The sequence below is a fragment of the Lactobacillus sp. C449L genome (genome assembly GCF_059900815.1).
Genome location: NZ_JBWXGA010000003.1, coordinates 1 through 57,671, shown reverse-complemented (window position 1 = coordinate 57,671; position 57,671 = coordinate 1). Strand labels below are relative to the sequence as shown.

General features: G+C 37.6%; 55 protein-coding genes, 3 tRNA genes, 1 rRNA gene, 2 riboswitches and 1 other annotated feature (1 of these 62 running past the window's edge). Of the genes, 27 read left to right on the top strand and 32 right to left on the bottom strand.

The features are described from left to right. The 7 genes from AC2JF9_RS05955 to AC2JF9_RS05925 all read right to left on the bottom strand — a co-directional run. Positions 1-511: the start of a helveticin J family class III bacteriocin gene (locus tag AC2JF9_RS05955; protein WP_500725938.1), read on the bottom strand. The gene continues 527 nt to the left of window position 1, outside the view; the window shows 511 of its 1,038 coding nt (coding positions 1-511); it begins with the start codon at positions 509-511; the stop codon falls past the left edge of the window. An 84-nt stretch (positions 512-595) separates the two neighbouring features. Further along, entirely contained in the window at positions 596-1,069 is a 474-nt protein-coding gene (locus AC2JF9_RS05950) for a nucleoside 2-deoxyribosyltransferase (RefSeq protein ID WP_500725936.1), read from the bottom strand. Positions 1,070-1,175: 106 nt separating this feature from the next. Then, positions 1,176-2,006, bottom strand: coding sequence for a hypothetical protein (locus AC2JF9_RS05945; RefSeq protein WP_500725934.1), 831 nt, complete (start codon positions 2,004-2,006; stop codon positions 1,176-1,178). Positions 2,007-2,017: 11 nt separating this feature from the next. Continuing rightward, positions 2,018-2,701 (bottom strand): TetR/AcrR family transcriptional regulator, encoded by a 684-nt coding sequence (locus AC2JF9_RS05940; protein ID WP_500725932.1) that lies wholly within the window; start codon positions 2,699-2,701, stop codon positions 2,018-2,020. A 137-nt stretch (positions 2,702-2,838) separates the two neighbouring features. Next, entirely contained in the window at positions 2,839-3,819 is a 981-nt protein-coding gene (locus AC2JF9_RS05935; protein WP_500725930.1) for a ribose-phosphate diphosphokinase, read from the bottom strand. Between the two features lie 122 nt (positions 3,820-3,941). Then, complete coding sequence (locus AC2JF9_RS05930; protein WP_500725928.1) at positions 3,942-4,598, bottom strand: alpha/beta fold hydrolase; 657 nt, start codon at positions 4,596-4,598, stop codon at positions 3,942-3,944. Further along, a complete protein-coding gene (locus AC2JF9_RS05925) occupies positions 4,595-5,443 on the bottom strand; it encodes a glycosyltransferase family A protein (RefSeq protein WP_500725926.1) in 849 nt (282 codons plus the stop codon). Before AC2JF9_RS05925 ends, AC2JF9_RS05930 begins: the two co-directional genes overlap by 4 nt. Before the next feature lie 144 nt (positions 5,444-5,587). Between AC2JF9_RS05925 and AC2JF9_RS05920 the strand changes: the two genes are divergently transcribed. Continuing rightward, complete coding sequence (locus tag AC2JF9_RS05920; RefSeq protein WP_500725924.1) at positions 5,588-6,550, top strand: DUF1002 domain-containing protein; 963 nt, start codon at positions 5,588-5,590, stop codon at positions 6,548-6,550. Positions 6,551-6,610: 60 nt separating this feature from the next. Here AC2JF9_RS05920 and AC2JF9_RS05915 read toward each other — a convergent pair whose 3' ends face one another. Next, the gene (locus AC2JF9_RS05915) at positions 6,611-7,411 is read right to left on the bottom strand and encodes a ribonuclease H family protein (protein WP_500725922.1); all 801 of its coding nucleotides are present in this window, start codon (positions 7,409-7,411) and stop codon (positions 6,611-6,613) included. 70 nt (positions 7,412-7,481) lie between these two features. Between AC2JF9_RS05915 and AC2JF9_RS05910 the strand changes: the two genes are divergently transcribed. Continuing rightward, positions 7,482-8,414, top strand: a complete 933-nt coding sequence (locus AC2JF9_RS05910; RefSeq protein WP_500725920.1) for an alpha/beta hydrolase — start codon at positions 7,482-7,484, stop codon at positions 8,412-8,414. Between the two features lie 22 nt (positions 8,415-8,436). Beyond that, a complete protein-coding gene (gene cls / locus AC2JF9_RS05905; protein ID WP_500725919.1) occupies positions 8,437-9,894 on the top strand; it encodes a cardiolipin synthase in 1,458 nt (485 codons plus the stop codon). A 101-nt stretch (positions 9,895-9,995) separates the two neighbouring features. Here the strand turns inward: cls and AC2JF9_RS05900 are convergent, their stop codons facing one another. Continuing rightward, a complete protein-coding gene (locus tag AC2JF9_RS05900; RefSeq protein WP_500725918.1) occupies positions 9,996-10,637 on the bottom strand; it encodes a nitroreductase family protein in 642 nt (213 codons plus the stop codon). Between the two features lie 132 nt (positions 10,638-10,769). After that, complete coding sequence (locus tag AC2JF9_RS05895) at positions 10,770-11,246, bottom strand: hypothetical protein (RefSeq protein ID WP_500725916.1); 477 nt, start codon at positions 11,244-11,246, stop codon at positions 10,770-10,772. A gap of 123 nt (positions 11,247-11,369) precedes the next feature. Further along, positions 11,370-11,609, top strand: a binding site (T-box leader). 57 nt (positions 11,610-11,666) lie between these two features. Between AC2JF9_RS05895 and asnA the strand changes: the two genes are divergently transcribed. From asnA to AC2JF9_RS05865, 6 genes are all read left to right on the top strand, one after another. Further along, positions 11,667-12,680 carry an aspartate--ammonia ligase gene (gene asnA, locus AC2JF9_RS05890; protein ID WP_500725915.1) on the top strand — a complete coding sequence of 338 codons (1,014 nt, stop codon included), beginning with the start codon at positions 11,667-11,669 and terminating at the stop codon, positions 12,678-12,680. Positions 12,681-12,831: 151 nt separating this feature from the next. Next, on the top strand, positions 12,832-13,536 hold the full coding sequence (locus tag AC2JF9_RS05885) for an NAD-dependent protein deacylase (RefSeq protein ID WP_500725913.1): 705 nt from the start codon (positions 12,832-12,834) through the stop codon (positions 13,534-13,536). A 105-nt stretch (positions 13,537-13,641) separates the two neighbouring features. After that, positions 13,642-14,409 carry a TerC family protein gene (locus tag AC2JF9_RS05880; protein ID WP_500725911.1) on the top strand — a complete coding sequence of 256 codons (768 nt, stop codon included), beginning with the start codon at positions 13,642-13,644 and terminating at the stop codon, positions 14,407-14,409. A gap of 124 nt (positions 14,410-14,533) precedes the next feature. Next, on the top strand, positions 14,534-15,172 hold the full coding sequence (locus AC2JF9_RS05875; RefSeq protein WP_500725909.1) for a DNA-3-methyladenine glycosylase: 639 nt from the start codon (positions 14,534-14,536) through the stop codon (positions 15,170-15,172). Positions 15,173-15,269: 97 nt separating this feature from the next. Beyond that, positions 15,270-15,448: riboswitch (Lysine riboswitch) on the top strand. A gap of 109 nt (positions 15,449-15,557) precedes the next feature. Continuing rightward, on the top strand, positions 15,558-17,177 hold the full coding sequence (locus AC2JF9_RS05870) for an ABC transporter substrate-binding protein/permease (RefSeq protein WP_500725907.1): 1,620 nt from the start codon (positions 15,558-15,560) through the stop codon (positions 17,175-17,177). Then, the gene (locus AC2JF9_RS05865) at positions 17,177-17,926 is read left to right on the top strand and encodes an amino acid ABC transporter ATP-binding protein (RefSeq protein WP_500725905.1); all 750 of its coding nucleotides are present in this window, start codon (positions 17,177-17,179) and stop codon (positions 17,924-17,926) included. The genes AC2JF9_RS05870 and AC2JF9_RS05865 overlap by 1 nt, the downstream gene beginning before the upstream one ends. 82 nt (positions 17,927-18,008) lie before the next feature. Here the strand turns inward: AC2JF9_RS05865 and AC2JF9_RS05860 are convergent, their stop codons facing one another. From AC2JF9_RS05860 to AC2JF9_RS05850, 3 genes are all read right to left on the bottom strand, one after another. Further along, the gene (locus tag AC2JF9_RS05860; protein WP_500725903.1) at positions 18,009-19,328 is read right to left on the bottom strand and encodes a replication-associated recombination protein A; all 1,320 of its coding nucleotides are present in this window, start codon (positions 19,326-19,328) and stop codon (positions 18,009-18,011) included. A 153-nt stretch (positions 19,329-19,481) separates the two neighbouring features. Further along, positions 19,482-20,165 (bottom strand): dihydrofolate reductase family protein, encoded by a 684-nt coding sequence (locus tag AC2JF9_RS05855; RefSeq protein ID WP_500725902.1) that lies wholly within the window; start codon positions 20,163-20,165, stop codon positions 19,482-19,484. A 514-nt stretch (positions 20,166-20,679) separates the two neighbouring features. Continuing rightward, complete coding sequence (locus tag AC2JF9_RS05850) at positions 20,680-21,624, bottom strand: BspA family leucine-rich repeat surface protein (protein WP_500725900.1); 945 nt, start codon at positions 21,622-21,624, stop codon at positions 20,680-20,682. Positions 21,625-21,789: 165 nt separating this feature from the next. Between AC2JF9_RS05850 and AC2JF9_RS05845 the strand changes: the two genes are divergently transcribed. After that, positions 21,790-23,325, top strand: a complete 1,536-nt coding sequence (locus AC2JF9_RS05845) for an SLAP domain-containing protein (RefSeq protein ID WP_500725899.1) — start codon at positions 21,790-21,792, stop codon at positions 23,323-23,325. A gap of 72 nt (positions 23,326-23,397) precedes the next feature. Here the strand turns inward: AC2JF9_RS05845 and AC2JF9_RS05840 are convergent, their stop codons facing one another. From AC2JF9_RS05840 to AC2JF9_RS05825, 4 genes are all read right to left on the bottom strand, one after another. Continuing rightward, a complete protein-coding gene (locus AC2JF9_RS05840; RefSeq protein ID WP_500725897.1) occupies positions 23,398-25,242 on the bottom strand; it encodes a BspA family leucine-rich repeat surface protein in 1,845 nt (614 codons plus the stop codon). A gap of 276 nt (positions 25,243-25,518) precedes the next feature. Continuing rightward, positions 25,519-26,445, bottom strand: coding sequence for an HNH endonuclease (locus AC2JF9_RS05835; RefSeq protein WP_500725896.1), 927 nt, complete (start codon positions 26,443-26,445; stop codon positions 25,519-25,521). Positions 26,446-26,562: 117 nt separating this feature from the next. Then, the gene (locus AC2JF9_RS05830; RefSeq protein ID WP_090094091.1) at positions 26,563-26,703 is read right to left on the bottom strand and encodes a hypothetical protein; all 141 of its coding nucleotides are present in this window, start codon (positions 26,701-26,703) and stop codon (positions 26,563-26,565) included. A 178-nt stretch (positions 26,704-26,881) separates the two neighbouring features. Next, entirely contained in the window at positions 26,882-27,238 is a 357-nt protein-coding gene (locus tag AC2JF9_RS05825) for an iron-sulfur cluster biosynthesis family protein (protein WP_500725894.1), read from the bottom strand. A 188-nt stretch (positions 27,239-27,426) separates the two neighbouring features. Between AC2JF9_RS05825 and AC2JF9_RS05820 the strand changes: the two genes are divergently transcribed. The 3 genes from AC2JF9_RS05820 (at position 27,427) to htpX (ending at position 30,124) form a co-directional block, all read left to right on the top strand. Further along, a complete protein-coding gene (locus tag AC2JF9_RS05820) occupies positions 27,427-28,527 on the top strand; it encodes an SLC13 family permease (RefSeq protein WP_500725893.1) in 1,101 nt (366 codons plus the stop codon). A 116-nt stretch (positions 28,528-28,643) separates the two neighbouring features. Then, positions 28,644-29,213, top strand: coding sequence for a LemA family protein (locus AC2JF9_RS05815; RefSeq protein WP_500725891.1), 570 nt, complete (start codon positions 28,644-28,646; stop codon positions 29,211-29,213). 17 nt (positions 29,214-29,230) lie between these two features. Continuing rightward, entirely contained in the window at positions 29,231-30,124 is an 894-nt protein-coding gene (gene htpX / locus AC2JF9_RS05810) for a zinc metalloprotease HtpX (protein WP_500725889.1), read from the top strand. 59 nt (positions 30,125-30,183) lie between these two features. On the opposite strand, the gene AC2JF9_RS05805 is transcribed toward htpX, so the two are convergent. Next, positions 30,184-31,122 carry a helix-turn-helix domain-containing protein gene (locus tag AC2JF9_RS05805; protein ID WP_500725887.1) on the bottom strand — a complete coding sequence of 313 codons (939 nt, stop codon included), beginning with the start codon at positions 31,120-31,122 and terminating at the stop codon, positions 30,184-30,186. A 149-nt stretch (positions 31,123-31,271) separates the two neighbouring features. Then, positions 31,272-31,361: riboswitch (TPP riboswitch) on the top strand. Positions 31,362-31,396: 35 nt separating this feature from the next. Between AC2JF9_RS05805 and AC2JF9_RS05800 the strand changes: the two genes are divergently transcribed. Together AC2JF9_RS05800 and AC2JF9_RS05795 are read left to right on the top strand one after the other, a co-directional pair. Next, positions 31,397-32,764: an ATP-binding cassette domain-containing protein gene (locus tag AC2JF9_RS05800; RefSeq protein ID WP_500725885.1), complete on the top strand. Its 1,368-nt coding sequence runs from the start codon at positions 31,397-31,399 to the stop codon at positions 32,762-32,764. A gap of 10 nt (positions 32,765-32,774) precedes the next feature. Beyond that, entirely contained in the window at positions 32,775-33,428 is a 654-nt protein-coding gene (locus AC2JF9_RS05795) for an energy-coupling factor transporter transmembrane component T family protein (RefSeq protein WP_500725883.1), read from the top strand. A 112-nt stretch (positions 33,429-33,540) separates the two neighbouring features. Here the strand turns inward: AC2JF9_RS05795 and rlmH are convergent, their stop codons facing one another. The 7 genes from rlmH to yycF form a co-directional block, all read right to left on the bottom strand. Next, a complete protein-coding gene (gene rlmH / locus AC2JF9_RS05790; RefSeq protein WP_500725882.1) occupies positions 33,541-34,020 on the bottom strand; it encodes a 23S rRNA (pseudouridine(1915)-N(3))-methyltransferase RlmH in 480 nt (159 codons plus the stop codon). A 490-nt stretch (positions 34,021-34,510) separates the two neighbouring features. Continuing rightward, the gene (locus tag AC2JF9_RS05785) at positions 34,511-35,722 is read right to left on the bottom strand and encodes a S1C family serine protease (protein ID WP_500725880.1); all 1,212 of its coding nucleotides are present in this window, start codon (positions 35,720-35,722) and stop codon (positions 34,511-34,513) included. Positions 35,723-35,791: 69 nt separating this feature from the next. Then, entirely contained in the window at positions 35,792-36,589 is a 798-nt protein-coding gene (locus tag AC2JF9_RS05780; RefSeq protein WP_500725879.1) for an MBL fold metallo-hydrolase, read from the bottom strand. A 15-nt stretch (positions 36,590-36,604) separates the two neighbouring features. Continuing rightward, a complete protein-coding gene (locus AC2JF9_RS05775) occupies positions 36,605-37,426 on the bottom strand; it encodes a two-component system regulatory protein YycI (RefSeq protein WP_500725877.1) in 822 nt (273 codons plus the stop codon). A gap of 1 nt (position 37,427) precedes the next feature. After that, on the bottom strand, positions 37,428-38,771 hold the full coding sequence (gene yycH / locus AC2JF9_RS05770) for a two-component system activity regulator YycH (protein ID WP_500725876.1): 1,344 nt from the start codon (positions 38,769-38,771) through the stop codon (positions 37,428-37,430). Next, positions 38,752-40,608, bottom strand: coding sequence for a cell wall metabolism sensor histidine kinase WalK (gene walK, locus AC2JF9_RS05765; protein ID WP_500725874.1), 1,857 nt, complete (start codon positions 40,606-40,608; stop codon positions 38,752-38,754). Before walK ends, yycH begins: the two co-directional genes overlap by 20 nt. 64 nt (positions 40,609-40,672) lie before the next feature. Further along, positions 40,673-41,389, bottom strand: coding sequence for a response regulator YycF (yycF, locus tag AC2JF9_RS05760; RefSeq protein ID WP_500725872.1), 717 nt, complete (start codon positions 41,387-41,389; stop codon positions 40,673-40,675). Between the two features lie 141 nt (positions 41,390-41,530). On the opposite strand from yycF, the gene AC2JF9_RS05755 reads away from it, so the two are divergent. The 10 genes from AC2JF9_RS05755 to AC2JF9_RS05710 all read left to right on the top strand — a co-directional run bounded on the left by AC2JF9_RS05755 (position 41,531) and on the right by AC2JF9_RS05710 (position 48,372). Continuing rightward, positions 41,531-41,603 (top strand) — tRNA-Lys (locus AC2JF9_RS05755). Between the two features lie 173 nt (positions 41,604-41,776). Further along, positions 41,777-41,849 (top strand) — tRNA-Lys (locus AC2JF9_RS05750). Between the two features lie 333 nt (positions 41,850-42,182). After that, the gene (locus tag AC2JF9_RS05745; RefSeq protein ID WP_500725871.1) at positions 42,183-42,497 is read left to right on the top strand and encodes a PadR family transcriptional regulator; all 315 of its coding nucleotides are present in this window, start codon (positions 42,183-42,185) and stop codon (positions 42,495-42,497) included. A gap of 191 nt (positions 42,498-42,688) precedes the next feature. Next, the gene (locus AC2JF9_RS05740) at positions 42,689-43,555 is read left to right on the top strand and encodes a DUF4097 family beta strand repeat-containing protein (protein WP_500725870.1); all 867 of its coding nucleotides are present in this window, start codon (positions 42,689-42,691) and stop codon (positions 43,553-43,555) included. Between the two features lie 177 nt (positions 43,556-43,732). Further along, positions 43,733-44,458, top strand: a complete 726-nt coding sequence (locus AC2JF9_RS05735; RefSeq protein WP_500725868.1) for a DUF4097 family beta strand repeat-containing protein — start codon at positions 43,733-43,735, stop codon at positions 44,456-44,458. Positions 44,459-44,591: 133 nt separating this feature from the next. After that, on the top strand, positions 44,592-45,353 hold the full coding sequence (locus AC2JF9_RS05730) for a lysophospholipid acyltransferase family protein (protein WP_500725866.1): 762 nt from the start codon (positions 44,592-44,594) through the stop codon (positions 45,351-45,353). Between the two features lie 17 nt (positions 45,354-45,370). Then, positions 45,371-46,210 (top strand): glycosyltransferase family 8 protein, encoded by an 840-nt coding sequence (locus tag AC2JF9_RS05725; RefSeq protein ID WP_500725865.1) that lies wholly within the window; start codon positions 45,371-45,373, stop codon positions 46,208-46,210. Positions 46,211-46,233: 23 nt separating this feature from the next. Beyond that, positions 46,234-47,181 carry a glycosyltransferase family 8 protein gene (locus AC2JF9_RS05720; protein WP_500725864.1) on the top strand — a complete coding sequence of 316 codons (948 nt, stop codon included), beginning with the start codon at positions 46,234-46,236 and terminating at the stop codon, positions 47,179-47,181. Next, a complete protein-coding gene (locus AC2JF9_RS05715; protein ID WP_500725862.1) occupies positions 47,178-48,065 on the top strand; it encodes a lysophospholipid acyltransferase family protein in 888 nt (295 codons plus the stop codon). The genes AC2JF9_RS05720 and AC2JF9_RS05715 overlap by 4 nt, the downstream gene beginning before the upstream one ends. Before the next feature lie 76 nt (positions 48,066-48,141). Then, a complete protein-coding gene (locus AC2JF9_RS05710; protein WP_500725861.1) occupies positions 48,142-48,372 on the top strand; it encodes a cytochrome b5 domain-containing protein in 231 nt (76 codons plus the stop codon). A 56-nt stretch (positions 48,373-48,428) separates the two neighbouring features. Here the strand turns inward: AC2JF9_RS05710 and aroD are convergent, their stop codons facing one another. Genes aroD through AC2JF9_RS05690 form a run of 4 tightly spaced genes read right to left on the bottom strand, consistent with a single transcriptional unit; the run spans position 48,429 to position 53,137 of the window. Beyond that, positions 48,429-49,187, bottom strand: coding sequence for a type I 3-dehydroquinate dehydratase (aroD, locus tag AC2JF9_RS05705; protein WP_500725859.1), 759 nt, complete (start codon positions 49,185-49,187; stop codon positions 48,429-48,431). Positions 49,188-49,200: 13 nt separating this feature from the next. Next, on the bottom strand, positions 49,201-50,115 hold the full coding sequence (locus AC2JF9_RS05700) for a shikimate dehydrogenase (protein WP_500725857.1): 915 nt from the start codon (positions 50,113-50,115) through the stop codon (positions 49,201-49,203). A 35-nt stretch (positions 50,116-50,150) separates the two neighbouring features. Next, complete coding sequence (locus AC2JF9_RS05695; RefSeq protein WP_500725856.1) at positions 50,151-51,920, bottom strand: FAD-dependent oxidoreductase; 1,770 nt, start codon at positions 51,918-51,920, stop codon at positions 50,151-50,153. Between the two features lie 20 nt (positions 51,921-51,940). Next, positions 51,941-53,137 carry an MFS transporter gene (locus AC2JF9_RS05690; protein ID WP_500725854.1) on the bottom strand — a complete coding sequence of 399 codons (1,197 nt, stop codon included), beginning with the start codon at positions 53,135-53,137 and terminating at the stop codon, positions 51,941-51,943. A 302-nt stretch (positions 53,138-53,439) separates the two neighbouring features. Here AC2JF9_RS05690 and AC2JF9_RS05685 point away from each other — a divergent pair, with 302 nt between their 5' ends. Then, positions 53,440-54,351, top strand: coding sequence for a LysR family transcriptional regulator (locus AC2JF9_RS05685; protein WP_500725853.1), 912 nt, complete (start codon positions 53,440-53,442; stop codon positions 54,349-54,351). A 94-nt stretch (positions 54,352-54,445) separates the two neighbouring features. Here AC2JF9_RS05685 and AC2JF9_RS05680 read toward each other — a convergent pair whose 3' ends face one another. Next, on the bottom strand, positions 54,446-56,326 hold the full coding sequence (locus tag AC2JF9_RS05680) for a flavocytochrome c (RefSeq protein ID WP_500725851.1): 1,881 nt from the start codon (positions 56,324-56,326) through the stop codon (positions 54,446-54,448). Between the two features lie 117 nt (positions 56,327-56,443). Between AC2JF9_RS05680 and AC2JF9_RS05675 the strand changes: the two genes are divergently transcribed. Beyond that, positions 56,444-57,370 carry a LysR family transcriptional regulator gene (locus tag AC2JF9_RS05675; RefSeq protein WP_500725849.1) on the top strand — a complete coding sequence of 309 codons (927 nt, stop codon included), beginning with the start codon at positions 56,444-56,446 and terminating at the stop codon, positions 57,368-57,370. 93 nt (positions 57,371-57,463) lie between these two features. Here the strand turns inward: AC2JF9_RS05675 and AC2JF9_RS05670 are convergent. Next, positions 57,464-57,536 (bottom strand) — tRNA-Asn (locus AC2JF9_RS05670). Between the two features lie 11 nt (positions 57,537-57,547). After that, positions 57,548-57,664: ribosomal RNA gene (gene rrf / locus AC2JF9_RS05665) — 5S ribosomal RNA — on the bottom strand. Between the last annotated feature and the right edge of the window lie 7 nt (positions 57,665-57,671).

Below are 57,671 nucleotides of genomic sequence, written 5' to 3'. Positions count from 1 at the left end.
GCGAAACCGCTGCTTCAACTCGCGCAAGTTGGTCATCTGCACAGCTTACACCAAAAGATCCACCCGCATGGTTCAAATTAGATAAACACGGCGACATGGCTGCATGGTTCGTAATTTCAGTAAAACGCGGAATAGTCACGCGAGCTATCTGCTTTGACCAACTAGACCAGTTTGGATTTATATCGTTAGGCTTAGTACCAATGAACCATTGTTTGGGTCTACCTGCATATTCAAATGTCTGCGTATGCCCAGCTGCACTACCTGTTAAGCTTAAAATCGGCTGTGCTTTATCGAATAAAACATTTTTACCACTTGGTCCACAGTAAACAAAAGTATCGCCTGCAACATGTTGCAAGGCATAAGTACACTCTTGATCAACGTACGTTTTTTGAACAACAACTTGCCGCAGATCCCTATCTCTAGGACCAGTTACCCCATCCCAATCGTCTAAATTACTCTGTAAACTAATTCGTACCTTTTTTTGACGCGGAATATCATGATTGATTGGCATTGACTATACCCTCTTTGCAAAAAGATATTTCATAATAAAAGCTCCAAAATAACTGTAAGTCTTTTGGAGCTTAATTAATGTGTTTTAAAGATATTTGGCAACTGCTTCCAATAAATCATCTTCACTATTAACAATCGTGCCGTTGAGCTTAATCAAGCCTGTTGTATAAAGATTAACATAGTGGAATTGATTTTCAGCAATTTGGCTCAATGCTTGCAGTTTTTGTTGGTTGTCACTGCCTTGCTGGCGCGTGTCAGTATACAAGCCAATAATTGGAACTTCGCTTGCATAGGCTACACCAATTTCACTGGCCACACCATTGTCAATACTGATGCCATCAAGAATAGCTACCATTAAGTCACTTTCGAGCAACTTTTCAGTATCGGCTTGAGCAATCATTTTTGAATCAGCATAAGCCTGCTTATTATTAATTGCCCCATTTTCTTGAGGTAAATACAAATCTATCGAACTATCTAATTCCCGAACTTTAGCTGCAAGTTGAGCATTATAGTTAATTTCGGCTTGCGAAAACAGTGCATTAGCAAAATAAATTTTCATAATTGACTCCCAAAATAGATAATATTCGCCGGTTTACTTAAACAAGATACTAGGGCTTTTAAATCGACGAAATAAAAATACCTTTTAACAAAAATATTTGTATGACTTAATTATTTGACGAGGTAAACTCCCAAGGAATAGCTGAGAAAATGTATAGAATAACGCCTACAATTACAAAATCTAAGAATATACTGCTTCCAATCTCAAGTACGTAACCTAAAACGGCTATACCTTCAACATCGAAAATAATCGGTAAAAGAGCTAAAATTCCCGAAATAAGAATCAGCCAAAAGCCTGACCACATTCCAGATGCAGTAATATCATGTATCAGCAATCGCAGTTCCATTATTGCTTTCATTTCGCTAATTAAGGACCGCAAGCTAACAACGGCCATTACCACCAAAATAACATTGACCACTAATAGTACAAAAGCAACGTTGCCACCAACAGTTATGGTGTTTAAGCTGAAAGCATCTTCAACGTCATAAGGGGCATTATTTCCCTGCTGCTTTAGTTTTTCACGCACTAGTTGCGCATCACTAGAAGAATCCTGATTGATATTGGCATTGATGTCGTGCAAAATCTGATTAGCTAGATTCATATTACTGAATTTAATCCAAGGAGAGCCTAAAGTATAGTCAATAATATGTTCAGCAATCGGTTGAGTCTGCTTAGCTGTCAAAAGATTAGAATTGCCATTTCGATTTGCACCCAGCATCTGAGCTAGTGTATCAAAATGTCTATTGACTTGTCTTACAACAACCGCCTCATTATTATCAGTTCTAATCTGACCCTTCATGAAAAAGGGATTTAGAAAAGTAACTGTGACCATAACTAAGGACACAGTCAGAAAAATAATAAAGGACAACACCCTCTTGTATTGATGGTGCTGTTCTTGAGTTACCCTGCGCTGATTTGCTCGCGCGCCATTTGCCATATTTTTCCTTCCTAACAGACGATTTCCTTATCTTCATCAAACATAGTATCAATTGCATGATGTACCGTCTTAATGTCAGCCGAGGCAATTATCTTATGACCATCAGCAAGCGCATGATCAACTTGTTCCGGAGTACAGTGTAAAAAGCTATACATCAAAGAACTGGTAGCATAATCGGCAAGCTGTTCGGCAGATAAATTAAACCTTTTACTGTCATGGTATAAACGACCGACCCCAGTCACAACAAAAGCAATTCCGTATTCAACTTCATTAAGGTCAAAAGCGTCTTCATCAAAAATCTGGTTTTCCTTTACCCAGCTGTTAAGCATCTTACTCCAATTATCAAGAGTTTCATTACTGCTAAAGACCTCGGAAATAATCCGTTTAAGTCCTTTATCATAAATTCCCAGCATCGCAACTGTGTAGATGAATGCCTTAGTTCGAGCACAAATATTCTTTTCTTGAGCATGGTTTAGTTTCCTAACCTGCTCATCTAAAGTATTGAGTATATTGCGGACCACATCATCAATTAATTTTGCTTTATGCGGATAATATGATTGCAGCAATGATTTCGAAATTCCAGACTTTTCCGCAATCATCTGAAAGGACACGTTATCCATTCCGTTTTCCCTAATTAGGTGAAAAGTGTTACTTAATATGATACGTCTTCTTTTAAAATTCTTCCGTCGTGCCATAATGGTCTCTCCGTTCTATACATTTTGTTAATATTATACCAATGATATAGAATAAATAAACAAAAAGAAACCAAAATGATGCGAGTCTTAACATGACAGTGCTCTGCCACTTTAGTAACAAAGCATTAATTGTTAACTTATTTCAAGTCACTTTCACTCAACAAATGCATGGAACGATCATTATAAGCATAATTTATCCCTCTAGCCAAAAGCAAATCAACTGAGATACGAACCATTCGATCAGGATAATGACTGTGCTTGATTGTGTCAGTAACTACAATCTGTTCGATTGGTAGTTCGTTGAGTACTTCAGTTGCATTTTGCGATAAAAGTGCATGCGTTGAAGCAACGTAGACTTTCTTGGCCCCAGCTGCCAAAACAGACTTAGTTGAAGAAGAAATTCGCGAACCAGTATCAATTAAATCATCAACAATAATACACTTCTTGTCCTTAACATTGCCAATAATATCATGAACATCAGTGTCATAGCGCGTACGACGCTGATCAACAATTGCAATCGGCGCATCGAAAAATTGTCCAAAGTTACGAGCCAGTTTTGCACCGGAGTGATCCGGTGAAACCACTACAATATCATCCTCTTCTTTTGTGGCAATTCCATTGTCCAAGAAATATTGTGCCAATAGCGGCATTGCATGCAAATGATCCACCGGTACATTATAAAAGCCTTGAATTTGCGCAGCGTGTAAGTCCAAAACGATTAAGTGGTCCATCCCGGTAATTTGGAGCAAATTGGCTACTAGCTTACCCGTGATTGGTTCACGCGAACGCGTTTTTGTGTCCGAACGAGAATAAGCCAAGTAAGGAACAACCACGTTAATTCTATGCGCAGAAGCACGGCGCAACGCGTCTAACACAATTTCTAGCTCCATAAAGTTCTCATTTACAGGATCTTGAATTGATTGGATAACGAAAACGTCACATCCTCTAACACTTTCACCGATATTAACCTGAATTTCACCATCACTGAAATGCTGCACAGCAGTCTCAATCAACGGCTTTTTCAAAATAGTGGCAATCTTTTCGTTTAATGCGGGATTTCCACTTAATCCAATCAACTTCATTGGGTGTAATATCTGCAGAAGTTCTTCCTTATTCATAGCTACCTCTTTTTTTAAATACTATCTTTGCAACTTCTATTATAACTAAAAAACCAGCAAGTTCCTAGAAAAGCACCAAAATCAACCAAATGGTTAAAATTACAGCTTTCACACAGGCAACTTTATTTAAAGAATTCTTCCATTAAGTTAAGCAGTTTAAAACTCTTAACAGCGTAACTTTCATGTTTTTGCCGTGGCATAATTAAAAGCTGACCTTGCGGAATAATCTGACTGTACCACCGAACATGTTCAACCTTTACCCAGTCTTTTTCCCCAACAACACAATAAGTTGGTATACTAATTGCTTTCAAACTGTCAACAGACATGAAACTCTCGGTCAGTTCCACGCGGCTGTCGCGATTACGTTGGAGAAATCGCATTACACCTTCAGTTAGATAGTGATATGGCTTGATACCATTGCCATTAACAAAAACGCCCGCTACCATTAATTTTTTAAATGCGTCTTGATCTTGACTTGCAAGCATCATTGCCACTAAACCACCAGCATCAAAGCCAAAACAATAGCAGCCTCTAATATCAATCTGCTTAATAAACGCAGCAACATCATCAACTTCAGTTTGATAGTGTTGCGCAGCTTCACCTTGACTAAGTCCATGGCCTCGCATATCGAGAACATAAACAGTGTAATAAAGTCCAAGTGGGGCAATTATTTGATCAAACATTCCACCATCATAATGGTGACCATGTAGGAGTAGCAGCGGTTCGCCTTTACCTAGCTTACTATAGTAAAGTTCATTGCCATTAACCCGTTCTCTCATTGCTGATCCCTCTCACTAGCTTCAATTAGTTTTTGCTTGGAACCTGCTCTTTGCTTCTGGTGTTCCTGCCAAATACTGCGTGCCATTGACTTAATAATGATGTAGTTAGCCTTAAAATTGTCAGGAATCATCTTCAAGTTAAAATTATGCACCATACTGTCTTTTCTTTGCCAGTAATGGTATAACGGCGTACTTTCACAATAAAAGCCTTCAGTTAATGCCATATATTTAACATTAAAAATTTGATCTTCCATGAACGCTAAATTTTCCATGAAACGCAGATGATTGCGTTTAACAACTGAAAGCTTATAGCCCTTATTCCAAGTATAGCCTTTGACTGGTGTAGCCAAAAAATGGTTATCAAACAATGAACCAAGTGGATTACTTATAAGCTGGTAACTACGCAGTTTGCCTTTCATGCCTTGGATAACCTTCTTGGTCACCGGAACTGATCCCGCTTTATTTTCATAATCCAGCCAAAAGCCACATGAAACTAGCGCAGCATCAGGATGATCATGAAAAGCACGGACAAAAAAGGCCGTGTAACCAGGGTCTACCCAGTCATCACCATCATGAAAAGTAAAATACGGTGTGTCAACATTGTCAATTCCAACGTTACGAGCATCTGACAAACCACCATTTTGTTTATTAATAATCTGGAAAAACTTAAATTTACTACGGTAGCTTTCCGCAATTTTCTTAGTATTATCCGTTGAACCGTCATTGACGATTAACAATTTAAAATTCGGGTCATCTTGTTTTGCCAAGTGCTCTAGTGCTCGCGACAAGTACTTTTCAACATTGTAAACCGGCATAATAACAGTTAATTCAGGTTGCTGAGTCATAGCACCCCTCCCTCATTGTTTTTTATTATACCATCTTAAATCTTAAAAATATCGTAAACTGAATGTCCTAAAGCGCTATTTTAAACTTTTATAAAAAGCATTTAGTATAATTTAGGGACATCAAAAAGGAGTTGATTATTTTTTATGAAAAAAGCAACATCTATTATTACCATTATCATGACATTATTGTTTACGATTGGTGGACTAACAACCTTTTCGCAAACTGCAAAAGCTGATGATCTGCCAATTATTTGTCTAGGTTCTTCTTTAACGGACACCCAGCGCAACGGTACTTTAAAAACCCTTAGTAACCCACTTAATGGCAGTAGTTACCAAACTATTAATATTAACGGCGCTGATTTAGTCAGATATATTAATCCTTCTGGAGCGAACTTCACTACTAGCTCCGGTGTTTGGTCCAGTGCGATGATTCAAAAAACTGCGCAAGGTAGTGGAATTAACGTGCACCTTCTAGACTATCAAGGTCACAACAACATTACTACAATTACTGCTAATCAGTATAAAAATGCCGCTGTTACGGCAGGAATTGCGGATGCTAATATTTATGTTACCAGTGCTGTGCCAATTGATGGCTCGGGTGCCTTAGCTGGTGTTTATGCTGCTTATAGCAAAACTGGTGAAAACTTAAATCAAAAGCAAGTTAATGCTGCACAAGACGAGATGGGTACACTAAGTCAAATTACCAAAGAAAATAAAGGTAAAGATGGATATAGCGATGCTCAATTAAACAACGCAGTTGCCGGTGCCAAGCAAGAAATGGGCAAAATTGGTAATAATGTTACTGACAGCCAGATTCATGACATTGTTAACCAACAAATTAATATTAACCATTTGGGTGATGTCATCAACAACAACCAAAAGCAGCAAATTATTAATGTTCTAATCGAAGTTCGTAATTCCGGAGCCTTAAAAGACAACAAGTTTAAAGACCAAGCTGGTGCACTATCAGAAAATATCAAGCAAAATGCTAAAGGCATTTTTGACAAAATTAATACCCCTGAAAATCGTAATTGGTTTGAGCAGGTTCTTCATAATATTGGCGAATTTTTCAGTCACTTATTTGGGGTAATAGCCAGCAGTTTTTGAGGCATATTAAAACCAAAAAATAACTTAAAAAGGTTAGCATCATAGTGCTAGCCTTTTTAGTTACATCTGATCCATAAATTTATTTAATGCTTGATCAACAAACTCATTGCCACGGTTATTATTATGCCCCTTAGTCCACTCGAATTTACTATTGGTAAACTTCTCAAGCAATCGCTCCATTTCTTGCCAACTTTTTAAGTTAGCAATTTCTCCGGGAGTGCTTTTTTTCCAGCCACGCTTTTTCCAACCTTTAAGCCAGCCTTTAGTGATTGGATTTAAAACATATTGTGAATCTAGTACAAATAATAAGGGCTGATGGTTAAAGCCTAATTTCAACAATTTTTTCAGAGCTTCAATTAAAGCCGTCAATTCCATTTTATTATTAGTTGCCCCAAATTCACCATTTGAGTCGTAAGCAGATTGCTTTTGCCCTTGGTCCTGCCACTCAATTAAGTAAGCCCAAGCGGCTTTATCAGTTACTTTTACATGGCCTCCCTTATAATTACCAGTATTGCGCGTACCACCATCGGTATATATTGTTGCAAAGTATGAACCAAGATCATAATCTTCATTTTTTAACGTGAGTTGGTCGTCAGGTTGGTCTGCTTTGACTTTGGAGGCATCTTTTATTGAATGGCTTTCTTGTTGAATTTTTGCAATTGCTTTTTCTAGTGAATCTTCATCTTTTTGAAAAACTGCTTTGATTGCTGCTTGATCCCAGTCAAGGTATTCGGTTGCATCCGTGACTTGAGCAAATGATTTATATTCGGCATTAGGAAAGCCGTCAACTTGTTTTTTAGCCTCTTCCCAGGTACGATAAACGCCTGGCTTGCGTCCTTTTTTTACTGCATAAAATTTCATATGTACCTCAATCACTAAAATGTTGTCGTCAATGTTAAAATAAAAGTAGCTCTATTTTTAAGGTGGTATTATGTTCTTCAATACAAAAAGATATACGGAAGAAGCTGAGAAGAACCGTAAGCATAATTTATCAAAAGAACCTAGTCGATTCAACATGCTATCACTGGCTATTTTGGCAACGATTGCACCGTTGCGCATTTTTTTGCGGATGCATAAACGAAGAATCGAAGACAATGCCACAATTGAAACTAAAAAAGGGGACTTTGATCAAGTACCAGTTATCTATTTCCATGGTTTCCGTGGTGGTGACTATACTACCAATGCCATGGTTAAACAGGCAACGACCGACAAGAAAAATGACAAATTTCTCAAAGTAACTGCCGATTTGCTTGGCAACTTCAAGCTGGAAGGAACCTGGACTGGGGATCAAAATCCAATTGTTCAGGTCGTTTTTCGGCAACGAATAGTTGGTGTCTACGCAATTGACTACTATTTACGCTTTATTTTGCCCTTTCTGGCTAAAAGATATCACTTTACACATTATTCTGCAATCGCGCACTCATTGGCATGCCCATGTGTAGTGCGAACAGAAATGCGTAATTATCGTAAAAAAAGCTTCCCTCATTTAGATAAGTGTGCTTTCATTGCCGGACCTTTTGACGGTGTTACTTACATGGGCGATATCCCCAATGTAAATGGACTTAACCGCAATGGTCGTCCTGCTGTCGTTAATCTGCACTACCTTTATCTTTTATTTAGGCGCAAGCGTTTCAACCCTAAGATTGCTGTTTTGAATATTTATGGTAATGTTCTTGATAACACTAACAGTGATAAATTTATTTCGGTTATTTCTGCTAAAAGCATTCGCTATGTTTTAGCGCCAAATGCTAGGTCTTACCACGAAGTTGAAATTCGTGGTAAGAAAGATGCTGAACATAGCTGGATGCACGACAATCCTCTTGTTATCAGCATCATTGATCAATTTATTGGACTTAAAAAATAATTTTTAATTTTGGAGGAACTACGTGATTCTGCTCCGTGATATATTTCGTATTATCATTATTATTAATACTGTTTTAGCTTTTTACATCGTCTTTCATCGACGCCGTTCTGTTTCAACAACTTGGGCATGGCTAATTATTTTGCTTGTTTTCCCTGTAATTGGAATTACTCTTTACGGCTTTTTTGGCCGGGGAATTTCGCAAGAGAACATTTTCGCGATTAATAAGCAGCATCACATTGGTTTACGTAATGTTCAAAAGTCGATAACAAAGGCACCTAAGAAAACCAGCACTTCGGATACTTCTAATAAGGCTAGCATGGTGGTACGCTTTTTCGATCATAATAGTGAATCGCCTTTGAGCAAAAATAATCAAGTCAAACTATACACTGATGGTGAGCCCATGTTTCGCGATATGATGGAAGATATTGTCAATGCTAAGCAAACTATCAACGTAGAATTTTATACCTTTTATAATGATGAAATCGGCAACGAAATTCTAAACTTATTGATTAAAAAAGCAAAAGAAGGCGTCAGGGTGCGACTGCTCTATGATGCTTGGGGATCTCTGGGTGCAACTAAGGCCTGGTTCGATCAGCTGCGTAATGCCGGAGGCGAAGTCTTACCGTTTATTACTTCACGTAACATGATTACTAGATACCGTATCAACTATCACTTGCACCGAAAAATTGTGATTACAGACGGCAAAACCTCTTGGACTGGTGGCTTTAACATTGGTGACCAATACCTAAGCCGCAAAAAGAAGTTCGGCTATTGGCGCGACAGTCAAGTGCGAATTGTTGGCTCAGCTTCACTTTTACTGCAAGAGCGTTTTGTCATGGATTGGAATGCTTCTATTCAACAAAAAAATCAAATTATTACTTTCAACACGCTACTTTTCCCTAACTTAGATGAAAACGAAATTCGTCCAGGTGATGTTGCCACCCAAATCATTTCTGACGGTCCCGATCGCGACACTGCCAATATGCGAAATGGTATTATCCGGTTGATGTCTTTAGCTAAAAAAAGGGTTTGGATTCAAACACCTTATCTTATTCCTGATGATGCGATGTTTGCTACTTTGCAAACAATTGCAATGTCGGGAGTTGACTTACGGATTATGATTCCGTGTAAACCAGACCATCCATTTATTTATCGTGCCACGCAATGGTATGCCAATGAACTATCTCGCTTTGGCATTAAAATCTATATCTACGATAAAGGGTTCATCCACGCCAAGACGGTTGTTGTAGATGACGACTTTTCTACTGTTGGTTCGATGAACCAAGATTATCGTTCTTACGATTTGAATTTCGAAGATGTGGCAGTTTTTTATGATAAGAATTTCACTCGTGAAGTGGCAAAGTCATTTGAAAATGATATGCAAGTGTCAACATTATTGACTCCTGAGATGATTTCACAGCAAGGGCGCTGGCTCAAACTACTACAAAGTTTTTCTCGGATGCTGTCACCAATTTTGTAAAAATAATGTTAAGAAGAAAAAGGCAGCTAACTAGCTGCCTTTTAAATTACTCTCTAAATTGAGTAAAACTCAACTTAGAGAATTTTTATTTATTAATTCCATTAATCTGCTAAATGATAAACTTGTTCAACCGGATAGCGAACCGTTTCGACTAAAGTATCTTTTGTCTCCTTACCCTTACCAATTGCAATCGCCATTACTGGTACATAAGCCTTAGAATCTAAATTAAAGGTTTTGGCAATCTTAGATTCATCATAGCCTGCAATTGGATTAGTGTCATAGCCGTGACTGCGAGCAACCAACATAAATTGCATTGCCGCTAGTGAAGCTGACCTGACTGCATCAGAGGCACGTAATTCATAACTACCATTTTCATATAAAGGTAAAAACGTTTGTAAAACTTCTTCTAATTTTTCCTTAGTAATATGTCCTTCTTCATAGGTTTTAGTCCACATTTCGCGATATGACTTATAGGCATCAACATAAGCGAAAATTTGCACAATCGCGGCACAGCTATCAACCTGCGGATAGTTAAACTTCATCATGTAGTCTCTAACTCTCGCAATGCTTTCAGGTGTATCAGCCACTTCAAAATGCCAGCCCTGCAGATTGCAGCCTGAAGGGGCAGTGATTGTCTCTTCAAACATTTGCTTGAATTCCTCACGAGGAATTTTAACGTCTTTATCAAAATTACGGACTGAATGACGGTTTTGAACAACGTCGGTAAAATTATTATTGCGCATAATATCACACTTTCTTATTAAATTCACCTAGTTTTAGCTTAATTTTACCACCTTTTGTTACCTTTTTCACTTGTTTGTCGATATTTAAATAGCTAATTTAATCAAAAAAAGCGTGCGGATTCGCACACTTTTTTATAAAATATCTTGTATTTCTATTCTTATTTTGTGATTAGTATAACTTTTGATTGTTTCAACTATTTGAGCAGTTCCAGCAGATATTTGTAAGTAGTATTGGCGATTTTTATTGGTGGTGATAATACAAATTACAGTCTTTTTTTGAGGATTAGGCACTTTAATCAAAGTCACTAAGTCAATTTCGGAATAGCGCACAGTTCGATGGAAGTATCCTGATACAACTACTCTTTTAGGAGCAAACCCAGTGAATCCGTCAATAATACTGGTTACTAAAAGAATCGCCAGAAAAACCGACAATCCCGGATCGCCCTTTTCAATTACCTGCCAAGCAAATGCAATCCAGATAAAAATTATGCTCCAAATAATTGAAGAGCTACGGTAATGCCCCTTCAAGTTGATACTAGCCTGCCAATACCAACTATAACAAGTATAGGCAAATAAAATAGCGTCAAAGATAAGATAAAAATCCACCATACAGTTTCCTCTCAGTACTTATTCTTACACATTATAACAGAATGCACCTTTTTCGTTTAAAAATGAAGTTTTATTAATTTTAACTTGCGTTTTTATTAAATAGGGTGTTAAATACTTATTAAATTAAATGCGATGAAAAAGACGAGTAAATAATCTACCTCATTAAGTGAGCTAGTGATAGTGCGAAACTAGCTGACCCTGGATTATTGAAAAACACTTTTAGCAGCACGCTGAAATTATAATTAAAGTAGGTGGTGCCGTCTCCAGTACGTTATCAAGCTGGTGAAACATGATTGTGTTTCATGAGTTGGCCCATTTTGGGCAATTTAGGTGGTACCGCGGAAAAAGCCTTTCGTCCTTGTTTATATTAATACAGGGCAAAGGGCTTTTTCTTTGCATCAAATTTGGGAGGTAACCACTATGTCTTTAATTTTACCGGAAAAATATCAACCGACTTTAACAATTCGCGATACCGAAGCAGCTATTGTTTTCATTCGGGAACGATTCCAAGAAGTTCTTGGTCAAAAACTAAACTTGCAAAGAATGTCAGCACCACTTTTTGTTGAAAAAGCTACAGGATTAAACGACAACCTAAATGGTGTTGAGCGCCCCGTTGCCTTTGATGCAAAAGATTTGCCAAAAGAAGATACGATTGAAATTGTTCATTCACTTGCTAAATGGAAACGAATGGCTTTGAAAAAATACGGTTTTGGTATGCATGAAGGTTTATTTACTAACATGAACGCTATTCGTCGTGACGAAGATTTAGATAACTTTCACTCAATTTATGTTGACCAATGGGATTGGGAGAAAGTCATTGCTAAAGAAGAACGTACTGAGGAAACTTTAAAGGACACTGTGCGGAAAATTTTTTCTGCTATCAAGAAAATTGAAACGGAATGTGCCGAGCGTTATCCTGCTTCTACCTATCGTCTCCCCGATGAAGTTCATTTTGTCACCACGCAAGAGCTCGAAGATACTTGGCCTGAGTTAAGCCCTGAAGAGCGTGAAGATAAAATCGCCAAAAAAGAAAGAGCCGTCTTTATCATGAAAGTCGGCGACAAACTGAAACGCAGCGGCAAACCTCACGATGGTCGTGCTCCTGACTACGATGATTGGCAATTAAATGGTGACTTAATTTTCTGGTATGATCCGCTCGATCAAAAAATCGAAATTTCTTCAATGGGAATTCGGGTTAGTCCTGAAAGCCTACATGAACAGCTAAAAAAGGCTGACTGCCTTGACCGTGAAAAGCTTGAATTCCATAAAATGCTTTTAGCTGGGAAACTGCCTTACACCATTGGTGGCGGTATTGGTCAATCGCGCGTTTGCATGCTTTTACTAGGTAAAGCGCACATCGGTGAAGTGCAAGCAAGTGTATGGCCAAAAGAAATGATTAAAAAGTGCCAAGAACATCATATTCAAATTTTATAATTAAGCACTGAACTAAAAATTCACATTGTTAGAGGTTTAAGTTTTATCACTTTGACGTGTGGATTTTTTGTTGTTTTAAAACTTAAACTAAAGGGAAAAACATGTAGTAAACTAAGCTTATACTATAGAATCTTATGAAAGGAGCTAAATTATGATTGAATCGGCGCAAATTGCTGGACTTAAAGAAAGCATCAAACAAGCAAAACACATCACGTTTTTAACTGGTGCAGGTGTTTCAACTCATTCAGGCATTCCCGATTATCGCTCAAAAAATGGAATCTACGATGGGGTTTCTGAGAGCCCGGAAACAATTTTAAGTGAAGAAACACTCTACAATCGGCCAGAGTTTTTTTATAAATTTGTCATGGACAATATGTATTTCCCTGATGCTCAACCAAACGAAATTCATCAAAAAATTGCGAAAATTTGTAATGAAAAAGGCGACTTGATTACGCAAAATGTCGATAGTCTTGACCGTAAAGCCGGAAACAAACATTTGACTGAATTTCATGGCAGTTTGTATAACATATACTGCACCACATGTCATAAAGTAGTTACTTATGCAGACTACGCCCAGTCTTTTAAGCACAATGACTGCGGCGGCATTATTCGTCCAGGAATTGTCTTATATGGAGAACAAATTAATGGTGATAACCTATCACGTTCGGTTAGCGCAATGGAAAAAGCTGATTTAGTAATTATTTCCGGAACCAGTTTTGTGGTTTATCCATTTGCACAACTTCTTTCATATCGTCAGCCCGGTGCAAAAGTTTGGGCAATTAACAAAACAGAAATTCCAGCAGCTGGAATTTCGTCAATTATTGCTGATGCACTTGATGTTTTTAAGCAGCTGTAATTACAGGACTTTAAATAAGCACTTTAGTATTATTATGATAAAATGCGGGATAGCAGTCGATAACTAAATGTCTGTATTGATTGCTTAGAAAAGAGACTTTTTCAAATGTCAATTATTAAAATGTATGCTCCATTTTTTAGCCTTAATAACTGGATCCATGTCTTAACCAGTGGCAAAGATTGGTTAGTAATTCTAACCTTAATCGTAATGGAGTGTTTACTTTCGGTTGACAATGCGGTTGTTCTAGCCGCACAAACCAAAGTGCTTCCCGATAAAGTTCAACAAGAAAAATCCCTATTTTACGGTATGTGGGGCGCTTATGTTTTCCGTTTTATTGTGATTGGAATTGGTACTTATTTAATCAACTTTTGGGAAATTAAACTTGCCGGAAGTTTATACCTTTTTTATCTTGCTTTTAAGTTCTTCTATGGCAAACGTCACCCGCAAAAACAACAACCTAAAGTAAAGGCAGCTAAAGAACCAGCTGCTTTCCATACTAAAGCAAAAAGCAAACATTTACTGTCACTTTTTTGGCGCACGGTAATTTCCATTGAGGCAATGGACATTGTCTTTTCAATTGACTCAGTTTTAGCAGCACTTGCAATTTCTAGCAATCCGGTAGTTGTCCTAATTGGAGGCATGATTGGTATTTTATGCATGCGGGGTGTCGCAGAAGTAATCATTAAGCTGATGGATATCATCCCAGAATTGCAACCAATGGCTTATGTTTTGATTGTCATTATTGCTTTAAAACTGCTCATATCTTTGCCACCAATTAATTATGAATTATCAAACACAACATTTGCAGCAATTGTTTTCAGCGTTTTAGTCTTAACTATTGCTTACCATTTTTTACGCCGAAAAAAGAACTAACTCATGCGGTAATACATCACAGGGAATACCTCTTGGTTTATCAGAAATGCGTAATATTGCTTTATGATCGGATTCGGGTCAAGTGCATATATCTATCTCGAAAGACTGTACAACAGAAAAAACGATGAATTACTTAACTTATTTTACAAATAACTCAACGGAAAAAATTAGTGCTGACTTACTTGGACGCCCTTTAACTTATAGTGGCAGTGGTCATATTCTAGGTGGTTATATTGTCGAAACTGAAGCGTATTTAGGCAAAAGAGATCGCGCCGCTCATTCTTACGGAGGACGCCGCAGCCCAGCTAATGAAGGTTTATATCGTTGTGGCGGAACAGTTTATATTTACGCGCAACGTCAATACTTCTTTTTAAATGTGGCAACCCAAGAAAAAGATGAACCGCAAGGTATTCTAATCAGAGCAATCGAACCAATCTGGGGAATTGACCAAATGGTTGCTAATCGGGCTGGGAAAAGCGGCGTTTTGTTAACCAATGGGCCGGCTAAAGTGATGCAAGCCTTTGGAATTCAAGACAAGACATGGAACTTACACTTTTTAAGTGATTCGCCTTTTGCAATTGACCTGGATAACGCCCATAAAAAAGTTGCTAAGCAAGTTGCGACTAGCCAGCGAATTGGTGTTAATCAGTCTGAACTTGAGTGGGCCAATAAAAAACTACGCTATTTTGTTGCTGGCAATCCCTATGTTTCAAGAATGAAAAAGCGTGATTATTGTAGTGATAATGGGTGGCTGCATTCATAATAAAGTAAAAATGAAATATTAATAATAATTTGTTTAAACAAAGTTATTGACAAGATCCCATTTTTAGCCTATTATTTTTCCTAAGTTAAATAATTTCCAATGCAATAGAGGTCGCGATAATTACAAAGCTAGCCTGAGTGAACGAACACGAAGATGGTTGGCCAAAGAATTATTGCCGAAACAAGAATAATATTCGTTTGATTATTTTTGTTGGGCTGCAATAGAGAATATCTTGCAGACTGTCCTAGTTAATTACTAGGGAGCGCTATATGATTTGTCAAAAAATGATTAATTATAACCTCGTTGTTTTGAAACAGCGGGGTTTTTATTTACGCTTTTTATTGTATTGGCTTTATTTGAAACAAGATTTTCGGAGGTTTTCAAAATGAAGTCAAGAAATAAGTGGGTTACTGCCATCGTGGCAGTAGTACTTAGCTTCATTATCGGTAGCAGTTTTAACTTTTCACAAGTTGAAGCTAAACGCGATGATGGTGAGCTAAAAGTAGCTATGGAGGCGAACTATCAGCCTTATAATTGGACCCAAACCACTAATGCAAATGGTGCGGTTCGAATTGAAGGCTCGCGCGAATACGCTAACGGTTACGACGTTAAGATTGCCAAAATGATTGGTAAAAAATTGCACCGTAAAGTAGTCATTGTTAAGACTGAGTGGGATGGCCTTCTTCCTGCTCTAACTAGCGGCAAAGCCGATTTGATCATCGCCGGAATGAGCCCTACTGCCGAACGGGCAAAGGCAATCAATTTTTCAAACGCATATAGAAACAGCACATTCGTTGTAATTACTAAAATTAACAGTAAATATGCCAATGCCAAAACGCTGAATGATTTTAAAGGCGCAAAATTAACTGCCCAACAAGGTACCTCGCACTATGCTCTAATTAACCAATTAAAAGGAGCTAAAAAGCAACCCGCAATGCGTGATTTCGCGGCAATGCGGCAGAGTTTAATTTCTGGCACAATTGATGGCTATATTGCTGAAGATACTGAATCAACTTCATTTAAAATGGTTGATCCAGATATTAAGGCCATTTCTCTCAGTAAAATGGCTGGTTTCAAGATTTCCAAGGAAGACTCAACTACCGCTATTGGAATAGCCAAGCCTAATAAAAAGTTGCTTAAAGAAGTGAACCAGATTCTGGCTACTATTCCTAATTCTGAACGAACTAAATTAATGACAGCTGCCGTTAAAGAGCAGCCTAAAACAGATGAGAAAAAGGGCAAAAATGGCAAGGCAGAGCCATGGCTGGTTTCAATGTGGAAAGAATACGGCGGGATGATACTAAATGGTATTGGTATGACTTTACTTCTCGCTTTAGTCGGAACAATTGCTGGCTTTTTCATTGGACTTTTTGTTGGCATTATCAGAACTATTCCTACGCCAACTAGCCAAGGTAAAAAGTGGCTATTGAAGTTTATCAATTGGCTATTAGCGGTTTATATTGAAGTTTTCCGTGGTACGCCAATGATGGTTCAGGCTGCTGTAATTTATTATGGTATTGCCCAATTCTGGCACATTAACATTGACCGGACAATAGCCGCTTTAGTAATTGTATCTATCAATACCGGGGCTTACTTAGCAGAAATTATCCGCGGCGGGATTATTTCAACCCCAGAAGGACAGTTTGAAGCAGCCAGCGCTTTGGGGATGACCCATAATCAAAGAATGTGGCATATTATCTTGCCACAAGCAATTCGAAACTGCCTGCCTTCAATCACTAACGAGTTTATTGTTAACATCAAAGATACTTCCGTCTTAAGTATTATTTCCGTATCCGAACTGTTCTTTGTCGGAACAACAGTTGCAAGTCAAACCTTTAAGTTCTTCCCAACATACCTGACAATTTCAGCAATTTACCTAATTCTTACCTTTACAATTACGAGAATATTCAACTTAATTGAGAAACACCTTCAAGGGGACAAAAATTACAACTTAATGGCAAATCAAGTTCAAGTAGGAACGCCTAAGAACATGGAGGTTAAGTAATGACCGAAACTAATGAAACTATTTTAAGTTTAAAGCACATTCAAAAGTCCTTTGGTGAACACCAAGTGCTCAAAGATATTTCTCTTGATATTAATAAAGGCGAAATTGCTACCATTATTGGTCCTTCAGGTGGTGGTAAGTCTACAACTTTACGTTGTATCAACTTACTGGAAGAGCCAACTGCTGGTGAAGTTGTTTTTCACGGTGAAAATGTCCTAGCACCCGATTATAATCGCAATATCTATCGCGCAAAAGTAGGTATGGTGTTCCAACAATTTGATTTATTCGAAAATAAAAATGTCTTAGCTAATTGCATGGTCGGACAACAATTGGTACTTAAGCGTTCTAAAGATGAAGCTCGAAAGATAGCCCTTGAAAACTTAAAGAAAGTTGGTATGGAGCAATATATCAATGCGCGTCCTAATCAGCTTTCTGGTGGACAGCAGCAACGTGTCGCAATCGCCCGCGCAATCTGTATGGATCCTGAAATTTTGCTTTTTGATGAGCCAACCAGTGCACTTGATCCCGAAATGGTCGGTGAGGTTTTAAGTGTTATGAAGAACTTAGCTACAACTGGTTTAACCATGATTATTGTTACCCATGAAATGGCATTTGCGCGCGATGTTTCAGATCAAATTTTCTTCATTAGTGATGGAATTATTGCTGAGCAAGGCAATCCAGACCAGCTCTTTAACCATCCTGAAAATGAAAAAACAGCGAAGTTTTTAAGTAACTTCCAAAACAATTAATTTAGTAACTAGAAAAAACATGTTTTAAAAGTAAAACATGTTTTTTTGTCCGTTTATATTCTGATAGTTACCATAATTAAGGTTAATCATGATTTTTATGCCACTCTTTGATTTGCTCCAAACGCTTTTTGAAACGGGCTTCATGTCCTTGTTCCGTGGGTAGATAGTATTCGTGCCCCTCTAAATTCGGCGGCATAGTTTTCATTGAGGTTATCTTATCCTTAGATTCATGAGCATACTGATAGCCTTTGCCGTAGTCCAGCTCTTTCATTAACTTGGTTGGCGCATTGCGAATTTGTAAAGGAACTGGCTCATTAATAGTTTTCTTAACGTCATCTTCAGCGGCTGTTCGGGCTTTATAAACCGCATTTGATTTCGGCGCTAATGACAAGTAGATAACGGCTTCCGTTAAATGAACGTCGCACTCAGGCATCCCTAGAAATTGACAGGCTTGAAAAGCATTGATTGCCACGTTCAGCGCGTTGGTGTCAGCTAGCCCAATATCTTCACTGGCAAAGCGTACGAGTCGTCGCGCAATGTAAAGCGGGTCTTCTCCGCCTTCTATCATTCGCGACAACCAATAAATCGCGGCGTTAACATCACTATTACGCATTGATTTGTGCAAAGCAGAAATAATATTGTAGTGTTCTTCCCCATCTTTATCATACAAAACTGATTTTTGAGTGATTAACTGTTCCAAGTTGTTAGTGGTCACAGTAATCGTACTGCCTTTTTTGTCACCGTTCAAAACAGCCATTTCCAAAGTATTCAAAGCTGTTCGCGCATCTCCATTGGCGAACTTCGCAATTGCCTTAATTTCTTGCTCATTAATTTTAACTTTAGCCTTGCCAAAACCGTTGGGGTTATTGATGGCATTTTTGAGCAACTTAACAATGTCTTTAACTTCAAGCGGCTTCAACACAAATACTTTACAGCGTGACAACAAGGCTGAGTTGACTTCAAAGGAAGGATTTTCGGTCGTGGCACCAATTAAGGTAATACTGCCACGCTCAACATACGGTAAAAATGCGTCCTGTTGCGCCTTATTAAAGCGGTGAATTTCGTCAATAAAAACTAGCGTTTTCTGCCCTAGCTGACTTTCTTCTTCGGCTTGCTTCATAATTTTACGAATTTTAGCAATGCTACTGTCAACGGCACTAAAGTTATAAAAACTAGCCTGACTTTGACGCGCAATAATCTCAGCTAGTGTTGTTTTACCCACACCTGGAGGGCCCCAGAAAATCATTGACGAAATCTGATCATTATCAATGATTTCTCGCAATATTTTCCCAGGTCCGAGTAACTGCTCTTGACCAACAAACTCGGCTAAATTTTGCGGTCGCACCCGATTAGCCAGGGGCATATTTTCAGAATTGTTTGTAAATAGTGATTCTTGTCTCATGTTGTTATCTTCTTGTTTAGCGCCTACTATTTTTACTTTAATTATACAAGGGATTGTTGCTTTTATTAATAAATATTAATGGCAATAAGTACTCAAAAAGGATTAACTCGCATTAAAAGTGAGCTAATCCTTTTTATATTCAACAATTCTAACTTATTCAGTTTTTTTGAAAATCAAGTGCAACCCGCCATCTGGCAGTTTTTTAATAAAATCAATTTTGAATTGATCATCAATGCGTGTAGTAGTTTCAAACGCTGTCTTAATCTGCCGATCACCATTAACGTATGGTGAAATCACTAATGAAATTTCATCAACTAAGTGCTGTTCTAAAAACACACCATCGATTCTCGCACCACCGCAGACAGCTAATTTCTCAATACCAAAATGCTGTTTGAGTTTAATCAGCACTTCTTCGAGATTAAAATTTTCATCCCCGGAAACTATATATGGAATGTCCATTGTTCGCAAAAAAGCTAGATATTCTTTTGCGGCTTGCTTTGTAACTACTTCGATGGCACGCATACGGTGATTATTATACAAAAAATAATTTTTATTCCAGCCGCATTTTCCCTTGCGGTCAAATGAAACTGACCAGGTTTCTGACTTAATATCCGGAAGCCAATCTTCATATTCAACCCCATCAGCACTATATTTTGCTAAATCAATTGCTTCTGGCGCCGCATACATCTGAATCGTGCGCCGTCCGTTGCCGTCAGCGTTACTTAAAACAAATAGTTCATCACTATAATATTGACCGGATTCAGGACTTTCAGTCTTCCCATCAATTTTGCCATCAATTGTCACATACATGTGAACAACGACTTTTGCTCTTAGCATCTTTTTGCCTCCTTATTGTCAGTTTTGAGAATAGCACTTCAAGTATTCTTTAAGTCAAGAAAAACAAAAAATTTTTCTAGTTGTTCAGTACTTTGATATTTAATTGACATATTAGTGAAAAATGTATGCGCTATAATATTTTATATAGTAGTTATTTAAGAGGTAAAATGATGAAATTATCCAAAAAAATTGGTATTGGGCTGACAGCGCGCTAACCAACGCTTCGGCAGTATTACGCTCGGATAAAGCAACGGTTGCTGAGGTAAAAGAAGCCATGTGGTACCTCAAGACAACCAAGATCCAACTGACTTCAATGAATTTTCCACAAGGAGATTAAGATCATTAAAAAACAGGATTGATTCATGCGGCAACATGAACTAACCCTGTTTTTGTTTTACAAAATCATTTAATCGTTAACCCCTTAGGAAAATGTGGCTTTTTACCGTTATACATTACGTAAACTTTCATTGGGCTCTTTTTGGCTGAATGATTATAAAGTTTAAGCAGTCGTTTTTCAGTATATTTTTTGCGGCAAGCCCGTGGGATTTCCAGCCTCTGCCAGTATTTGGCTATTATGAATGTTAAAATGACTCAAATCAACAAGAGCAAGTTTGCGATCATTGTAAAACATTTGGGTTGAATCCCCCAGATTCGCCATTTGCCAGCCATGTAAATCAACATAAGTAAGCTCAGGACAGTCCTTAAACATTCTAGCAGTAGCTATAATCTTTCGCATGTTCCACCCGCGCAGGTCAACTTTATGTAGTTTTGCATCGTTTCTAAACATGTTTGCCATATCTTCCAGACGCTTTGGGTTCCAGCCCTTCAAATTAACTTTTTCTAGAGCGGTATCACCCCAAAACATACCAAATGTACGTGTTACTTTTCGGACATCAAAATAACTAACATCAATCTTTTTAACTTCTTTGATATTTGCAAACATGCCAATCACATCGGTCACTTTATCAGTGTCAAAACGACTGACATCAAGACTGGTCAAATTCGGGTCATCAGCAAAAAGCCGTGCCATGCTAGTTACCTCACTGGTATCAACTTGATCTAAGCCCTTAATATCTTGCATACTTCTTAAATCCGCAAATTTTGCGCTTGAATCAGGAGCCAGACTAACTGGTGTTTCAAAGACAATGTGCTCAATAATGTCAGACCAGTTAAATTCCTTTTTAAAAGGCGTAGTTGACAGCTGACTTGTTTTTGCGGGTGCACTAATTGTGAGCGTTCTGGTGATTAGATCAAATTTCCAAATGCAGTCACCGTCTTTACCAGTCCACAGACCAAGATCAGATGTAGAATCAATGGTACTTATTGGTGATGTGCTGGTTGGTGTTTCTGAATCAGCTTTAACAATGCCCGCCACATTGACCATGCACAGCAAACCAAGCATGGCTAATGCAAGACCCAGATCGGCTTTTTTGCTTTTAATTATATTATTCCGTTTCATATCACAGCCTCTTTTCTCTACTATTATTATAAGCTGTTTTAACCGTACAACCGGCAAAGTTATAAATATTTCATGCCTTTTTCTGTAATGTCTGTACCGATTGTCATATTTAAAGGCAAGTTAGTGAGCTATAATAAGATATATAGTAGTTTTTGTGAGGCTAAAATGATGAAATTAACTAAAAAAATCGGCATTGGACTGACGGCAGCCGTATTGGCACTCAGTCCGCTACTGCCAAACTTGAATCCGGTACAAACTGTTCAGGCTGCTAAGAAAAAAGCCAAAGCTAAAGGAACAATTTCGCTGCTTAAAAATGATTATGTTTATGACAAATTTGGACATAAGATAAAGATTAAAAAAGAACATGGCACTGGTGGCTATCTTGTGCCTAGCGCCTTTTCAGTTGATCCCAAAGGCTTTGCCATAACAGATGCTGATACGGATGTGGGAGAAATGGCAAATAGCTATTCTTATTACGGCATCAGAAAAATCAAAGGCCAAAAGTATTACCGACTTGCTCACAGCTATTATCTTAACGAAGCTGTAGTTTCAACTGAAAATAAGCGAAATATCAAAAAGAAAAAACTGGTTTTAAACCGTGACTCGCTTGTGTACACTAAAAATGGTCAGGCGACAGGTAAAAAGCTAGCTAAAAACACGATTGTTAAATACCAGGGCAAGATTAAATCAGCAAAAAAGGCACCCAAGTATTTCTTTTATAAAAATGATTGGGCACGTCACTTTCAGGTGAAATACTTGCCGACACATAAAATAAATAAAAAGCAATATTATTTTTTGGGTCGCAACCGCTATATCAATGCCGCCAATGTTAGTTACATTGATGGTCATATTGCACGCTATAACGGTGTTGTCACTGCAACCGTGCTCGAAAAGACCTTCACATTTCCAGTTAACTTGGTTTCCTATAAACATACCCTTAAGAAAGGCCAGAAGATTAAAGTTGATTTAACCGTGATTCCTTATGCAAACGATGGCTTTGAAGGATATATTTTCAGACTGCATGATCATCCAGATGAATATGTTAGACAGAACAGTATTTCATTAAAAAGAGACTTGCCAATTGTTAATTATGAGGATCTAATTTACACTTACGTTCAGCCGCTGTCTGGTAACAGCGTTGAACTTTACGATGCTTCAGGAACAGCAATTAGCAAAAAAATGAAAAAGCCCAAATACGGCGACATTACGGTTGACGGCTTAATGTATCTCTGGGTCCCTAGTGAAAATAAGGCTCAACTATTTTATCATTGTCTAAATTATACTAATGAGACTATTATTGACGATAAACAATCTATTGCGCCAAATGCGGATCAGGCTACATCACGCCAACAAAATGAAAAATTACTCTACGGCAATAACTTTATCAAGGTAAGTGACGTTAAATATACTAGTGGAATTAAACTAAAGCTAATTAATTCCGCCAAGCAAGCTGAAAGTGACCAGAAGATTGCTTCAGAAGCTGACAAGCAAGAATTGCTGAAACTATTTAATGATGGAAAAGAGAAATACGGTCGTAGTGCGTATGATGAGTTGATGGCAAATTATGAGTGTGCACTAACCAATGCTTCTCTTATTCTTAAAAATGACAAAGCTACAGTTGCACAAGTAAAAGAAGCGGTCTGGTATCTTAAAACGACCATTACCCAATTTACTACAATGAGCTATCCACTGGGGGACTAACCAATTTTATTACCAAACAAAAAGGACCAATCCAAGGTTTTAATAGATTGGTCCTTTTCTGGTTTTTAAAATCTAATTAATTGTCAGACCTTCAGGAAACTGCGGTTTCTTGCCGTTATACATGACGTAAACTTCCATTGGACTCTTTTTGGCAGAGTGATTATAAAGCTGCAACAGCTGTTTTTCAGTATATTTCTTGCCCTTGGGTTTTCTAATCGTACCCTTGCCAACGGCCCGAATATGCTTAAAGCCATGACCAACACCGGAGCTCTTACGCAAGCGGTAATGTCCTAGTTTAACCACAAAGCCTTTAGCGTTACCAGCATTTGCCAATATTTGACTGTTATGAATATTGAAATGACTTAAGTCAACACCAGCAAGTCGGCGATCATTATAAAACATTCGTGTCGAATCATACAGTTTTGGCAATTTCCAACCGCTTAAATCTGCAAAAACCAAGTTAGGACAATCCATAAACATTTGGGCGACTCTCTCCACTTTACGGGTGTCCCAGCTATGCAAATCAACTCGCTTTATACTTGTGGCGCCTTTAAACATGCCAAACATTTCTGTCACATTCTTAGTATTAAAATGACTTAAATCAATGTTGGTCAGACTACTGTTGCCCCTGAACATCGAATCGATGTATTGCACGTTGTGGGTGTCCCAGCCCTTTAAGTTTACTGAAGCTAACGAACTGTCACCTCGAAACATAGCTGTCATTTTGGTGACGTTGCTCGTGTCGAGGCTGCTTAAATCCAAATTGACCAAGTTTGGATTGTGAGCAAACATATCCTGCATGTTTTTGACATTGTGAGTATTCAACTTGCTTAGGTCAACTTGCTCCAAATGTGCAAATTTTGCGAACATGTATGACATATTCTGCACCTTGCCCGTGTCAAAGCTACTTAAATCCAAGTTGGTTAAATTAGGACAATTATAAAACATGTATGACATGTTGATTACGTTGCTGGTATTCCAGTTTTGCAAGTTTACTTTGGTTAGAGAACTGTATGCAAACATATTCGCCATGTTAGTAACATTGGCCGTATTGAAATGACTCAAATCCAGACTCTGCAAGTTGGTGTTTCCACTAAACATGTTACTCATATCAGTAACTTTACTGGTATTAAAGTTAGAAAGATCTAATTGACTAACTTTGGTTCCAGCTAACATCCCTGCCATGTTAGTAACTTGGCTGGTATCAAAGTTACTAAGATCAAGCCGTTCTATTGAGCTAGATGCAAACATAGAGCTCATATCAGTGACTTTACCGGTATTGAAACTCTTCAGATCGACATACTTAATATCGCAAGCTCTAAACATGCCACTCATGTTTGTAACTTTATCCGTGTTAAAGTGGCTTAAATCAATCTCTGTCAGTTTAGTATTTTCAAACATCTGGCTCATGTCAGTAACTTGGCTAGTGTCAAAATGACTCACATCTGCACTGGTTAAAGAACTGTCATTGGTGAACAATAATGACATATTAGTTACTTGGCTAGTATCAACCTTATCAAGTCCTTTGATATCTCGCAAACTACGGAGCTCTGCAAATTTTTCCTTTGAATCAGCAGCCAGTTGGACAGGTGCTTCGAAGACGATATGCTCGATTTTGTTAGACCAGTTAAATTCCTTTGCAAAAGGTGTACTTGAAAGCTGACTCGTTTTATTCGGCCCGCTAATCGTCAGCGTTCTAGTGACTATATCAAATTTCCAAATGCAGTCACCGTCTTTGCCAGTCCACAAACCAACATCAGATTTAGAATCAGTGGTGCTAATCGGTGATGAGCCGACGGAATTTTCTGAATCGGCTTTTACAGCGGCTGCCGCATTGACCATCCACAACGAACCAAGCGTGGCTACTGCAAGACCCAAACTGGTTTTTTTGATTTTAGTTAAATTATTCGGTTTCATATCTCAGCCTCTTTTCTTCTACCCTCATTATAGACCGATTTTGCTGATTAAATTAGTTAAATATTAGTCTAACTTAAAAAGAAGTCTGTCGCTTGTAAGCAACAAAAATTCAAAAAAGCAGTATGACACTTAATACGGCCATTACGCGGCTCACCACAATAACTTTCCCACTAGGCGACTAAACTGTTAAGATAAAATATAAAAAAGGCTAATTCGTTTCACTGAATTAACCTTTTCTTGTTGATTGCGATCTGTATAATCTGAAACAGATAATTTTTAGATAATATCTTCTTTTTCATTCTCCTGCATTAATTTCCAACCTGTCATAAAGTGCTGCTCCCGCAAAATTCGCAATTCGTTATAGTCACTTTCAAGGCTGTCAATGGCATCCTGCAGCTTCTTGTTTTGTTTACGCATTTGGTTTAATTCTGGGTCATTAACTACGCCCTTAAGATGCATTGTAGCAGCTAGTTCACGTCTTTTTTGCTCAAACTCGCCTTTTAGTGTTGCCAGAGCATTTTCATATTTAACCAGCTTTTGGTTGATTTTCTGAATCTTATCGTTCAACTTAGTAAACAATTCATATGGCATGTCAGATTTAATTCGGTTGCATTCCTGGCAAGACAAAATCAGGTTATCAAAGTCATTATTGTGTGACAAAGAAACCGGGTCCTTGTGATCAACACTACGCCCGCGCCGACCACAATATTGGCAACGATACTTATATTTAGCGCGAATCCGCTCCCGATCAATATAGTCAACTTCATTTAACTTAAAGTCTACAGTTAACCCCATTTTTTCTAAATTTTCGGCAAAGGTTAAATCAAGACTTGGAACAAAGCCAATTTGCCCACTTTCACTATCAATCACTGCCTGGTTAAAATTGTGCCTAGCCAGTTGCTGCTGAGCTAGTTCGTTGCCATCGTAATCCTGAATGAATGCTTCATACCGCTTACGGTTTTCTTTAGTAGCAACCAATATTTTTTCATCGTTATCATTTTCTGCTTCATCATTTTTGCCAATAAAAGTGTAAAGCAGCCCCTGAGCAAAAACGCTGATGGCGGTGTTGGAAAAATTAGCAGCATCTTTACCACGTTGAATGCACAAATCACAAATACTAGTCAACTGTTGGTTAATCAGCCCTTTTTGTTTAAAATGTCTCGAATTGATGCGCAGACCGCACGCGCTGCATTGAAATTTCACTTTAAAACGTTCTCCTTCTGGCAATAACTAGTTCTCAATTTAATTTTACTCAAATTAACCCGATAAAAAAAGGTGGATTACTTAGTAATCCACCTTTTAAGTTTATTTAGCAACAGACTATTTGTTTTCGTCTGCTTTAGCCTTGTTCAAGAAAGCAACAACTGCTGCTACGTGAGCAACGCGCTTTTTACCATTCTTCTTGTTCTTAGGTCTTTGGTTTGGTTCACAACCAGTGTTGTAATTTTCACCCTTACGCATAGTACTATACTTCCTTTCAGATTTTCGAAAATCTTATATAGTTTACCACGTCAAGGTTAATGAGGCAAGGGTTTGCTTGTTAGCTGCTGATATTAAGAGACAATCAAAAAAGACAATCATATTTGATTGTCTAATTCATTACTTATAAAAAATACGTTTAGTTACCATTCATTACTGCCTAGTGTTCATTGATCGATACTGCACCATCAATTACACCACTATCATCTGACAAGCTCATCGCGGCATTCTTAATATCCGCAACCAAACTACTTCCGAGATATTGCATCTCCGCAGGACTGGTGTATAAAGCAAGACCAGCATTATTTTCAACTTTAATTGAAAATTCAGGATCTGGTTGATTCAAGATTACAAATTGGAAGCGTGAACCCGCTGCACAACTGCCACCGACATCTGAATATTTGTTTGAACCATCGTTTAGCGACAATAAAACCACCTGGCCATTTTTAACCTGGCTTTTAATCTTATCAGCAGCTGCGGATTTAATATTGATTTTCACTGTTTCTGAACTACTCATATAAAATTACCCCCTAATCTTTATCTGTTTTCTCAAGTATAGGGTAGATTAACTTATGAAGTCAAAATTTATGTTTATAGTATTGGGTTATTTTCTGACAGAATATTTATATTGCGAACATTTATAAAAAAGCTCAAAATGGACATAACGATTATATGATGATTGTAACTTGTGAAAGGGGACATTTTATGACCGTCTTAAAAAAGATTTATAGTGACAGAATCTTGCAAATAACTTTTGTAATAACTGTCATCAGTCTTTTTTTTGCTAGACCTCGGTTTGAAGATATTAACCTGCATACAATATTTTCTGTAGCGACAATGTTAATCATCATTCAAATATATGCCTATTTACACGTTCTTGATGTTTTGGCATACAAGTTGACCAGTATTGCTAACAATATGCAAAAACTGGACATGTTATTTACTCTGTTGGCAATTATTTCCGGAATGTTTTTGGGCAATGACATAACCGCGTTGACTTTAATTCCATTATATTTGAGCATTGCAAAAAGATGCGATTTGCCGCAAATTTTGCCCATTACGTTAATTGGAATGGGGGCTAATATCGGAGCAGCCTTCACCCCTTGGGGCAATCCACACAATATTTTTCTGGTCAGCAAGTACTCTGTCAACGTTCTTGAATTCTTTTCTTGGTCTTTACCATACCTACTTTCAGCATTAGTAATCACATTTATCATTTTTCACTTTATACCGCGCAAAACAATCCCTACTCAAGACATTAAGCAAATTGACATCAGCGTTAGACTAACTGTTATTACCACCGTTATATTCGCACTGTTCTTTTTGGGTGTCTTCAAAGTGATTAATGTAGCAATTCCAATGGTAATTGCGATTATTTGGGCTGTAATAATTAATCCTAGAATCTTGCTCAAAATTGACTACGCTCTGCTTTTAACCTTTACCTGCTTTTTTATTTTTATCAGTGATATTCAACAAATTCCCATGTTAGTAGCACTCATTCACACGATGGTCAATTCAGAAATTTCTACTTATTTTACGTCGATTATTTCTAGTCAACTTATTAGCAACGTACCAGCTACTATATTAGTTGGAAAGTTTACGCCATATGCCAAGGCGTTATTTTTGGGTTCCAACATTGGTGGCTTTGGGTCACCAATTGGCTCAATGGCGAATATGCTTGTTCTTAAAACATTTACTCAACACGCCACGGTATCACGAGGAAAATTTTTTAAGAACTGGTTGCTTATGCAATACGCTAGTTTATTTGTCTTAACTCTTGTCGGCCTGATATTGTTATTAGTATAAAAAATGAATAATAACAAGTTAAAATCCACCAGAAATGACGGTTTTAACTTGTTTTTATACCCAAAAAGAACATAATCAGTTATAATTGACTGAATAGTTAAGATGGAGGAAAAAATATGTCAAAAACAACTTTAATATGGATTATCGTTGCTGTTATCCTTATTTTACTAATTGCTATTTACATTGGTATTTATAACGGCTTGCAAAAGGCTAAAGTGTACACTGACGAGGCATGGAGCCAAATTGACGTACAATTAAAACGTCGTAATGACTTAATTCCTAATTTAGTAGAAACTACTAAAGGATATGCTAAACACGAAAGCGAAACTTTAGAAAAAGTCGTACAGTTACGTAGTCAGTTAACATCGATTCCTAGTGATGACCACGCTGAAACTCTAAAAGTTTCCAATCAAATTTCTGATGCCTTAAGATCAATTTTTGCATTGTCAGAAAACTATCCTGATTTAAAGGCTAACCAGAACTTTACCAATTTACAGGAAGAACTAACAAATACTGAAAACAAAATTGCGTACTCAAGACAGCTTTACAACTCATCTGCCGCTGTTTATGATCAAAAACTGTTAACCTTCCCTTCCAACTTGGTTGCTAGCATTCACGGCTTTAAAAAGGTTGACTACTTGCAAGCTAGTGAAGCAGAAAAAGAAGTACCAAAAGTTAAGTTTTAATCTTGTAGGCGGTTTTTATGTTATTTCAACAAATTGCCAGCAATAAGCGGAAAACGACAGTTATAATGGCTTTGTTCGTCATTATTTTAGCACTCGTTGGCGCTGGCATTGGCTTTATCTGGAATGACCAACCCTTATTTGGCTTAGTCGTTGCACTGATTTGTAGTGCGATTTACATGTTAATTGTTCTACCCAACCCCGCCAATATGGTTATGAGCTTAAATCATGCTCAAGAAATTCAGGAAAAAGACAATCCAGAATTATGGCATGTTGTGCAAGACATGGCTCTGGTTGGTCGAATACCAATGCCACGGGTTTTTATCATTGATGATCCTAGTCCTAATGCATTTGCAACCGGTCGTGATCCCGATCATTCTGCTGTCGCTGTTACGCAAGGATTGCTTGACATGATGAATCGTGAAGAGCTCGAAGGCGTCTTAGGTCATGAAATTTCTCATATCAGAAACTATGACATCCTCGTGTCGACTGTTGCCGCTGTTTTAGTTGGCGTCATTTCGTACTTGTCGGGAATTGCGAGCCGCTATATTTGGTGGATTGATGATGAGGACAAGGATCGAAACAGCGATAACACAGTTATTATGATTTTTAAAATTGTCGCAATTTTATTTGTTCTTGTTCTGGGACCCATCTGTGCTAGTTTGGCGCAAATGGCACTGTCACGCAATCGAGAATATCTGGCCGATGCTTCTTCAGTCGAATTAACCCGTAACCCACATGGCTTAGTTTCTGCTTTGCAAAAAATCGAGAGTTCAGATCCAATGAAAAAAGTCGATCCCAGCAGTGCTGGAATGTACATCGAAGATCCGTTGCGTAAAAAACACGGTTTTACTCATCTTTTTGATAGTCATCCTCCAACCGCTGACCGCATTAAAAGACTAGAAAAAATGTAGTTTATCCTACTTAAAAAAGCTCCCTTTTTCGGGAGCTTTTTTACTTATCATTTTGGCGGTTATTTTAGGTTAATATTAGCTTGCCTAAATAGCTCCGCTCGCATTTGAACTGGTGTCTCATGATAATATTCATTAAATTTTTTATAGAAAAAAGACTTACCATTATAGCCGACCCTAGCAATCACATCTTTAACTGAAATATCAGGACGAGCAAGCAAACTGCGTGCTTCTTGCATTCGTCTTTCATCAACATGTTCGACAAAGCTCTTACCAGTTTTTTGCTTAACCATACTAGAAAAATAATTAGGGTTTAGTCCAAAATGTTCAGCTGCTTCTTTTAAAGTGATATCAGTAAAATTGGCGTCAATATATTGCTCAAGAGCAGTTTGCGCAAACTTAGGCGTAGTGGCGGTTGCAGTTTTTAAGTCTTGATTTCTAATTGCAGATATAAAGAGCATATTTAGTTCAGCAATAATCATACTGTGCGTGAACATATTCTGGTTTAGATATTCATCGATGATTTTCTTCATCAATTGCGCTGTCTGCGACATTTGTGAACATTTTAAGCTTAACAAACGGTTAGTTGCCAAAGCGTCAGTTACTTGCTGAACAGCATGCTCTTCTTGCGCGTTAAGTATAGAGCTCTTGCCAAAAAAACTTTGCCAATCAAACTGCGAATTAAATTCAAGTTTAACTAGAATATCTTTTTTATCCTGCTTAGTTACTTCATATTCGCATTTTGCTTGTAAAAGCACTATGTTACCCGTAGCCAAAGTCAAAATCTGGCCATTAATTTTGACTTTAGCCGTGCCATCAACTTCATAAAGAATAGTCGTTTTTGTAGTTTGATAGCGATGAATACCTGTATTGTGGTTTTCTAAGTGCGCCATAAATAAGTCAAAATTTTTATTGCCTGGCTTTATGCTCACCTCGTTTGAGTCGCTGCTGCTTGACTCTAAAATGCTGGCTAAATATTGTTCTAGCTTAACTGCTGCCATGCCGTCACCTTCTTGTTAATAATCTGTTTTCATAATTTTATTATATAGCAAAAAATCTCTCTAATAATATCTTTTTCCTTTAATGAGTTAATAGTCAAGCTTAGCTATCAGAGCTGCTAGACAAGGAAATGCCTTTTAGGTATAATTGACCTGAAATATAGGGGTGCCGTAAGGCTGAGAATATACCCGTTGAACCTGCTATGGATAATGCCAGCGAAGGGAAAATCATTGAATTTTTAAGTCGTCTGGCGGGTTGCCATGACGATTTTTTAGATTGGTTAGAAAATTGATTACAACTAAAAACCTAACTTTTTCATATGATGAAAACCATGTAATTCTTGAGAATATTAACTTGCTTATCCCGACTGGCAAATTTTCCCTTTTAGTAGGACCAACTGGATGTGGCAAATCGACACTTTTAAAAATTTTGGCTTCTCTTTACCCGAAATATGCTGGCAAACTTACAGGTAATATCAACTTAAACGGGCTTAAGAGTGCGATGATGTTTCAAAACGCAGGCGAGCAATTTACAATGGCAACGCCACGCGAAGAAATTATTTTTGCACTAGAGAACCTACAAGTTGATCGTGATCACTACCAAAAGCGACTTAAGCACGCCGTTGAATTTGCCCAAATTAATGACTTACTTGATCAGAAAATTGTAACCATGTCTGGTGGGGAGCAACAGCGTGTAGCACTTGCGGTCCTGATTGCAATGGACGTTGACCTTTTTTTGCTGGATGAGCCTTTTGCCAGTTGCGATCCAACTAATCGTAAGTTTTTAATTACCAAATTAGCCCACTTGCGTGACCAAGGGAAAACAATTGTTATCAGTGATCACATTCTAAGCGACTATATAGACGTTTGTGACTACTTATTTACCTTTACAGGTAAAGATATTATTAAGCTAAACCAAGATCAACAAGATGCTATTTTAAAAGCAGACGACCAACCTCAGCATTATACTTTTAAACTCCCGACCACCGAAAAAACCTGCTTTACTCTTGCTAATTCCGAAATTAATCAAAATCGCTTGCTGCTAAAGCAAGACCATTTAAATATTATTACTGGCAAGACAACGCTTATTACTGGTCCAAACGGTGTCGGCAAAACTTCTTTTTTTAAGGCACTAACAAAGATGTTGCCCTATAACGGCAGCATAACATATTCTAGCAAGGAGATTCGTAACTTATCGGCTCGTAAATATCTGCTGAAAGTTGGACAAATTTTCCAAGCTGCAAGTGACCAGTTTATTAACGTTTCAGTTGCAGACGAAATCAATTTAAGCAAAAAGCAACGAACCAATGATTTCTACACTGACCAAAAAATTGCGGATTCACTGCATTATCTTAATTTAGACCAGACCATGGACCAAGTTGTTTACTCACTTTCAGGAGGTCAGCAGAAGAAACTGCAAATTTTGTTAATGCTGATTGCCGATCAAAAAGTTTTATTAATTGATGAACCGCTAAGTGGGCTCGACAGCGAATCTGCTCAAAAAGTTATGCACTTGCTCAAAGAAAGTCAGGAAAAACGGGGGCAAACCCTATTAATTATTAGTCATGAATTGACTAATTTAGCCAGTTGGTGCGACTTCCACTTAGTTTTCGAAAATCAACATCTTACCTACGTGAATAAGTGAGGCAGTGATTATGAATCCCAGTTTTAAATTTATCTTAGCGCTAGTTATTTCCGTAGAATTATCCTTAAAAAGTAGCCTAGCAACTAATTTACTAGTTATTATTTTTTCAATTATATATCTTATTTATAAACACATTAAGTTAAGGAATCTTTTGATAACATTATTAACACCGTTAATTGCGGCCTTTACAATTTTCGCAACCCTCTACTGGTTTGCTCCTCAGCCTAACCTTGAAAATGCATTGAGTCTTTCCAGCCGAGTTTATGTTTACACCTTAACAATTTATTGTGTAGCAATCGGGACAACCGCTGAAAATTTAGCTAAATCTTTTGAACAAAACTTTCATTTACCAAGTAAGTTCGCTTATGGAGTTTTAGCAGCACTTAATATTGTTCCCCGCATGAAAGAAGCAGTCAAACAAATCCGCGCTGCTGGTATGATGCGCGGCGTCTACCTTAGTTTTTGGTCACCAGTGCTTTACTTTAAAGCAATTTTAGTCGCCCTTAATTCAGCTGAAAATCTTGCCCAAGGAATGGAATCACACGGCTTTAAAGAGGGCGAAAAACGTGCGATTATTGTTGCTATTCCAGTCAAACTAAGTGATTGGCTACTAGCCGGCGGACTACTGCTCATTACTAATTTTGCCCTTTTTACCTTGAAATAAATAAAAAATGGAAACTTGTTAGTTTCCATTTTTATTTACCGTAATAATGTAGTGCAATTTAAAACTACCTTGTTTCCTCTAGCAAGCATACAAATTTAAGCCATACAGTCTTTTACTTATGATACGGACTACCACTATTAATCATGAAACCACGATAAATTTGCTCAATCAAAACTACCCGCATTAATTGGTGTGGCATCGTCAATTTGCCAAAGCTCATTAAATCATCCGCGCGTTTGTTAACAGCTGCGCTAGTGCCAAGACTACCGCCAATCACAAAAGCAACATCTGAGTGACCGTAGGTTGCTAAATTCTTTAATTCATGAGCAAATTCTTCACTCGAGCGTTCTTTTCCCGTAATCGCGGTAACATAAACATATTCTTTAGCTTTAATCTTGCTTAAAATACGCTGTCCTTCGATTTCCTTCACTTTTTCTTGCTCAGCATCACTAAACTTTTCAGGCGCTTTTTCATCGGGCACTTGAACTATTTCTATTTTCGCAAAACGGCTGAGGCGCTTTTGATATTCAGCAATTGCATCTCTAAAATACTTTTCTTTGAGTTTTCCAACACAGATAATCTTGATATTCATAGTTCTATTTTATCCCCTAATTCTCATTGTTTCCACCTGCTTTTTCCACACCTGTGTACAACCAAAAACTACATTTTGTGGTTCTATTTAAAAATAGGCGGACAGGTTGTGTTCTCAAAAAAGTTTTTATTTTTATTGGATAAATTTACCCACAAGTTCACTTTTTACTACCAAATTTCACAAACTTTTGCTTGTAAACACTAGTATAGCTTGCTGAACAGTTGTTTGACTTAATTATTCTCAGACGGTGTTTACACACAATTCACAGGTTATCCACAGCTAGTCCAATTAACTTCAAGCCCTTTTATACACAATCCACATTTTTATCCACAGTTATCAACAAGTTCTTAGTCAAAAAAAATCACTTGACAGCACCAAAAAACGAACTTTTTTATGTTTCCCATACTTTTTGTTAACAAAAAAGCTATACATACGATTAGATTCGCTTAGTATAGCCTTCTTTTTGTCTAATTAATGAATATTCCTTAGACTAATTTGCTTCTAGTTTGATATGGAGATTAATTTCTTTTCCACCACGATTAATAGCTAAAGTCACTGTTTCACCGACTTTGTGATTATACAAAATGCCGTGTAACGAAGCAACGTCAGTCACTGTTTTACCATCAACTTTTGTTATTACATCGCCAACCTTTATCCCGCCATTAGCTGCTGCACTATTTTTGTTGACTTCCGCAACATAAATACCACTTTTCAAGTTCGACTTAATATTCAGATGCTTTTTATAACTTGAAGGAATTCCTTGCAAAGCAATTACTTTTACACCAAGTTGGGGACGAACAATTTTGCCCTTTTTAACAAGTTGGTTAACAATGTTAACCACTTCATTTGAGGGAATAGCAAAGCCCATTCCTTCAACAGAAGTGCCGTCGCTTGATTGGGACAGTTTCATCGAGTTGATTCCAATTACTTGCCCAGCAGAATTGACTAAAGCACCGCCTGAGTTTCCCGGGTTGATTGCAGCATCAGTTTGAATAACCGTTTGCTGGTTCGCAGAAGTAGTAATGTTACGAGCTGGAGCTGATATGATACCCTGCGTCACAGTTGAAGCATATTCGCTGCCTAGCGGCGAACCAACAGCAATAACCGTTTGACCAGCCTGCAGGCTCTTAGAGTCGCCAAATTCAGCTGTTTGGGTTACGTAGCTGGCATCGATTGCTAAGACGGCCAGATCAGTTGTAGCATCTGTACCAACAATGCGCGCATTAACAGACTTACCGTTGGAGAGCATCACTTTAACTTTGTCCGAGCCAGAAACAACATGGTTATTAGTTACAATGTAACCCTTATTTCCTGACTTCATGTATATAACACCGGAACCCTCACTGTAGGTTTGCAGTTTGCCTTTGCCCTTGGAATTGTCATCTTGGTCATCACCAAAAATGCCAAATACTGAGTTATTACTACTAGTTGACTGACGTTTTAAGTTAATAACTGAAACAACAGCTCCTTTAACATTATTATATGCAGGAGTCATGGTACCACTAGTTTTGGCACTGTTTTTTGATGTCTTCGAACTACTAGAAGTAATTGTGGTCTGAGCATTGTTATTATTCAAATCTGCATTATTAATTTGGTCAAGCGCAACATATGAAACGCCGCCACCGATTATTCCTGCTACAGCACCAACAATAATGGTTCTAGCAAGACCATTTTGCTTATGCCCTGAATTTCGATTGTCCATTTTATAATCTCCTTTACATGACTTCATCCAGTATACTAACAAAGTTTTAAAAAATATGTGATTTTATCTTTAAATTTTCACTAAATTCGTTGGTGCATCAGAATCAGTCATAATAATTTCAGCATCGTTTGACAAATTAGCACTACCATCAAGTAAAATCCGTTTAGCCGTATCGTAAGCCAGCTTAGCCGTATTATTATGCTGACTACGATGAGCTAAAAAGATATGTTTGGTTTTATCAGAGACTACATCTAAAAGTGCATGTGCTGCATCCTCGTTGGATAAATGCCCGACGTCTGACAAAATTCGCTGTTTCAAACTCCAAGAATAAGGGCCATTGCGCAGCATCATATCATCATAGTTAAACTCAACCATGTACGCATCTGCATCTTTAATCACGTCTTTAACTTTTTGCGAAACATAACCCGTATCCGTTAAAAAAGCTATTCGTTTTCCACCACTGGCAAAAACATAGTATTGCGGATCAGCTGCATCATGACTAGTTGCAAAAGCAGTGACGGCAACATCACCGAAAGTTTTGGTTTGCTTTGGTTCAATTATTTTCATTTGCGCTTGTGGAATTTGACCAATTTTTTGCGTCTCATCCAAATATTTCCACGTTCCCCTATTAGCATATGCTGCAATTTTGGGATAACGGCGCATTAACACACCCAGCCCTTTGCTGTGATCAGAATGATCATGGCTTAAAAAAGCCATGTCAATGTCATTAATGTCGACATCAACTTCATTTAGTAGCTCTTTGATTTTTTTACCGGATAAACCGGCATCCATTAGAATCTTATGCTGTTCGGTTTCAATCAGGCTAGTATTGCCGGTTGAACCGCTGGCTAAAACAGAAACCCGCACACTGTCTATTCCTTTCTAGTTTTTCTGTACATTATATGAGCCACTCTGCAAAATTTGCCCTGTAAATGCATTGACTCTTTTAACAGTAATATTCTTAGTGGTTTTGTTTTCAACTAAAATCAGCCACGTCGGCAATAATATCGTGCTGCCACGGACCTCTGTTAATTTGGAATAGCCCAGTTTAACTTGGATTACACGCGAATTATTAACAATTTCTCGATCTGTATACATTGCCTTGACCGCATGCCAGGCACTAATAATTAATTGCGGTTCACGCACTGAACTAATTGGACCCATATATGAAATTGTATAATTAGTAATTTGACCGTTGTTCACATTAATTGTTAACTGCGCATCACTATCATAAATTTGTCCATAGTTAGTCTTTTGCACATAGCAATAAGTACCTTCACCTGACATACTTGGGGCATAAGTAAATTCTTTTCCATAAGGGACATTGGCAGGATTATTCTTAAAGTCTTCCAACTGTTGCAAAACTTTCTGATGGCTGCCATTAAGTAAAACCATCGCTTTAGGCGTTCCAGTTAGTGAGTTATCAGATTTTGAATAATGCGTCGTAACTTGCGTTAAATTGCTATTTTTAGCGGAAAGATAGTCTCGATTCTTGGCAGCTAGATAATAACCAGACTGCTGCTTATGAGAAATATGTAGTGGTACATCAATTCCGTCAGCCCGCATTTCCGCACGAATGCTAGTTGAGGTACTACCAGCAGTACTGGTTAAGTTAATCGGTGAACGCCAGATTTCAATTGCGAGGTAGAGGTCAATTAACAGGAAAACGACAAAAAATAACCATTCAATTCTCTTTCTGTCCACCTTATTTCCCTCCTTCCGACTCTGTTTCCTCAACTTTATTTAACTTATTAAAGTCTTCTTGCTGCCACTCTTGTACATTCTTCCATTCGTTATACGCTTTAATAAAGTACATTGGAATCAAATTAACTAAATTATCGCGCGTATTATCTTTCTCGACCTTGAATGCAACAATTATTCGCTGTATTTCTGAGCGCTTCATACCCGCATTGGTTAATCTTTGAATTACCTCATCAGTAGGCGGTAAAGAACGTGTCTGACCGTCAAAGGGGATAGGTATTTGCAGGTCAAGGTTATTAAAAGCAACTTCAGTCGCACCTTGAGATAAAGTCGTGCTAATTTGCGGACTATGCTCTCCCATAAAGACAGGCATCCCTTCAATATAGTTGCTGTAGCTTACTTTTTCACCAACTGTATCAAAATACCGCAAATCCTGCTCGCTCAGGCCAAGTTTATGTACATACTCAACGCCGTTTAGCAAGCGATCGTTTTCCGTCAGCTCCTTTTGTTTTTCATATTTAGTATACAAAAGATCATGTTGATCGCTTTTAGCATCGGGTACGCGTAGCTTTGTATAATAGTTAAGCGAATAGACAGTCTGACCTTTTTTACTCGTCCGCGTCGATACGTTAGTTGTACCCAGAAGACGCGACACAAAGTAAGAATCGGTTTGGCTATTAGTTAGATAACTATATACCCGCCAGTCTTCAGGTTGTGTATAAAAAGTTTCATAGCTATTTTTCAAGCGTACGAATTTAACTGGTTTTTTGCCACGGATGTTGCTAGCATAACTGCGTAGTTTTTTAAAATCAGCATTTTTTAGTTCAACACGATAGATAGTTGAAGTTTCATCATTTCCAAGGTATAAGTACTGGTTGCTGGATGAAATAAAAGATCGTCTGAATTTTTGATCACCGGTTTTCAAGTTCCTTTTTGTAAATAGATTAACGTTGACTTCATTAGGAAAAGTTAGTTGGATATACTTTGGATTATTGAGCATTTGTTCATATTCTTTTTGACCAGAACTAACTTCTTTAATGCTCTTATACTGTACTCCTTTAAGTTCCTTAATAAATTCAAGTGGCAAGTTTTTTTTGGCATCATATAAGCGGTACGGTTTGCCATCTTTAAAGCCGTAAGAACCAGTCGGAAGATACAGATTAGAAATGATGCGGCTGCGGCGATTGCGTGAATTTTGCGTTACATTGCCTACCTGGTCAATATGACTAAAGTACTGATCATTTGTCATAATGAAAATCCATAGGACAATCGAAAGGACGAAGACAGCAATTGTCCCAATTGCTAACAGAATGTCACTAAATTTGAATCTAGACTTCATCCCAATCATCTCCTTCACTCATTGGTTCATATGGTAAGGAAATATAGAAAGTTGAACCTTTGCCTTCACTACTATTTGCCCAAATTCTACCATGATGTTCCTCGACAATTTCCTTAGCAATTGCCAATCCTAGCCCTGTACCGCCTTGTTCACGAGAGCGCGCTTTATCAACTCGATAAAAGCGGTCAAAAATTTTATTCAAGTCTTCACGCGGTATTCCCAATCCTTGATCGGTAATGCTTAAAATGATTTTTTGTTGTTCTTGACGTAGTTTAACGGTAATGATACCACCATCAGGTGAATACTTAATTGCATTATTCATGATGTTGTCAATAACCTGGGCAAACTTGTCCGTGTCAATTTCAACCCATAAAGCTTGATTGCATAGCTCTCTTTTGATTTTATATTTCTTTTTTCCTTCCTTGGCATCGGTTTTAACAATCATATCGAAGCGATCCAAAATGTGAGAAACAAAATCATTAAAGTTAGCCCATTCCAGGTCAACTTTGGAAACTCCACGGTCCATTCGGGACAAGCTTAGCAATTCACTAATCATTCGAATCATACGCTCAGTTTCTTCTTGGGTAACTTGCAAAAATCTTGGTGCAATATCGGGATCTTTCCAGGCTCCTTCATTTAGCGCCTCAATATAGGCATGCAAACTGGTAAGCGGGGTACGTAGCTCATGGGAAACGTTTGAAACGAATTGTTTTTGCGAATTTTCATTTTTTTGCTGTTCAGTAATATCGTGCAAAACACAAACGCTACCGGAAACAAAGCCAGTTACTCTTTTAATTAGTGAAAAACTAGCGTGTAAAATCACTTCATCACGCGTGCCTTTATTAAGGGTAATGGCAACGCCTTTTTGACTGGCAATTAAGTCTTGCGAGCTTTCTTCCAATCCCAGAACAGTCGCAATTGGTTTGTTAATGATGTTTTCTTCCGTGGTATTTAAAAAACTTAACGCCATTTGGTTAACAACGTTAACATTACCATGCCGGTCTGTTGCTAAAACCCCATCGCTCATATGCGACAGCACACTGTCTAAACGCCGCTGTTCACTTTCAGATTCTTCTTGTGAACGCTCAATTCGCACCGATAATGTGTTAAAGGCCTGGCCTAACTGCCCTAATTCATCATTTGAATAAATTTTAACCTGACTAGAATAATCGCCTTCCGCAATGTTGAGCGCCTGACTTTGCATCTCTTCAATTGGTTTCGTGATTGCGTGCGAAACAACTAGCGACAGAATTGCCCCCATTACCGCGGCAATTAAAGAAGTAACCAAGAACATCAGCGAAATATTTCGTAAATCGTTAAATACTCCTTGCATTGATGCTCGTACATAAATTGCCCCTACCGTATTAGCCGAACCGTTACCAGCATTTAGCGGCGTAACCTGAATCATATAATCGCCATGATCGTTAATAACTTTGGTTGCTTGTCTGCCCGTTGAAGTTACTTGTTTAACCAAAGTATTATTAACACGTTGGCCGATGCGGTTTTTATCATTTAAATTGGACACTGCCCGAATAATATCTTTATTATCAACAACAATAATTTCACTAATAGTGCCAATGCCATTGCTATAGTCACTAACAATCCGATTTAAGTTAGCATTAGAGTGCTTATCATCTTTTAAAAGTTGAGCCGAAAGCTGATTACTAACAATTGGTAACACCTGAATTGACGACTGAAAGCTTTCAATACTGTTTTGCTCTAATTGGCGCGTGAAATAAGCCCCGATTACTTCAATCGTGGCAATAATCATCGCCATAAAGACGACTGCCAAAGTTGTATTAATAGAAATAGTTAAATGCTTAAACTTGTTTTTTAGTTTTTTCATAATTTTAAAAAGTTTGATATAAAAAGAAAGCCACGCATTATGTTAGTTCTGCGGGCTTTCTTCACTATTCTTCAGTAGGCTGTTTTACATAATAGCCAACACCACGACGAGTCACTAAAATCTGCGGTTGAATTGGATTATCTTCGATTTTTTCACGTAAGCGGTGAACTGTCACGTCAACTGTGCGAACATCACCGAAGTAGTCGTAACCCCAAACTGTTTGTAATAAGTGCTCGCGAGTCATGACTTGATCCATATGTTGCGCTAAATAATAAAGCAGCTCGAATTCACGGTGCGTCAACTCAATTTTTTTGCCTTCTTTTTCTACTATATAGGCATCAGGCATGATAACTAAATTGCCAATAGTAATATTCTTAGTAGCAGTATCTTCACCATCACTTTCAACTTTTTTGGCAATACTGCGCCGACGTAAATTAGCCTTAACTCGAGCGACTAGTTCGCGGTTAGAGAAAGGTTTAGTTACGTAATCATCGGCCCCCATTTCCAGACCTAGTACCTTATCAATTTCTGTATCTTTAGCGGTTACCATAATAATGGGCAAGTCATGAGTTTGTCTAACTTCACGCGCAACATCCAAGCCATCTTTTTTTGGTAGCATTAAATCTAGAATCATCAGATCCGGATTATACTCTTCAACTTTTTTGACAGCTTCTTCCCCATCATAGGCAGTGTCGACGTCGAAGCCTTCTTTAGTCAGATTGAATTTGATAATATCTGAAATCGGTTTTTCGTCATCGACAACGAGAATTTTCTTTGGCATCGAAAGCCCTCCTTTGGTTAACATTATACTGTTTTTTGGATTATTAGCCAAAAAAGTCACGCAAACTTAATAAAAAAACTTGCATTTAGAATAAAATAATAGCATAATAGTTTCCGTTAGTTATTTGTAAATAGCGCTTTTGGGTGGCTAGCTCAGTTGGTAGAGCAACGGACTCTTAATCCGTGGGTCCAGGGTTCGAGCCCCTGGCCACCCATCGTAAACTAAAACAGCAATCATTTGATTGTTGTTTTTTTGTTGCTTGCTTTTCTGAGTTGCAACTAGTTTGCAATTCACCTTTTTATCAAACCGGAATTTTTTTAATTATTTTGGCAAAAGTGTTGTCAAATAGCCTAAAAATTGCTATTATACTTAATTGCCAGCATAAATGGGTGGCTAGCTCAGTTGGTAGAGCAACGGACTCTTAATCCGTGGGTCCAGGGTTCGAGCCCCTGGCCACCCATCATAAATAGAAATAGCACTGCAAGAAGTCGGTGCTTTTTTTATTACCTAATTTTAGAGGTTTTTATCAACCATTTCTCTACTAATGTCAGTCAATAATTGCTCCGAATAGTCTCCTATTCTCTCACCTTGTATTTTGCACTCATAAGTTCCCAGGCAATCATCATTAAGCCACCATTGTTCTAAAACTTTCCGAGCGAGAGGCTCATCTTTATAATTATTATTTTCAAGTGTTTTTCTTTATATATTAAATTAAAAATTACCAAATTATAGTTTTGCCAACCTTCAAAGTCTAAGTTAGAATGATATTAAGAACAATATTAGGAGAAAAAGTATGGCAATACAAATTCCTACTCGTTTATTAGATGGTGCCGTGTTAGCTTTCCTGGCGAAAAGCGATTTATATGGCTACGCATTAACTCAAAACGTGCAGGAGGTTTTCGATATCTCTGAGTCGACAATTTACCCAGTTTTACGCCGACTTAAAAAACAAAACTGCCTAGAAACTTATGATGAACCCTATCAGGGACGAAATAGGCGTTATTATCACATAACTGCTGACGGAAGTGCTCTATTAAAAACTATTCAAAGTGAATGGACTGAATTTAGTGAACAGGTTAAGCAAGTTTTAGGAGAAAAAGAAGGATAAGGAAACTACTGACTATATTTAAGATTCGTTGGAAACTTCAACTAACTGGTAATTTCTTTTGACTTTCCTCAATCGAGCAAAAATTTGTCAATTGAGCACCTGTCATAGTTTTTAGCAACCGTTTCTCATCTTACTGTTATTTATTGCCATGTTTTTAAAACAAAATGGATAAGCTATAGAGAGGATAAAAAATGAAAAAGTTTTATACAATTTGTGCACTATTATTTGCTGCTTTTTTCCTATTTGTTGGTGGAAAAATATACTATGACGTGCGCACCCAAGATCATTCAGAGACCCAGTCCAGAAAATGGAGTGAGTCCAATTATCAAACTGACAGAAGAACCTTCCCGGTAAAGAAATTCACTAAAATTAACTTGAATTCATACCGACCAGATATCAAGATTGTTGCTGGTGAAAAGTGGAAAGTTACTATTAATGGCAGTCACGGGGCCGATATCAGTAAGATCAAAGCTTCCGTTAAGAATAGCCAATTAACTATTTCTGATGAGCCAGAGCATCATTATACTGATGGCGATTATAAAGTTGAAATTACCGTTCCTGAAAAGAATGCAATAGCAGAAATAACTGGCTCATGTGATGCAGGAGATTTTATCTTAGAAAATTTGACGGTTTCAAAAATTGATGTTAAGCCAAATTATGGCGACGCTATTTTTAATAACATTACTGTCAAAAGCCTAAATTTAGCTATGAATGACGGTGATTTTAAAGCAACTAATTCAGTTCTATCAAATGCCAGTTTAACTTTAAATGAGGGCGATGTCGAAGCTACTGACAGTCAGTTTAAACTAAAAACAGCACTCAACGATGGCGATGTTTCAATCAAAAATTCAAAAATTCTTGGCAACAGTTCATTTCACCTAAACGATGGTGACTTTTTGATGATGAATGCCCCTAAAATTAATTATGACCTTTCAACTGATCCCGATGAAGAAATTAGGTTCGGCAGATCCAATCATATCGGTCACTTTGCTAAAAGTATCAGTGGTAAGCCACTTCTTAAAGTAATTTGCACTGACGGCGATATTAGTATTCTTTAACTAAATAAAGTAATCAACAAAAATCTAGTATAATGCTAGATTTTTTACTTTAAAAGTTGAACTAAGAGCTTGCTAAAAACTTATATTATATATTCTTTACGGTTTGAATTCTATTGCTTATCGATCTGTCCAATACTATTATTAGCGAAAATAGCTAAACAAATAATGGAGCTTAATATGAAAGACTTTCTTAATAGCAATTATGACGAAGATGATTACGCTGAAGCAACTGATTCTCATTCCCAGCAAATCAACTTACCCCAATTCAATGAAATAGATTCTGATACTTACATTTTTAGCATTAATGTTCATGCCGGTTCTTGTTATCGTGCAATCATCTTTGGCGAAGGGCAAGAAAATGTAAAAGTTGATGTTGTAGGACAAAAACTAGTAATTAGAGAAAAAAAGACTAACTTTAAAAAGAAACACGTATATTCCAAAAATCCTTTAATCATCATTACAATTCCAGAAGGTACTGAACTCATCCGAATTAAGGCTAAAATATCCGCAGGAAGCACTACTCTAGTTCAATTGACTATGCAAGAGCTAGATCTAAATCTGCTCGCTGGTTCAACAAGATTAACTAATGTGGTTGTTAAAAAACACACTAAAGCTACGCTTTCGGCTGGAAGCCTCAAAGTCACGAATTGTACGTTAAATATTAATGCGGATCTCGCTGCAGGTTCCGCTAGGATTGAGCAATTACGTGGAAAAAACCATATAACTCTTTCGGCCGGTTCACTGACCTTAATAGAAGACACAGATATGAGCTACGATTTGTCCTCTTCTGTTGGAATAATTACGTATCATGGAGAAAGACAAGGTCATCATTTCCGCCACGATGTTTCTGGAAATGATAAGTTAATCGTCAAGTCTAGCGTAGGCTCAATCAAAATTAAATAAAAGAATCCTTATTTTGATTTAAGATCAAAGTAGGGCTTTTTATATACCTCTTTCTATATGCAATAATACACCTTTTTAATCTTGAGCATTTCATGATAAAATTACTTAATGTTGTTATTGAAAGAAGGGTTTCATGGGTAAAAGAAAGTACTACTACCATCACTTAACCGATGACTTGGTAGATAGTCAGAACCAAGAGTTTCAGCTACCCGAAAGCTATTCATTCTTTCCCACTTCTCGTATTAGCAAGGGTTGGTCGCTTATCGTGCGACCAATTGCCCATTTAATTAGTTTCATTTATATTAAGCTGTTTTTACACGTTCATATAGTGGGAAAAGAAAAGCTAAGTGCGGTAAATGGAAGGGGATATTTTGTTTATGGTAATCACACCCAGGCCTTTGGCGATGTTGTGCTGCCATTGAGCATTATTCCCACCAAAAATTACTATGCAATTGGGGCACAGGCGAATTGGGGCATTCCTATTTTAGGCAAATTTGTTTTGCCTTACTTTGGTCTTCCTGTCGGTAAAACTCTCAGTCAATCTGGTAAACTAATCAAGGCAGTTTCGACAATCATTAACGATAAGAAAACTGTTGTCATTTATCCAGAAGCACACGTTTGGCCTTTCTACACTAAAATTAGGCCATTTTCCGAAACCAGTATGCATTTTCCGGTAGCGCTGAAAGCTCCAAGTTTTGCAATGACTACCACATACTCCAAACCCAGTTGGGGCAAACGTCCTCAGATAACAGTCTATTTAGATGGCCCCTTTTACCCAGATTCAGACCTAGAAAAAAAGCAAGCCCAGCAGAAACTGCATGAGCAAATCTATTTAGCAATGCAAAAACGTGCAGCATTGAGTAATTATCAATACTGCACTTATGAACAAATTTAATTGTAAGGAGTTCAACAATGAATATTCTTTTTTGCGGCGATCATAACGCTGAAAACGGCATTCTTATTGCTATTCTTTCTCTGTTAAAAAATAGTGGATCAGAAGAACTCCATATCTACATCCTTACGATGTATACTCAAAGTTTTAAGAAACAGTTTAGTCCTTTTAGTAAACATGCGGCCGATTACCTAAAATCGCTTTTAATCAAGCAAAATCCTAAAAGTACCTTGAAATTAATGGATTGCACAGGTTTATTTGTCAGAGAACCTTTAATTGCTAACATGAGCACACATTTTACGCCATATGCTATGTTACGACTATATGCAGATCAAATTCCGCAGCTACCAGATAGAATTTTGTACCTTGATGCCGATGTAATTGTTCGTCGCGACCTAGCTGAATTTTACCATCAAGATTTAGCCAATACTGAATTTGTTGGTGTTCTTGATTACTGGGGACGTTTCTTTTTCCACAACCTACACGAACGTAAACCTTTTGATTATATTAATTCCGGGGTACTACTACTTAATTTGCCAGAAATTAGAAGAACTAAATTGTTTGTTAAAATCAGACATCTATTGCAAACTAGAACTGTACCCATGCCTGACCAGTCAGCGCTTAATCACTTTGCTAAGGAAAAGAAAATTGCCCCTCGCTGCTATAATGAGCAATACAAATTAAAACCAGATACAGTAATTCAGCATTTTACAACTAGTTTTCGTTTCTGGCCTATTTTTCATACTCAAACCGTTAAACCTTGGGATGTCAGTCGGGTTCACAAGGTATTGAAGCTGCATGAATATGATGATATTTTAACTGAATACCTTGATTTAAAAGCCAACTTAGTGCAAGATTAGTATTTAATTTGGAGGAATAATATATGACAATCCCTGTTTTTTTCGCTATCAGTGATAATTTTACTAAATACGCCGCGGTTTCACTGAATTCTTTGGTCAAACATGCTGATCAGAATAAGGATTACACCGTTTGCTTTTTAAGCCAAGACTTATCTGATGAACATAAGCAAGATTTACTTGATTTAGGCTCTGATAATGTCCATGTGGAGTTTTTTAAAATTAATGATGAAATTGTCGCACCAATTGAAAACCGCCGTGAAAATTATTTAAGAGCTGATTTTTTCACAATGTCGATTTTTTATCGTCTGTTTATTCCAGATTTATTTCCACAATATGATAAGGCAATTTATATTGACAGCGACACAATCATAAATGATGACATTGGTAAATTATATGACACTGAACTTGGAAACAATCTGTTTGCTGCTTGTACAGATTCTTCAATTCAATTCGTGCCCAAAATGGTAGCGTATATCAAAGATGTTCTAGATCTTGAGCCTAAAAAATACATCAATTCTGGTATGTTGGTATTAAACTGTAAAGCTTTTCGTGATGAAAAGTTCATCCCGCACTTTATGGAACTTCTGGAAAAGTATCACTTTGATTGTATTGCCCCTGATCAAGATTATTTAAACGAAATAGGTGACAAGCGTATTTTGCATCTTGATCCCAAGTGGGACGCAATGCCAAACGACAATACTCAGCCACTTTCTAATCCAAGTTTGATTCACTATAATCTATTCTTTAAACCTTGGCATTTTACTAATATTCAATATGAAGAATACTTCTGGAACAGTGCAAAAGAAACCAAGTTTTACCATGGTTTAAAGGACGAACTAGAAAATTATACTGATAAGCAGCGAGCAAAAGATCGGGGTAAGCTTGACCGTATGCTAGCTAAAGAAGATGAAACTGTTAATGACCCGAATAATTGGGCCCGCGTTAAAGAGCGAGGATCAGTCAATTTATGATTATTGGCGATAATCGTGAGAAAGTAATTCAAAACATTAAAGAAGCTGCTAACCGCGGTGATTGGACTGCAAAAGTCGAAGTCGGTGACCCAGTGTTATCTCTGGCGGAACGTAAAGACTTAGTCAACACTTTTTGGGCTGAGCAAAGCACCTTAAAGGGTAAAGTTAACGATCGGATTGGCCATTTATTTTTTAATACTTTGACCCGCTTTTTCACTTCTACTACAAAGTTCGACGGACTTGAAAATCTTAATAATCTTCCTAAAGGTGGAGCCATTATTACAGCTAATCACTTTAATCAACTTGACTCGTTACCGATTAAGCATTTAGCAAATAAAACCCACCACCGACTGGCAATTGCAATTGAAGACACCAACCTCAAATTACCAGGTATTTTGTGTTACCTAATGAACTACGTGGGAACTATTCCGCTGGTTAAAAGCCCTAGCTATGTCGGCACCGAATTCCCCCGCCACCTTCATGATGCCCTTGAAGAAAACAATTGGGTATTGATATTCCCTGAACAGGAAATGTGGTGGAATTATCGCAAACCACGTAAGTTACAGCGCGGTGCCTATTATTTTGCCGCAAAACAAAATGTTCCAATTATTTCAACTTTTATTGAAATACAGTCAACTGAAAAGCTAGAAAAAGATCATCCCAACTTTTACCAAACTAAATATATCGTTCACGTTCTACCAACAATTTATCCTGATATTAAACTAAGCGCTAACGAAAATTCTAAGAAAATGCTGGCCCAAGATTATAAGCAAAAAGTTGCAGCTTACGAAAAATTTTACCACCGCAAGTTAGACTATACTTTTACTCCATGGGATATCGCAGGGTGGCGCTATAATTATCAAAACCAATCCAAAAACCAATAGACTTATTTGTTTTTTTGAACTATGATATTCGCAGGTTAACATTTGTTAGTTAATAGGCAGAAAAGAGGTAACTTCAATGGAGAAGTTTACAAAAGAATCTTTAGCAAAATTTGATGGTAAAAATGGTAGTCCAGCATATGTTGCAATTGACGGTGAAGTATATGATGTAACTGGCAATCCTCACTGGGCTGAAGGTGAACACCACGGCAATTTAGCTGGCCGCGATTTGACCGTTGAAATTGGGCAATCGCCTCATGGCAAGAGTGTCTTGGGCAAGTTGAAAAAAGTTGGTACATACGAAGAGTAAACAAAAAATCAGGTGCTCCAATAAAATGGCGCACCTGATTTTTTGTTTACTTTTAATTATTGTAATGCCAAATAATTTTCAGCGTTACGTAAATCTTCAATTGACAGTTGTCCTGGAGCCGAAGTTTTACCAACAGCACCAAAAGAAAGACTTGAACCAAAAACTTGGCCGGCAACCCTAGTTACTTTGCCAATATCGCCCATTGCCATCGTAATCAGGGGATTAGGAATTAATTCGCTAGTTTCACTCGTGGCTGCAAGTAACGTCAGCACGTCGCTTGCATTGTGCGGCATACAGGCCAGCTTGGGGACATCTGCTCCAAGTTCCGCCATCTTTTTAAGCCGGAACTCAATCACATCTTTTGCAGGAACCTTTTCAAAGTCATGATTGCTCATAATTACAATGACATTATAGTCGTGAGCCAGTTGCACCAAGTGTTTGACTCGCTTTTCATCATGGAAAAGCTCAATATCAACCGCATCGCCAAGACGTTTTTCAATTAATGTCTCTATTAAGTTAAGATAATCGTCTTCACTTAGCTCACAGGCACCACCTTCGTTCTTGGTTCTAAAAGTAACTAGAATTGGTAACTCTTTAACACAATTACGAAGTTTTTTAGCGGTTTGGGCTAATTTTTCTACGTTTTTAATACCAGCAGAATAGTAATCAATCCGCCATTCCAGCAAATCAGGTTTGGCATCTGCAATTTTCATAGCTGAATTTAAAATCTCTTCTTCATCGGTGCCGACATTGGGAACAGCAATCTTGGGCAGACCTTCTCCTAGCACAACATTTCGGATTTTTACAGTAGACATTTTTTCGCCTCAACTATTGGTTTTCATCAGAAAACATAATTTCTCGGATATAGTCGGTGGGCATATCCTTACCAGTCCATAATTTAAAGGATGCGGCACCTTGGTCAATCATCATGCCGATTCCATCATAGACATGTTCAACGCCGGCTTCTTGGGCAACCCGCATCAGTTTTGTTGTCCTCGGTGCATAAACCGTATCAAAGACAACCATATCCTTATGAAACCATGACGGATCTGAAACTAGCGTCTTGTCTTCAAGAGGTTTCATACCGACACTAGTAGCATCACAGTAAATATCACTTTCAGCAATTGACTGCCTGAAGGCATCTTGATTGCTCAATTCAGTTAAAGAAACCTTACAGTCTGTTTTTTCCTGAATGGTTCTGACGTTCTTTTCAGCCTGAGCCCACTTATCATCTTTAATATTGAACATCCTAATTTCTTTTGCGCCATCAAGGGCAGATTGAACTGCAATTGGCGTTGCGGCTCCACCGGCACCGGTCATAGTCATTACTTTACCTTTAATGGAGATGCCCTCATCCTTAAGAGACTGAACAAAGCCAATACCATCGGTCGTGTAACCTGTCAAAACCCCATGATCGTTAACGATAGTATTAACGGCGTCACACATTTCTGACGCTGGGGATAATTTATCAAGATATTTAATAACTTCTTTTTTATTTGGCATTGATACGTTTGAACCGCGCATATCTAAAGTGCGGATTGCATCAACTGCACCTTCCAGCTTATCATTGCCAATTTCAAAGCACAGATATGTATAGTTCAAACCCAATTTTGCAAAAGCATTATTGTGCATTGTTGGTGACATCGAATGACGAATAGGATAAGCCATCAAACCAATTAAGTATGTGTGGCCGTCTAACCAGCCGGTAATTGGGCCGTTAACGCCAGTAATTTTGTTAACCATTATTTTTCTCCTTTATAAAATAGTATAATTTTTCTTTATTTGTGTGTTGCACCAGTGGCTACATCCGTATCTACACTTGAAGCTGTTGGGGCTTGATAAGAATTGGCATTATCCGCTGCTTCTGTTCCCGCAACAAAACCTGATGCATAGCTCCATGAATTCATCATGCTTGGCATTGAGTCGTGGCCGTTTGCACCACCGATAATTTCACCGGATGCGTAAAAATTGCCAATCGGATCAAATTCTTTGTCCAAAAGCTGCATGTGATTGTTGGTTTCATAGCCGCCCAAAGTAGTGCAAAAGCGCAGTTTTTGTTCGATTACATAGTAAGTGTCGCCAACGTATTCGTGCATATACTGAACAGGCCGACCAAATTCAGCATCATTTCTTGATTTAACGGCTTCATTATAGCCAACTAATGTTTTTTGCAGATTTTCAAAATTGATGCCAGCTTTCTGAGCTACTGTTTGTAAATCGCCTTTAACTAAAATTGGGCTCTTTTTACCTTCCAGATTAAAAAATCCCTGAATTTCATCAGCTGTAAATCCATATTTTAAAAGCAGTTCATAGAACCTGTTCCAAGTTCTTTCATCCATTACTACAAAAGCAATTTTATCTTTTTGGGCAGCGATTGCATCCCTAAAGTGAGTGTATGGTGCGGACTCATTAACGATTCGCTTACCACTTGTGTTAACAAAAATTGCTCCCATATCACTTGCCTCTTTAGTCGAATAGGTCGTCAGTTTAGCAATGCCTGGCTCAACTTCTAAGCCATGAGGGTAAATCTTGTACCAGTCGAGATTGCGTGATACTAAGTTCATATCTTTCGCAAAGTCAAAGTAGTCTCCAGTAGATGTCATTGGACCATAGTAAGGAATATCCGTCTTGTGTTCACGGTAGTCACGCGCTCCCCATCCACCTGCAGCCATCACTAGCGACTTAAAATTCACTTTCACAGTTTCGTATTTACTTTCGGCAATGAGTGAGATCAATTTTCCCTGTTCGTTTTTATTTAATTTTTCAACCCGGGTTTCGCTTAAAATTTTGCCTCCCTTTTTTACAAAAGCTTCGGACACTTTAGAAATCAACTCGTAAGAGCTCTCTGAAGGCATTTCAATCTGGCGGTCGACCGTATGCTCAATTGTTTGCGTCTCGGCTTTTTGATAAGTCAAAGCCGCAAATTCAGTAATAAAGTCAACAGCCTTGCCAATATTGTTAACAAGCAAGTTTGAAAGCATAGGGTAGTTAGTTCCACGGCTCTCGCGAGCAATGTCCTTAGCTAAAAGAGTCGGAGAGTCAGCTTGAGCCTCTTTGCCAAATAATTTTGCAGACACTTTAGAACCAGTGCCGACAACGTTTGAACCGTTTAAAATAGTTGCACCGCCAAGATAGCCGTTTTTTTCAATTAAAAGTACACTTTTGCCCATTGCAAGTGCCCGGCAAGCCGCCATAAATCCAGCCATGCCTGAACCAATTACTGCAACATCAGTATCAATAGTTTTATCTGTATGAACTTGTTTTTTTAACTTAGAATTTACTTTAACGCCGTCGGTTTCCAGCGCTCTTTTACCAGAGTCTAATATTGCCTGGGTCATAATTGAAGCACCAGAAATCGCATCTACGTCAAAACTTTGGTTTTCAATGATGCTTTTCTCGAGCTTATCAACAACTTGATTAAAAATTCCCGGTGTCTCATGGTTTTTAGTTACCTTGAGTTTTTTAATTTGATTGTCTTCAACATTAATATCAAAATCAATTTGACCATTGCGTCCAGTGGCATGAGCTTTAATTGTTTTCTCTGACATAAAATCACCTTCTAAACCTATTAACCTTTAATATTAAATTTTTTACTACGGATAATTAAAATTGCTGATAAAACTACTGAAATAATTGCAATAATCGCGGTAATCCAAAACACTAACAATGTACTGGTAGAATTGGCTTTTAAAACAAATGCTGCAACTAGAGGGGCAACAAAGTAAACCATTGCTGGTGCAAAACTGTAGTATGAAGTGATTTTACCGTGACTTTGCGGAAAGTAGGAGGTTAAAACTGACAAACCGACTTGCCAAACCCCACCAGCAGTGAAAAATCCAACTGCTAATGCGCCAATTTCCCCTGCAATTAATGATGGCTTAAGAACCATAAACAATAATCCAAGTGCAGTAATAGCAGAATATGTCATGATTAACTGGAGTCTTTTGACTTTAGTAACTAGCGCTGAAGTCACAAAAACTGAAATCAATGAGGCAATCGAATACCATGAAACCAACTGATTAGCATTCGCTGCTGGTTGGTTTAAAACGTATTGACCATAATATGGGGCATATAAAGAAAATATGTAGAAAGTAAAACAAAGGGTAAATCCTAAAGCGATAATCATTAAACCGTCAATTGCTAACTTAGGCTGATTATCACTAGTTGAATTATCCTCACTTTCACTTACAGATGTTGATTTTTTATCAACTATCTGCGATGCATAGGTGGTTTTAAGCGTAACTAATACATCAACTAAGATAATAAATATTAGTATGCCAGCCGTAACTCTAGGGTTTTTTATCAATTTAACGCAGAATGGAAATAGCATCTGCATTACTTGCATTGCTGCTTTAACAAATGAATTCATGGTTGCAGTTTTATCAGGAAAAGCATCTGCTAAGGCAGGATAACCTGCTGTATCTCCAAAAGAATTGGTTGCCCCAAAAAACAGCGCAGCGATTCCAGCAACCCAGATGCTATTTGCAAAAGCAGCACCTAATAAGAAAATTGCATCACAAATTAAGGCAATTAATAACGTTTTTTTTCGGCCAATTTTATCTGAAATGGCACCCGCAAATAGTATTGTAATAATTCTACCCAGGCCAACCATTGCAATTACAAGTGAAACTTGTGTCTCATTTGCATTCCAAGCTTGAGCTAATATTTGCCGATATTGACTAATAAATAGTGTTGCAGCTCCAACAACTGCAAAATGCAGATAAACAGAGGTTGCAACTCCAGCATAATTTTTCTTTTTTTCCATAACTTTACCTTTCTAATTTAGCCATTGATAAGCACCATTAATATATCCTACTTCGAAAAATTAGAATAATTGATTATGAACCACTAAATATTATTAGCGCCTATAGATTAAAAGCGCTATCATATCAGAAAGAGCAAGTTATTTATCTATTTTTTTGGATAATTTTTTGATTTTTTATTGTTAAAACAATAAAATCTAGTTACTTACGTACATTTTGATATAGTTATTATCAATACTTTAATTAAAATTATTAATACAATACTTTAATCTTTATTACTCTATATTACTTTTGAGGTAAAACCATGAACTTAAATCAACTTTATTACTTTCGCGAATTGGCTGAACAGGGGCAATATACCAAAGCAGCTGAAAATCTATATATCAGTCAGCCAACATTATCTGTATCAATCAAGCAGCTAGAAAATGAACTGCATTGTAAACTATTCAAACATAACGGTAGACATGTGCAATTAACTGATTATGGAAGAATACTTTATGATACCGTCGTTAAATCTATAGATACCCTGGAACGAGGAAAAAGAAAAATTAATCAAAAGGTTAGTCAAGATTCTGGTAACATCCATGTTGCTGGAATTCCGACTGCTATTGGTATTTTGTTACCTAATTTAACTAAACAATATGAGCAAGAAATTGGTTATTCTCCTCATTTTATTTACCACGACAATCCTTCGTACCAAATTTGCGAAGGAATAAAAAATGGCTGGTATGATATCGGAATTTGTTCCTATGTCCCTGAATTTAACCAGTTCACTTTTGTTCCGCTTTATACGGAAGAAATCATCGCTATTGTTTCCCAGGATAATGAACTGGCTAAAATTTCAGAAATGTCACCTGAAGAATTACAGGGAGAAACAATTATTACTTATACAAAGAAAATTCAAATTGGTAAAGACATAAGTGATGCTTTATTAGCAAGAGCGTCCAATCTTAACATCACTAATCGGCTACATGATGAACTGGCAATTGCCGGACAAGTTCTAACAAACAACATAGTTGGTATAGTGGCTAAAACAATTTACCTGAGTGGCTTTGACATTCATCAAATTAAGCTAAATTTACCCAAAAATACAAGAAAAGTATATTTAACTTATGACCCCAATCAAATTTTTTCACCCGAAGTCACTAATTTTATAGATTTTATCAAAGGCCGCAAAAAAGAAATTCAAGAGATAGTAGACAGTATCCCTATCTAATAAAAAACAGTTTGCCAACTTAGAGTATGGCTATATTTAAAATAAAAAAATAGCTAACCATTTCGGTTAACTATTTTTGTTTTTGACAGAAAAACTAGTGTTGGGAAGCACCAGTTGCTGCATCAGTATCCTTAATCTCGCTGCATGCTGTGTCTGCTGCAATACGGCCAAAAGTAAAGATATCAGCTAATGAATTACCGCCTAAGCGATTACCGGCGTGGAGTCCACCAGCAACCTCACCTGCAGCATATAAACCTTTAATTACTTGACCATGCTTATTAAGAACCTGAGCTTTTGGATTTATTTTCAAGCCACCCATAGTATGATGAATTGCTGGTTTACGTGGCGTAGCATAAAACGGCGCCACTTCACATTTAAGATTGAATGCACTCTTGCCAAACTCTGGATCCTTACCTGAATCTACATAAGAATTGTACTTTTTAATCGTATTAACTAAAGTATTTGAATCCATGCCAGCTTTTTGAGCTAATTCTTCAAGCGTATCAGCTTTCAATAAAGTTCCGGCTTTTACTTGTGCTTCTAAAGATTCCTCGGTGGTGTTATAAGCAGTTTTCTTAATCTTTTCATCCGCAATTAAGTAGAAAAGCGTTCCGTTGGCAATTGCTGCTTTAGCCAAAGTATCCCGTTCTGCAAATTCGTTGACAAAGCGTTCACCTTTTTGATTAACCATAATAAAGTTTTCCGGGGGAGTTTGAATACCAGTAAAGAGTTCACCAGTCTTTGGATCGGAAACTGGCATTAATTGAATAAAGCCCATACCAACTAAATCAGCGTCAGCTTCTTGACCTAAAGCAATTCCATCTCCGGTAATGGCCGGAGAATTAGTTGTAGCAATGCCATCATCAATATGTTCCCAGTAAGTATTGTATTTCTGCACCATCTTGGTATTTGCGCCAAAACCGCCAGAAGTTAAAATTACTTTTTGTGCATGAACAGTAACTTTGCTGCCATCATTTCTTTCAGCAATTATACCTACAACTCGCTCATTCTCAGTAATTAAGTGCGTTGCCCGTGTTTCTGTTAAAGTGGCTGCACCATGCTCTCCAATCCATTTGCCTAAAACACTAATAAAAGCGTAACCCATTGGTTCAACTGGCTTATGGCCTCTACGCCATAAAGCACCTACAGGCATCGTCACTTCACTACGATCAAACTTAACGCCTAAATCCGTCAGCCACTTAACTGAATCAAGCACATTGTTAACTAATTCGGTTACTAAAGCGTAGTTACCGTGAATTTCGTTTCCGTTTAAATCTGTCCGCTTGCCTCCCAAATAAGTCTGAATTTCGTGAAGCAACACTGAATCAAATAAGCAATCTTTTCCCGACTCAACGTATTCATTGATTTGCTTTTGTAGTTTCTTGAAGTCTTCTTGATATTCTGGGTCAATTTCATCAATCGACATTGCTGCTAATTTTTCTAAACTTTCTTTTTCACCAGCTAAAGTCTTAAATTGATTTTGCCATTCTGGCTCCGCTGCATTAAGTGGACCGCCTGCACGGGTTGTATTACCACCGATCTGAGGGTACTTTTCAAGTACAACAACCTTTTTACCGTTTTGAATCGTTCTTGCTGCTGCAGCAAGTCCCGCACCGCCGGCACCAATTACAACAACATCGGTATCTAATTTCTGATCTTGGCCACTAGCTAAGGCTGGCTTAACACGAGTTTTCCATTCTTGCGCGTCTCCACCAGCTTCACTAATTGCTTGCGCAATGCCATCAACAACGCCATGACTTGAAATTGTTGCACCACTAACTGCATCAACATTTAAAGTCTGATTAGCAATAATTTCTCTTGGCAAACGCTTAAAAACCTCATCAGCGACACCTTTAGTTTCGCCACTAGAATCAATAGCAATATCTTTAATGCTATCTTCTGAAAGGGTAACTTTCATTGGCATAAAGCTTGAACCATGACCCTTTGCTTTGACATTATATGTACCTGGTTTCATTATGCTTGCTTCCTCCTTATTGAATGCTTGATAGTTAAATTTTACTAAGTTTCATGATTAAGGTGAAATAGTTTTATAGCAAGTAAGCTATAATAAAAATGCTATGGGAGGAAATATATGAAAGATCCAGAAATATTACAGCATTATATCGATGTCTTGTTAAAAGAAAGTAATTTTACCCGTGCAGCACACGAGTTATACATTTCTCAACCATACCTAACACAGTTAATTATGAGACTGGAACGTAAGTTAAAAGCCAAAATAATTAATCGTGAAACTATACCTTTTACTTTAACTGAAGCAGGGATTATTTATTATCAATATCTTGAAGCAGCTATCGCTAATAATCAAACTTTAATTGAACAGTTAACCCCATTCGCTATGCCTAATAAAGAAGTGATTCGAATTGGCGTATTGGAAAGTTTAGGAACATTTTTATTACCAGAACTTTTACCAGATTTTCTGACAGCAAATCCTAACATAAAAATTCAGTTATCCGAAACTTATCCCCGTAAAAATGAAACAAAACTTCTAAACGAGGAAATTGATTGTTATTTGGGACAAACTCCGGAATCACTCAATCATGGAATCGACTTTTATGTTAATGGTGGCGAAAATTATTATGTCATCATTTCTCCTAAGTCGCCCTATTTCAAAAAAAATCGCTTTATTCTAAAGCCAAACGAATATGATATCAAAGATATTTTGCAAGAGCCATTCGTTGTCAGTTCTGCTAATTCCGCAATCAGGCGGCAAGTAAATGGTGCCTTTCAAAAATTTCACGTTAGCCCAAATATTGTTTTAGAAAGTAACAGCGTTCTAACAGCAACTAATTTGGCAATTAAAGGCGTGGGTTTAACAATTTCTGCTGCCAGCATTATTAAGCGAATGGCTCAAACTCCAATTAACCTACTTCCACTTGACAATAATCTGATTCAAATAAAATACTTTATTGCGATCAAGCATAGATCCCAACAAACTGAAGGACTGCAAAAATTAATCAAAGCATTTACCAATCTGACAATTCAGCCTAGCATTAAGTAAGCCTAAGCAATCTTTAATTGCCTAAAAACATTCAGTATTCAATAAAGCCAAAAAAGAGAGGACCAGTAAAGGTCCTCTCTTCTTTATTACTTGCTCCGGCTGTCAGACTCGAACTGACGACATCTTGATTAACAGTCAAGCGCTCTACCAACTGAGCTAAGCCGGAATATTAAAAAAGCACGGCAGCTTCCTACCCTCGCAGGCAGTCTCCCACCAACTACTCTCGGCGTTAAGAAGCTTAACTGCTGTGTTCGGCATGGTTACAGGTGTTTCCTTCTTGCTATTGCCACCGTACTTTTTC

Excerpts from the sequence above, each read along its gene's own strand:
- AC2JF9_RS05710 (WP_500725861.1), top strand. The coding sequence starts at position 48,142 with ATGGAGAAGTTTACAAAAGAATCTTTAGCAAAATTTGATGGTAAAAAT.
- AC2JF9_RS05945 (WP_500725934.1), bottom strand. The coding sequence starts at position 2,006 with ATGGCAAATGGCGCGCGAGCAAATCAGCGCAGGGTAACTCAAGAACAG.
- AC2JF9_RS05735 (WP_500725868.1), top strand. The coding sequence starts at position 43,733 with ATGAAAGACTTTCTTAATAGCAATTATGACGAAGATGATTACGCTGAA.
- AC2JF9_RS05785 (WP_500725880.1), bottom strand. The coding sequence starts at position 35,722 with ATGGACAATCGAAATTCAGGGCATAAGCAAAATGGTCTTGCTAGAACC.
- AC2JF9_RS05875 (WP_500725909.1), top strand. The coding sequence starts at position 14,534 with ATGAATTACTTAACTTATTTTACAAATAACTCAACGGAAAAAATTAGT.
- AC2JF9_RS05925 (WP_500725926.1), bottom strand. The coding sequence starts at position 5,443 with ATGACTCAGCAACCTGAATTAACTGTTATTATGCCGGTTTACAATGTT.
- AC2JF9_RS05840 (WP_500725897.1), bottom strand. The coding sequence starts at position 25,242 with ATGAAACCGAATAATTTAACTAAAATCAAAAAAACCAGTTTGGGTCTT.
- AC2JF9_RS05820 (WP_500725893.1), top strand. The coding sequence starts at position 27,427 with ATGACCGTCTTAAAAAAGATTTATAGTGACAGAATCTTGCAAATAACT.
- AC2JF9_RS05740 (WP_500725870.1), top strand. The coding sequence starts at position 42,689 with ATGAAAAAGTTTTATACAATTTGTGCACTATTATTTGCTGCTTTTTTC.
- AC2JF9_RS05830 (WP_090094091.1), bottom strand. The coding sequence starts at position 26,703 with ATGCGTAAGGGTGAAAATTACAACACTGGTTGTGAACCAAACCAAAGA.
- AC2JF9_RS05675 (WP_500725849.1), top strand. The coding sequence starts at position 56,444 with ATGAAAGATCCAGAAATATTACAGCATTATATCGATGTCTTGTTAAAA.
- AC2JF9_RS05700 (WP_500725857.1), bottom strand. The coding sequence starts at position 50,115 with ATGGTTAACAAAATTACTGGCGTTAACGGCCCAATTACCGGCTGGTTA.
- walK (WP_500725874.1), bottom strand. The coding sequence starts at position 40,608 with ATGAAAAAACTAAAAAACAAGTTTAAGCATTTAACTATTTCTATTAAT.
- AC2JF9_RS05910 (WP_500725920.1), top strand. The coding sequence starts at position 7,482 with ATGTTCTTCAATACAAAAAGATATACGGAAGAAGCTGAGAAGAACCGT.
- htpX (WP_500725889.1), top strand. The coding sequence starts at position 29,231 with ATGTTATTTCAACAAATTGCCAGCAATAAGCGGAAAACGACAGTTATA.
- AC2JF9_RS05730 (WP_500725866.1), top strand. The coding sequence starts at position 44,592 with ATGGGTAAAAGAAAGTACTACTACCATCACTTAACCGATGACTTGGTA.
- AC2JF9_RS05895 (WP_500725916.1), bottom strand. The coding sequence starts at position 11,246 with ATGGTGGATTTTTATCTTATCTTTGACGCTATTTTATTTGCCTATACT.
- AC2JF9_RS05940 (WP_500725932.1), bottom strand. The coding sequence starts at position 2,701 with ATGGCACGACGGAAGAATTTTAAAAGAAGACGTATCATATTAAGTAAC.
- AC2JF9_RS05725 (WP_500725865.1), top strand. The coding sequence starts at position 45,371 with ATGAATATTCTTTTTTGCGGCGATCATAACGCTGAAAACGGCATTCTT.
- AC2JF9_RS05935 (WP_500725930.1), bottom strand. The coding sequence starts at position 3,819 with ATGAATAAGGAAGAACTTCTGCAGATATTACACCCAATGAAGTTGATT.
- AC2JF9_RS05720 (WP_500725864.1), top strand. The coding sequence starts at position 46,234 with ATGACAATCCCTGTTTTTTTCGCTATCAGTGATAATTTTACTAAATAC.
- rlmH (WP_500725882.1), bottom strand. The coding sequence starts at position 34,020 with ATGAATATCAAGATTATCTGTGTTGGAAAACTCAAAGAAAAGTATTTT.
- AC2JF9_RS05920 (WP_500725924.1), top strand. The coding sequence starts at position 5,588 with ATGAAAAAAGCAACATCTATTATTACCATTATCATGACATTATTGTTT.
- AC2JF9_RS05715 (WP_500725862.1), top strand. The coding sequence starts at position 47,178 with ATGATTATTGGCGATAATCGTGAGAAAGTAATTCAAAACATTAAAGAA.
- AC2JF9_RS05795 (WP_500725883.1), top strand. The coding sequence starts at position 32,775 with ATGAATCCCAGTTTTAAATTTATCTTAGCGCTAGTTATTTCCGTAGAA.
- AC2JF9_RS05690 (WP_500725854.1), bottom strand. The coding sequence starts at position 53,137 with ATGGAAAAAAAGAAAAATTATGCTGGAGTTGCAACCTCTGTTTATCTG.
- AC2JF9_RS05680 (WP_500725851.1), bottom strand. The coding sequence starts at position 56,326 with ATGAAACCAGGTACATATAATGTCAAAGCAAAGGGTCATGGTTCAAGC.
- AC2JF9_RS05915 (WP_500725922.1), bottom strand. The coding sequence starts at position 7,411 with ATGAAATTTTATGCAGTAAAAAAAGGACGCAAGCCAGGCGTTTATCGT.
- AC2JF9_RS05685 (WP_500725853.1), top strand. The coding sequence starts at position 53,440 with ATGAACTTAAATCAACTTTATTACTTTCGCGAATTGGCTGAACAGGGG.
- AC2JF9_RS05885 (WP_500725913.1), top strand. The coding sequence starts at position 12,832 with ATGATTGAATCGGCGCAAATTGCTGGACTTAAAGAAAGCATCAAACAA.
- AC2JF9_RS05805 (WP_500725887.1), bottom strand. The coding sequence starts at position 31,122 with ATGGCAGCAGTTAAGCTAGAACAATATTTAGCCAGCATTTTAGAGTCA.
- yycH (WP_500725876.1), bottom strand. The coding sequence starts at position 38,771 with ATGATTGGGATGAAGTCTAGATTCAAATTTAGTGACATTCTGTTAGCA.
- AC2JF9_RS05870 (WP_500725907.1), top strand. The coding sequence starts at position 15,558 with ATGAAGTCAAGAAATAAGTGGGTTACTGCCATCGTGGCAGTAGTACTT.
- AC2JF9_RS05845 (WP_500725899.1), top strand. The coding sequence starts at position 21,790 with ATGATGAAATTAACTAAAAAAATCGGCATTGGACTGACGGCAGCCGTA.
- AC2JF9_RS05855 (WP_500725902.1), bottom strand. The coding sequence starts at position 20,165 with ATGCTAAGAGCAAAAGTCGTTGTTCACATGTATGTGACAATTGATGGC.
- AC2JF9_RS05745 (WP_500725871.1), top strand. The coding sequence starts at position 42,183 with ATGGCAATACAAATTCCTACTCGTTTATTAGATGGTGCCGTGTTAGCT.
- AC2JF9_RS05850 (WP_500725900.1), bottom strand. The coding sequence starts at position 21,624 with ATGAAACGGAATAATATAATTAAAAGCAAAAAAGCCGATCTGGGTCTT.
- AC2JF9_RS05865 (WP_500725905.1), top strand. The coding sequence starts at position 17,177 with ATGACCGAAACTAATGAAACTATTTTAAGTTTAAAGCACATTCAAAAG.
- AC2JF9_RS05825 (WP_500725894.1), bottom strand. The coding sequence starts at position 27,238 with ATGAGTAGTTCAGAAACAGTGAAAATCAATATTAAATCCGCAGCTGCT.
- AC2JF9_RS05860 (WP_500725903.1), bottom strand. The coding sequence starts at position 19,328 with ATGAGACAAGAATCACTATTTACAAACAATTCTGAAAATATGCCCCTG.
- AC2JF9_RS05880 (WP_500725911.1), top strand. The coding sequence starts at position 13,642 with ATGTCAATTATTAAAATGTATGCTCCATTTTTTAGCCTTAATAACTGG.
- AC2JF9_RS05950 (WP_500725936.1), bottom strand. The coding sequence starts at position 1,069 with ATGAAAATTTATTTTGCTAATGCACTGTTTTCGCAAGCCGAAATTAAC.
- AC2JF9_RS05930 (WP_500725928.1), bottom strand. The coding sequence starts at position 4,598 with ATGAGAGAACGGGTTAATGGCAATGAACTTTACTATAGTAAGCTAGGT.
- asnA (WP_500725915.1), top strand. The coding sequence starts at position 11,667 with ATGTCTTTAATTTTACCGGAAAAATATCAACCGACTTTAACAATTCGC.
- AC2JF9_RS05695 (WP_500725856.1), bottom strand. The coding sequence starts at position 51,920 with ATGTCAGAGAAAACAATTAAAGCTCATGCCACTGGACGCAATGGTCAA.
- aroD (WP_500725859.1), bottom strand. The coding sequence starts at position 49,187 with ATGTCTACTGTAAAAATCCGAAATGTTGTGCTAGGAGAAGGTCTGCCC.
- AC2JF9_RS05815 (WP_500725891.1), top strand. The coding sequence starts at position 28,644 with ATGTCAAAAACAACTTTAATATGGATTATCGTTGCTGTTATCCTTATT.
- yycF (WP_500725872.1), bottom strand. The coding sequence starts at position 41,389 with ATGCCAAAGAAAATTCTCGTTGTCGATGACGAAAAACCGATTTCAGAT.
- AC2JF9_RS05900 (WP_500725918.1), bottom strand. The coding sequence starts at position 10,637 with ATGCGCAATAATAATTTTACCGACGTTGTTCAAAACCGTCATTCAGTC.